The sequence below is a fragment of the Micromonospora sp. NPDC057141 genome, assembly GCF_042670805.1.
Taxonomy (GTDB): domain Bacteria; phylum Actinomycetota; class Actinomycetes; order Mycobacteriales; family Micromonosporaceae; genus Micromonospora.
The window spans coordinates 1-57,671 of record NZ_JBHUVA010000034.1 but is presented as its reverse complement, the minus strand read 5'-3'; the positions used below and the strand labels follow the sequence as shown (position 1 = coordinate 57,671).

Here is a 57,671-nt window from a genome sequence, read left to right as displayed (position 1 = left end):
CGGCGGTGGCCCAGGCCGGCGGTTCCGGCCAGTACCGCTGCCGGTCGAACACGTACGTGGGCAGGTCGACGCGCTGCGCGCCGGTGCCGGCGTACAGGGCGGGCCAGTCGGGGCTGACGCCGTGGGTGTGCAGGGCGGCGGCGGCCCGCAGCAGGGCGGCCGGCTCGGGGCGGTCCCGGCGCAGGGTCGGCGTGACCAGCGGGGCCCGCCCGCCGGCCGGGGCGCCCTCGGCGAGGACACCCTGGGTGAGGGCGGTGAGCACCCCGTCGGGGCCGATCTCGACGTACGCGGTGGTGCCCTGCTCGCGCAGGGCCGCGACGGCGTCGGCGAAGCGTACGGCGTCGCGGGCGTGCCGCGCCCAGTACCCCGGGTCGCCCAGCTCGTCCGCGCCGACGGGCGCGCCGGTGACCGTGGAGATCATCGGCACGGTCGGGGCCTGCCAGCGCAGCCGCCCGGCGACGGCGGCGAGGTCGTCGAGCACCGGGTCCATCAGCGGGCTGTGGAAGGCGTGGCTGACGGTGAGCCGCCGCACCCGTACGCCCCGGGCGGCCCACTCGGCGGCCAGTTCCTCGACGGCGTCGCCGGCCCCGGAGAGCACCACGGCGGCGGGGCCGTTGACGGCGGCGACGGAGACCCGGTCGGCGCGGTCGCCGAGGGCGGCGAGCACGTCGGCCTCGGACGCGGCGACGGCGAGCATCGCCCCGCCGTCGGGCAGGGCCTGCATCAGCCGGCCCCGGGCGACGACCAGCACGGCGGCGTCGGCCAGGGAGAGCACCCCGGCGGCGTGGGCGGCGGCGAACTCACCGATGGAGTGCCCGGCGACCGCGTCGGGCCGCACGCCCCACGCCTCCAGCAGCCGGAACAGCGCCACCTCGACGGCGAACAGCGCGGGCTGGGTGTACTCGGTGCGGTCGAGCAGCGCCGCGTCGGCGGTGCCGGGCTCGGCGAACAGCACCGGTCGCAGCGGCCCCGGCAGGTGCGGGTCGCAGGCGGCGCAGACCTCGTCGAGGGCGGCGGCGAAGGCGGGGAACGCCTCGGCCAGCTCGCGGCCCATCCCGGGCCGCTGCGCGCCCTGCCCGGAGAACAGGAACGCCACCTTCGGCCGGGGCGCGGCGGCCCCGGTGACCAGCAGCGGCGAGTCGTCGCCGGTGGCGAGGGCGCGCAGCCCGGTGCGCAGCGCGATCCGGTCGGCGGCGAGGACGACGGCCCGGTGGTCGAGGTCCGCCCGCGACACCACCGACGACCAGCCGACGTCGACCATCGGCGGGGCCTCCGGCCCGGTGAGCTGGTCGACCCACGGCCCGGCCTGGGCGGCGAGGGCCACCGGGGTACGCGCCGACAGCAGCACCGGCACCACCGGCAGCCGGCCCGGGTCGCCGGCCGGCGCGACGGGCGCGACCTCCTCGGGGGCCTGCTCCAGGATGGTGTGGGCGTTGGTGCCGCTGATGCCGAAGGAGGAGACGGCGGCCCGGCGCGGGTGGCCGGTGACCGGCCAGGGCCGGCCCTCGGTGAGCAACTCGACCGCGCCGACGCTCCAGTCGACTTGGTCGGTGGGCTCGTCGACGTGCAGGGTCGCCGGCAGGAAGCCGTAGCGCAGGGCGAGGACCATCTTGATGATGCCGGCGACCCCGGCGGCGGCCTGGGTGTGCCCGATGTTCGACTTGATCGAGCCCAGCCACAGCGGCTGGTCGGCGGGCCGCTGGCTGCCGTACGTGGCGAGCAGCGCCTGCGCCTCGATCGGGTCGCCCAGCTTCGTGCCGGTGCCGTGCGCCTCGACGGCGTCCACGTCGGCGGCGGTGAGCCCGGCGTTGGCCAGGGCCTGCCGGATCACCCGCTGCTGCGACGGCCCGTTCGGGGCGGTCAGCCCGTTGGACGCGCCGTCCTGGTTGACGGCGCTGCCCCGGATCACCGCGAGCACGGGGTGGCCGTGGCGGCGGGCGTCGCTGAGCCGCTCGACCAGCAGCACGCCGAGCCCCTCGCCCCAGCCGGTGCCGTCGGCGGCGGATGCGAACGCCTTGATCCGGCTGTCCGGGGCCAGCCCCCGCTGCCGGCTGAAGCCGACGAACACGCCGGGGGTGGACATGACGGTGACGCCGCCGACGAGGGCCATGGAGCACTCCGCCTGGCGCAGCGCCTGGCAGGCCCAGTGCAGGGCGACCAACGACGAGGAGCAGGCCGTGTCGACCGACACGGCGGGCCCCTCCAGCCCGAGGGTGTACGACACCCGGCCGGAGAGCACGCTGCCGGCGTTGCCGGTCATCAGGTGCCCCTCGGCGCCCTCGGCGCTGAACATCAGGTTGCGGTAGTCCTGGTAGTTGGTGCCGACGAAGACGCCGGCGGGGGTACCCCGCAGGGCCTGCGGGTCGATGCCGGCCCGCTCGATCGCCTCCCAGGACGCCTCCAGCAGCAGCCGCTGCTGCGGGTCCATGGCGAGGGCCTCGCGGGGGCTGATGCCGAAGAACCCGGGGTCGAAGTCGGCGACGCCGGTGACGAAGCCGCCCTCCCGGGCGTAGCTGGTGCCCTCGTTCTCCGGGTCGGAGTCGAACAGCCGGTCGAGGTCCCAGCCCCGGTCGGTGGGGAACTCGCCGATCGCGTCGCCGCCGGCGGCGAGGAGCTGCCACAGCTGCTCCGGGTTGTCCGCGCCGCCGGGCAGGCGGCAGCTCATCGCGACGATCGCGATGGGCTCGTCGTCCACGGGCGCGGCGGCCGGCGCGGGGGTCGCCGGGTCGGGGGCGGCCCCGGTGAGCAGCTCCGCCAGGTGCGCGGCGAGCACCGTCGGGTTCGGGTAGTCGAAGGCGAGCGTGGCGGGCAGCCGCAGGTCGGTGGCGGTGGCCAGGAAGTTGCGCATGTCCACGGCGGTCAGCGAGTCCAGCCCGAGGTCCCGGAACGGGCGGGTGGCCGGCACGTCGTCTGCGGAGCCGTAGCCCAGCGCGGTCGCCGCGCACTGGCGGACCAGCTCCAGCAGCGCCTCGGCGCGGTCGGCCCGGGACAGCCCGGCGAGCCGGCGGACGAGCGCACCCGACGGCGCGTCCGCCTCCTCCTCGCCGTCCGGCGCGGCGGCCGGCCGGGCCGCCTCGATCACCTCGGGCAGGTCCCCGATCAGCGGGCTGGGCCGGACCAGGGTAAACGCGGGGGCGAACCGGGCCCAGTCGATGTCGGCGATCAGCGTCGTCGTCTCGCCCCGGCGCAGCGCGCGGGCGAGGGCCTCCACGGCCAGGTCGGGGTCCATGCCGACCATGCCACCCCGGCGCAGCCGCTGCTGGGCGCGCTCGTTGTCGGCGGGCAGGCCGGCCCCGCTCCACGCGCCCCACGCCACCGACAGGGCGGGCCGGCCCTGTGCGCGACGCCGCTCGGCGAGGGCGTCGAGGTAGGCGTTCGCCGCACCGTACGCGCCCTGGCCGGCGTTGCCGGTGGTGCCGGCGACGGACGAGAACAGCACGAACGCGTCGAGGTCGAGGGCGCGGGTCAGCTCGTCGAGGTGGTCGGCGGCGACGCACTTGGGCGCGGCGACGGTGTGCAGGCGCAGCGGGGTGGCCGTGTCGACGATGCCGTCGTCGAGGACGGCGGCGGTGTGCAGCACGGCGGTCAGCGGGGCGTCGTGCGGGGCGGCGGCGAGCAGGGTGGCAAGCTGGGCGCGGTCGGTGACGTCGCAGGCGGCGACGGTGACCCGTACGCCGAGGTCGGTCAGCTCGGCCTCCAGCTCGGCCGCGCCCGGGGCGTCGGGGCCGCGCCGGCTGGCCAGCAGCAGGTGCGCGGCACCACGGCGGGCGGCCCAGCGGGCGAGGTGCCCGCCGAGCCCGCCGGTGCCGCCGGTGATCAGCACGGTGCCGCGCATCCGCCAGGTCGCGTCGGGGTCGTCGGGGGTGGTCGGCTCGGGCTCGGGGATCCGGGTGAGCCGGCGGGCGTAGACCCCGGTGTCACGGACGGCGAGCTGGTCCTCGCCACCGGTGTCGCCGAGGGCCGCGCAGAGCAGGGCACCGGCGTGCGCGTCGAGGGTGTCCGGCAGGTCGACCAGGCCGCCCCAGCGGCCGGGGTGTTCCAGGGCGACGGCGCGGCCGAGGCCCCAGACGGCGGCGGCCGTGGGGTTCGGCGGCTGGTCGTCGATGCCGACGGCGACGGCCCCCCGGGTCGCGCACCACAGCCGGGCCTCGACGCCGAGCGACCCCAGCGCCTGCACGAGCAGGACCGTCCCGGTGCCGCCGAGCGAGGTGGCCGGGTGGTCGGGGTGCGCCCGCTCGTCCAGGCCGAGCAGGGAGAGCACGGCCGCCGGCCCGTCCGCCGGGAGCGCGGCGCGCAGCCCGTCGGCGAGGGTCGCGGCGTCGCCGGTGGCGTCCACCTCGACGGGTACGACGTCCGCGCCGAAGTTGCCGAGCGCGCCGAGCACCCCGGCGACCAGTGGATCGTCGGCCGTGCCGGCGGGCAGCGGGACCAGCCAGGTCCCGGCGAGCCAGGTCAACGGCAGGTCGGGCAGGGCGGGCCAGGTGATCCGGTACCGCCACCGGTCGATGTCGGGCGCGTCGTCGCCCTGGGTGAGGAACAGCGGCGGGGCGGGCCAGTACCGGTGGTGGTCGAACGCGTAGGTGGGCAGGTCGACGGTCGCCGTCGCGGCGAGGACCTTCGTCAGGTCGACGGGCAGGCCGATGGCGTGGGCGGTGGCGAGGTTGGTCAGCAGCCGCGTCGGGTCGTCGTCACCCCGCCGCAGGCTGCCCAGGGTATGGCCGGTGACCCCGGCGTCGTCGAGGATCGCCGTCACCGGCATGGTGAGCACCGGATGCGGGCTGATCTCCACGAACGTCGTGTGCCCGGCTGCCACCGCGACCCGGACCGCCGCGTCGAACTGGACGGTCTGCCGCAGGTTGTCATACCAGTAGTCGGCCGTCATCGACGCCGGGTCGACCCAGTCACCCGTCAGCGTCGACACGAGGCGGGTGTGGCCGGGCTGCGGAGTCACGTCGGCCAGATCGGCACGCAACTGTTCGGCGACCTCCTGCACCGACGGGGAGTGCGACGCGTAGTCCACCGGGATCAACCGCGCCCGGATCCCGTCGGCCTGGCAGGCGTCCACAAGGTCGGCGACGGGCTGCGGCGGCCCGGAGACGACCACGATGCCGGGACCGTTCACGGCCGCCACGCCAACACCCGGGAACGCGGCAAGTCGTTCAGTGACCGCGTCGGCGGACAGGTCCAGCAACGCCATGGTGCCGGTCCCCCGCAGCACCGCCAGAGCCTGCGACCGCAACGCCACCGTCTTCGCCGCGTCGTCCAGGGACAGGATCCCCGCCACACACGCCGCACCGATCTCACCCTGCGAGTGACCCACCACCGCCTGCGGGAACACGCCCACGTGCTCCCACACCGCGGCCAGAGCGATACCCACAGCCCACAGCACCGGCTGCACCACCTCCACCCGCTCCAGCCACGACTCGTCATCCTCCGTCAACACGGAGACGAGATCCACGTCCAGATACGGGGCCAGGGCCCGCTGGCACTCCGCCAGACGCGTGTCGAACACGGGCGTGCGACCCACCAGACCGGCCGCCATCCCCGCCGACTGCGCGCCCTGACCCGGAAACACGAACACCGGACCCGTGCCCGGGGACGCGGCCACAGCGGACACCACGTTGCCCGCCGGCAGGCCATTCGCGAGGGCGTCCAGGCCCGACAGCAGTTCCTCGACGCTCGACCCGACGACCGACGACCGCTGGTCGAAGGTGGACCGGGTCGTCGCCAGGGACCAGCCCACGGCGGCGGCGTCCTGCCCGCCCCGCTCCCGCAGGTACGCGGCCAGCCGGGCGGCCTGGCCGGCGAGCGCGGCCCGCGACCGCGCCGACACCGGCCACACCGCCACGTCAGCGGCGACCAGGCCCGGCGAGCGGGCCCCCGCCGGGGCGTCGGCGGGTTCCTCCGGCTGTTCGAGGATGATGTGGGCGTTGGTGCCGGAAATGCCGAACGACGACACCGCCGAGCGCCGCGTCCGACCCGTCTCTGGCCATGGCGTGGCCTCGGTGGCCAGCTCCACCGCACCGGCCGACCAGTCGATGTGCGGCGACGGGGCGTCCACGTGCAGCGTCGCCGGGACGACGCCGTGCCGCATGGCGAGGACCATCTTGATGATCCCGGCCACACCGGCCGCCGCCTGGGCGTGACCGATGTTGGACTTCACCGAGCCCAGCAGCAGCGGCGCGGCACCGCCCCGGTCCTGCCCGTAGGTGGCGAGCAGCGCCTGCGCCTCGATCGGGTCACCCAGGGTCGTGCCGGTGCCGTGCGCCTCCACCACGTCCACGTCCGCCGTGGACAGGCGGGCCGAGGCGAGGGCCTGGCTGATCACCCGCTGCTGCGCCGGCCCGTTCGGGGCGGTGAGCCCGTTGGACGCGCCGTCCTGGTTGACGGCGGAGCCGCGTACGACGGCGAGGACCTGGTGGCCGTGGCGCCGCGCGTCCGACAGCCGCTCGACCAGCAGCCAGCCGACGCCCTCGGAGAAGCCGGCGCCGTCGGCGGCGGCGGCGAACGACTTGCACCGCCCGTCGGGGGCGAGGGCGCGTTGCCGGCTGGACCCGATGTAGAGGCCGGGGGTGGCCATCACGGTGACGCCGCCGGCCAGCGCGAGGTCGCACTCCCCCGCCCGCAGCGCCTGCACCGCGAGGTGCAGCGCGACCAGCGACGACGAGCAGGCCGTGTCGATGGAGACGGCCGGCCCCTCCAGGCCGAGGGTGTACGACACCCGGCCGGACGCGACGGCCGCCGCGCCGCCGGTCATCGAGTGGCCCTCGTCGCCGTCGGGCGACATCATCAGCAGGGTCCCGTAGTCCTGCCCATTGGTGCCGACGAAGACGCCGGTGCGGCTGCCGCGCAGCGAGGCGGGGTCGATGCCGGCGGCCTCGACGGCCTCCCAGGACGTCTCCAGCAGCAGCCGCTGCTGCGGGTCCATGGTCAGCGCCTCGCGGGGCGAGATGCCGAAGAAGGCGGAGTCGAAGTCGCCGGCCCCGTCGACGAACCCGCCCTCGCGGGCGTACGAGGTGCCCGGGTGGTCGGGGTCGGGGTGGTAGAGCCGTTCGACGTCCCAGCCCCGGTCGGCGGGGAACGGCGCGACAGCGTCCCGGCCGGCCCGCAGCAGCTCCCACAGCTCGTCGGGGTTGCGTACCCCGCCGGGCAGGCGGCAGCTCATCGCCACGATCGCGACCGGCTCCAGCTCCTGGGACTGCGCCTCAGTGAGCCGGCGGCGGGTGTCGTGGAGATCAGCCATGACCCGCTTGAGGTAGTCGCGGAGCTTGTCTTCATTGGCCATCGGGGTGCCGCTTCCTCGCAAGGGACGGGGGTGAGCCGGGGCGGGTCAGGAGATGCCGAGGTCCTTGTCCACCATCGCGAACAGTTCGTCGTCGGTGGCGTCGTCGAGGTGCCGGCCGATGTCGGCGCCGCCGGTGGCCTGGCCGAGGCGGGAGAGCATCGCCTGGAGGCGGACGGTGGCCCGCACCCGGGCCGCCTCGTCGCGCGCCACCACGTCGAGGCTGTCGGCGATCCGGTCGAGGTCGTCGAGGAGTACCGTCGGGGTGACCACGTCGTCGTGGGCGACCTCGGCGAAGAGGTACTCCGCCAGCGTCGTCGGGGTCGGGTAGTCGAAGACCAGCGTGACGGGCAGGGCGACGCCGGTGGCTGAGCCGAGCCGGTTGCGCAGCTCGACGGCGGTGACGGAGTCGAAGCCCAGCTCGCGGAACGCCCGGTGCTCGTCGACCGACTCGGCCGACGGGTAGTTGAGCACGGCGGCGACCTGACCGCGCACGAGGCCGAGCAGCACGGCGAGCCGGTCGGCGGCGGGCAGCCCGGCGAGCCGCTCCTGGAGCGAGTCGGGGCCGTCGCCGGTCTCCACCGTGGCGATCCGCTCGGTCGCCTGGAGCCGCCGCACGTCCGGCAGGTCGCTGATCAGCGGCCCGGGCCGGGTGGCGGTGAAGGCGACGGAGAACCGCTCCCAGGCGATGTCGGCGATGGTGAGGAACGCCTCGCCGTGGTCGACGGCCTGGTGCAGGGCGGCGATGGCCGCGTCGGGGGCCATCTCGGGTACGCCGTGGCGGTGCAGCAGCTCGCCGAGCGGCCCGTCAGCCATGCCGCCGCCGGCCCAGGCGCCCCAGGCGATGGAGGTGGCGGGCAGGCCGAGGCCGCGCCGATGCTGGGCGAGGGCGTCGAGGAACGCGTTGCTGGGCGCGTAGTTGCCGACGCCGGAGCTGGCGACGCTGCCGGCGAAGGAGGAGAACATGACGAACGCGGACAGGTCCAGGTCGAGGGTCAGCTCGTGCAGGTGGTACGCGACGTCGACCTTGGCCTGGAGCACCCGCTCGATCTGGTCCAGCCGGATGTCGTTGATCATGGCGTCGTCGAGGACGGCGGAGGCGTGCACGACCGTGGTGAGGGGCTGTTCGGCGGGGATCGCCTCGATCAGCGCGGCCAGGGCGTCGCGGTCGGCGGCGTCGCACTCGACGACGCTGGCCTGCGCGCCCAGCGCGGTGAGGTCGTCGACGAGCTGCTGCGCGCCGGGCGCGGCCATGCCCCGCCGGCTGGCGACGACGATGTTCTGCACGCCGCTGCGGGCCAGCCAGCGGGCGGCGTGCCCGCCGAGCGCGCCGGTGCCGCCGGTGACGAGCGCCGTCCCGTAGGGCTCCCACTTGTTGGCGGGCTGGCTGTCGCCCAGCGGCACCCGGGTGAGCCGGCGGGCGAGGAGACCGCCGGGGCGTACCGCGATCTGGTCCTCGTCGCCGGCGGCGGTGAGCGCCGCGACCAGCAGGCCGGCGCAGCGCTCGTCGACGGCCTCGGGCAGGTCGACGAGGCCGCCCCAGCGCTGCGGGTGTTCCAGGGCGGCGACCCGGCCGAAGCCCCAGACGAGGGCCTGGGTCGGGGAGCGCAGCAGGTCGGCGCGGCCGACGGAGGCGGCGCCGGAGGTGACGGCCCACATGGGGGCGCGCAGGCCGACGTCGCCGAGCGCCTGGAACAGCGCGACGGTGGCGGCGAAGCCGCCGGGCACGGACGGGTGCAGCGGGTGGACCAGTTCGTCGAAGGCGAGCAGCGACACCACGCCGGTCACCTCGGCGGGCTCGTCGGTGCCGCCGCCGGCGGCGACCAGGGCCTCGCGCAGCAGCTTGCCGAGCAGGTCGCGGTCGGCGTCGGTGGTGGAGACGGGCACGGCGACGACGGTCGCGCCGGCCGCCGTGATCGCCTCGACGCAGGCGTCCTGCCAGGGCTCGACGATGTCGCCGGTGGGCAGGACCACGACCCAGGTGCCGGTCATGCCCCGGCTGGCGATGCCGGTCAGCGGCTTCCAGGTGTCCTGGTAGCGCCAGCTGTCGATGTCGGACTGCCGGCGGCGCTTGCGCCGCCACGAGGTGAGCAGCGGCAGGGCGGGGCCCAGCGCGTCGAGGGCCTCGTAGGCGGGGGTGTCGTCGGTGGCGACGGCCTCGGCGAGCGCGGTGAGGTCGCCGCGTTCCACGGCGGCCCAGAAGCCGGCGTCGTCGGGGTCGGCCGCGCCCTGGAGCAGCGCCTCCAGGTCGACGCCGCCGCTGCCGTCGAGCCAGAAGCGCTGGTGGTCGAACGCGTACGTGGGCAGCGGCACGGTGCCGGTCTCGGCGAGCACTCGCGTCAGGTCGACGGGCAGGCCGATCGCGTGCGCGCTGGCCAGATTCGTCAGCAGCCGCGTCGGGTCGTCGTCACCCCGCCGCAAGCTACCCAGGATGTGCCCGGTGACGCCCTCGTCGTCGAGAATCGCCGTCACCGGCATCGTCAACACCGGATGCGGGCTGACCTCCACGAACGTCGTGTGGCCGGCCGCCACGGCGACGCGGATCGCCGCGTCGAACTGGACGGTCTGCCGCAGGTTGTCGTACCAGTAGTCGGCGGTCATCGACGCCGGGTCGACCCAGTCGCCGGTCAGCGTCGAGACGAGGCGGGTGTGGCCGGGCTGCGGGGCGACGTCGGCCAGGTCGGCGCGCAGCCGCTCGGCGACGTCTTGCACCGACGGCGAGTGCGACGCGTAGTCCACCGGGATCAACCGCGCCCGCACCCCGTCGGCCTGGCAGGCGTCGACCAGGTCGGCGACGGGCTGCGGCGGCCCGGACACGACCACGGTGCCGGGACCGTTGACGGCTGCCACGCCGACGCCCGGGAAGCCGGACAGGCGGGCGGTCACCGCGTCGGCGGACAGGTCGACCGACGCCATGGTGCCGGTGCCCCGCAGCACGGCGAGGGCCCGCGAGCGCAGGGCGACGGTCTTCGCCGCGTCGGCCAGCGACAGAATTCCCGCCACACACGCCGCACCGATCTCACCCTGCGAATGACCCACCACCGCGTCCGGGACGACGCCGGCCGCGCGCCAGACGGCGGCGAGGGCGACACCGACGGCCCACAGCACCGGCTGCACCACCTCCACCCGGTCCAGCCACGACTCGTCATCCCCGGTAAGCACGGAGACCAGGCCCACGTCCAGGTGGGGGGCGAGGGCCCCCTGACACTCGGCCAGCTTCCCGTCGAACACCGGCGTACGGCCGACCAGACCAGCCGCCATCCCCGCCGACTGCGCACCCTGACCGGGGAAGACGAAGACGGGTCCGGCGCCGGAGCCGGTGACCGTGCCGGTGACCAGGTTGCCGGCTGGCTGGCCGGCGGCGAGGGCGTCGAGCCCGGCCAGCAGTTCCCCGGCGTCCGCGCCGACCACGGCGGCGCGGTGGTCGAACGTCGACCGGGTGGTGGCCAGGGACCAGCCGACCGCCGCCGGGGCGAGGTCGCCGTGTTCCCGCACGTGGGCGGCGAGCCGGGCGGCCTGGCCGGCGAGGGCGGCCCTCGACCGGGCGGACACGGGCCACACCGTCACGTCCGAGTCGACGAGGACGGGCGCGACGGCGGCGGCCTCCGCTTCCTGGTCCACGCCTTCGGCGGCGTCCGGGGCGGCGACCTGCGGCCGGTACTCCTCCAGGATCACGTGGGCGTTGGTGCCGCTGACACCGAACGAGGAGACGCCGCCGCGCCGGGGGCGGTCCAGCTCGGGCCACGGCCTGGCCTCGGTGAGCAGCGACACCGTCCCGGCGGACCAGTCGACGTGCTTCGACGGCTCGTCGACGTGCAGGGTCTCCGGCATGACGCCGTTGCGCAGCGCCATCACCATCTTGACCATGCCGGCGACGCCGGCGGCGCTCTGGGTGTGGCCGATGTTGGACTTCACCGAACCCAGCCAGAGCGGCCGGTCGGCGGGGCGGTCCTGCCCGTACGTGGCGATGAGCGCCTGCGCCTCGATGGGGTCGCCGAGAACGGTGCCGGTGCCGTGCGCCTCCACCACGTCGATGTCGGCGGGGCCGAGCCGGGCGTTGGCGAGGGCGGCCCGGATGACCCGCTGCTGGGAGGGCCCGTTGGGGGCGGTGAGGCCGTTGGACGCGCCGTCCTGGTTGAGGGCGCTGCCCCGGATCACGGCGAGGACGGGGTGGCCGTTGCGTTCGGCGTCGGCGAGCCGTTCGACGACGAGCACGCCGCCGCCCTCGCCCCAGCCGGTGCCGTCCGCGCCGGCCGCGAACGCCTTGCACCGGCCGTCGACGGACATGCCGCGCTGCCGGGAGAAGATGACGAAGACGCCGGGGGTGGCCATGACGGTGACGCCGCCGGCGATGGCGAGGTCGCACTCGCCGCGGCGCAGCGCGTTCACGGCCAGGTGCAGGGCGACCAGCGACGACGAGCAGGCGGTGTCGACGGTGACGGCGGGGCCGTTGAGGCCGAGGGTGAAGGAGATCCGGCCGGACGCGACGCTGGTGGTGTTGCCGGTGCCGAGGTACATGTCGACGCCCTCGGGGACGTTCGGCAGGCCCATGCCGTAGTTGGAGGTGCTCACGCCGACGAAGACACCGGTGGAGCTGCCGCGCAGCTCCACCGGGTCGATGCCGGCCCGCTCGACGGCCTCCCACGAGGTCTCCAGCAGCAGCCGCTGCTGCGGGTCCATCGCAAGGGCCTCGCGCGGCGAGATGCCGAACAGGGTCGGGTCGAACGCCCCGGCGTCGTCGAGGAACCCGCCGACGCGCGTGCAGCTCTTGCCCGGCTTGTTCGGGTCCGGGTCGTAGAGGGACTCCAGGTCCCAGCCCCGGTCTGCCGGGAACTCGGTGAGGGCGTCCCGGCCGTCGGCGACGACCTCCCACAGGTCCTCGGGTGACCGCACGCCGCCGGGGAACCGGCAGCTCATCGAGACGATGGCGAGGGGTTCGGTATCGCGGGCCTCGACGGTCTGGAGCTTGCGCTTCGTGTCGTGCAGGTCGGCGGTCACCCGCTTGAGGAAGTACCGCAGCTTGTCGTCGCTCATCGGGTCGCACCTGCCTCGATCCGGAAGTCGGTCATCTCAGGAGATTCCAAACTCTTTGCTGATGAAGTCGAAGATCTCGTCGTCACTGGCCGCGTCGAGATCGGGCCGGTCCTGCTCGGGGTCGGGACCGGCGGCGAGGTCGGACGCCTTGGCGAGCAGGTCCCGCACGCGGGCGGTGAACCGGTCCCGGGCCGCCGGGTCGAGCGGGATCGTGGTGAGCAGGCTCTCCACGGTGTCGATGCCGGAGAAGATGGGCTGGGTGGAGGGTGCCGCCTCGGCGGCGATGTCGCCGGCCAGCCGCTCGGCGAGCGCGGTCGGCGTCGGATAGTCGAAGACCAGCGTCGCCGGCAGCCGCAGCCCGGACAGGGCGTTGAGCCGGTTGCGCAGGTCGACGGCGGTGAGCGAGTCGAAACCCAGGTCGGTGAAGAGCCGGCCCGGGTCGATGGCGTCGCTACCGGCGTGGCCGAGGACGGCGGCGATGTTCGCCCGGACCACGTCGAGCACGACCTTGAGCCGTTCGGGGCCGGCCAGGCCGGCGAGCCGCTGGGTGAGCGGCACCCCGCCGGTGCGGGCGCCGGCGTCGACCGAGCGCCGCATCGGCGCCCGGACCAGGGCCCGCAGCAGCGGCGCGAGGGCGCCCGCCTCGGCTTGGGCGCGCAGCGCCGGCACGTCCAGTCGCATCGGTACGACCGCCGCCGCGTCGAGCCGCCACGCCGCGTCGAAGAGGTCCAGCGCCTGCCCGGTGGCCAGGCCCGCAGCGCCCTGCTCGGCGATGCGCCGCACGTCGGCGTCGCCGAGGTGGCCTGTCATGCCGCTGGCCTGCTCCCACAGGCCCCAGGCAAGGGAGATGCCGGGCAGCCCCCGGGCCCGCCGGTGCGCGGCGAGCGCGTCGAGGAACGCGTTGGCCGCCGCGTAGTTGGCCTGGCCGGCGCTGCCCAGCGTGGCCGCCGCCGAGGAGAACAGCACGAACGCGGCGAGGTCCGGGCCGGCGGTGAGCCGGTGCAGGTGCCACGCCGCGTCGATCTTCGGCACGGCCACCGCGTCGACGCGTTCCGGGGTCATCGACTCCAGCACCCCGTCGTCGAGGACACCGGCGGCATGCACGACGGCGGTGAGCGGGTGCGCGGCGGGCACCCCGGCCAGCAGCGCCGCGAGGGCGTCCGGGTCGGCGGCGTCGCAGGCGGCGACGGTCACCTCCGTACCGGCCTCGGCCAGCTCGGCGACGAGGTCGCCGATGCCGTCGGCCGCCGCGCCGCGCCGCCCGGCCAGCAGCAGGTGCCGCACGCCGTGGGTGGTGGCCAGGTGCCGGGCCAGGAGCCGGCCCAGCACGCCGGTGCCGCCGGTGATCAGCACGGTGCCGTCGGGGTCGACGCCGCCGGGCAGCGGCTCCACCCCGGCGGGGACCCGGCCGAGGCGTGGCGTGCGCACCTGACCGGCCCGCACCGCGAGCTGCGGCTCGCCGGAGCCCATCGCGGGGGCCAACGCGGCGGCGCTGGCCGGGTCGGCGTCGAGGTCGACCAGTTGCAGCCGGCCGGGGTGTTCGAGCTGGGCGGTGCGCAGCAGGCCCCACACCGGGGCCTGGCGCAGGTCGATCGACGGCTGCTCGCCCGCCGCGACCGCGTCGCGGGTGACCAGCACCAGCCGGGACCCGGCGAACCGGTCGTCGGCGAGCCAGGTCCGCACCGCCGCGAGGGTACGGTGCGTCGTGGCCCGCGCCTGCGCGGCGAGCGCCGGGTCCTCGTCGTCCCCGCCGCCGCCGACCGCGACGATCACCGCCTCGGGCGCGGGTTCGCCCCCGGCGAGCAGGTCGCCGAGCGAGTCCAGGTCGACGTCGCTGCGTACCCGCGCGCCCGCCGACTCGCAGGCGGCGCTGAGGGTCAGGTCGTCGCCGCCGAGCACCACCCAGCGGGTGGCCGCCGGCACGGGGCCGGTGGGCACGGGCAGCACCGGCCAGTCCACCTGGAACAGCGACTCGTGCCGGCCGGAGCGGGCCGCGCCGAGGGAGTCGCCGGAGACCCGGCGCATGATCAGCGATTCGGCGTGCAGCACCGGCGCGCCGGTGGCGTCGGCCACCTGGAAGGCGACGCCGACCTCGCCGGCCGCGCTGACCCGGACCCGCAGGGCGGTGGCCCCGGCGGCGAGCAGGGACACCCCGGTCCAGGCGAACGGCAGCCGGGGCACGGTCGCGTCGGCGCCGTCGCCCATCCGGCCGAGGAAGCCGCCGATCGACATGGCCTGCAACGCGCCGTCCAGCAGCGCCGGGTGCACCCCGAACCGGCCCGCCTCGGCGTGGTGGTCGGCGGGCAGTTCCACCTCGGCGAACACCTCGTCACCCCGGGTCCAGGCGGCACGCAGGCCGCGGAACGCCGGGCCGTAGCCGAAGACGGTCGCCTCGATGCCGGAGTAGAAGTCGTCGTTGTCGACGCGGGTCGCGCCGGGCGGCGGCCACACCCCGAGGTCGAAGGCGGGCGGGTCGGTCGGGGCCGGGGCGAGCAGGCCGGTGGCGTGGCAGGTCCAGGCCACGTCGGCGAGGATCTCGTCGGAGCCGTCCCGGTACGGGCGGGAGTGCAGCTGCACCGCGCGGCGGCCGTCGTCGTCGCGTTCACCCACGGTGAGCTGCACCTGGAGGGAGCCCAGCTCGGGCAGGACGAGCGGGGCGAGCAGGGTCAGCTCGTCCACCCTCGGGCAGCCGGCCTGCTCGCCGGCGTACGTCGCCAGCTCCACGAACGCGGTGCCGGGCAGCAGGATGTTGTCCATCACCCGGTGCTCGCCGAGCCACGGGTGGGTACGCACCGACAGCCGGCCGGTGAACACCATCCGCTCGCTGTCGGGGAAGGTGAGGGTGGCGCTGAGCAGCGGGTGCCCGGCGTCCTGGAGGCCTGCGGAGGCGACGTCCTGCGCCCGGTGCACGGGCGGCTCCACCCAGAACCGCTGGTGGTCGAACGCGTACGTGGGCAGCGGCACGGTGCCGGTCTCGGCGAGCACTCGCGTCAGGTCGACGGGCAGGCCGATCGCGTACGCGCTGGCCAGATTCGTCAGCAGCCGCGTCGGGTCGTCGTCACCCCGCCGCAGGCTACCCAGGATGTGCCCGGCGACGCCCGCGTCGTCGAGAATCGCCGACACCGGCATCGTCAACACCGGATGCGGACTGACCTCCACGAACGTCGTGTGGCCGGCCGCCACGGCGACGCGGATCGCCGCGTCGAACTGCACCGTCTGCCGCAGATTGTCGTACCAGTAGTCCGCAGTCATCGACGCCGGGTCGACCCAGCCACCCGTCAACGTCGACACCAGACGGGTATGGCCGGCCTGGGGCGCGACGTCGGCCAGATCGGCACGCAGCCGCTCCGCCACATCCTGCACCGACGGCGAATGCGACGCATAATCCACCGGAATCAACCGCGCCCGCACCCCGTCCGCCTGACACGCATCCACCAGATCCGCCACCGACTCCGGCGGACCCGACACCACCACCGTCAACGGACCATTCACCGCCGCCACACCCACACCCGGAAACCCGTGGAGCCGCTCCCTGACCACGTCGACCGACAGATCCACCGACGCCATCGCCCCACTACCCCGCAACACCGCCAACGCCCGCGACCGCAACGCCACCGTCCGCGCCGCATCCTCCAGCGACAGAATCCCCGCCACACACGCCGCACCGATCTCACCCTGCGAATGACCCACCACCGCGTCCGGGACGACGCCGGCCGCGCGCCAGACGGCGGCGAGGGCGACACCGACGGCCCACAGCACCGGCTGCACCACCTCCACCCGGTCCAGCCACGACTCGTCATCCCCGGTAAGCACGGAGACCAGGTCCACGTCCAGGTGGGGGGCGAGGGCCCCCTGACACTCGGCCAGCTTCCCGTCGAACACCGGCGTACGGCCGACCAGACCAGCCGCCATCCCCGCCGACTGCGCACCCTGACCCGGAAACACGAACACCGGACCGGACCCGTGCCCCGAAGCCACACCGCTGACCACGTTGCCCGCCGGAGAGCCGGACGCCAGAGCATCCAGACCGGCGAGCAGCTCGTCCACGCTCGACCCGACGACCGACGCCCGGTGGTCGAACGTGGTGCGGGTGGTGGCGAGGGACCAACCGACCGCCGCCGGGTCCACGTCCCCGTGCTCCCGCACGTACGCGGCCAACCGGGCGGCCTGCCCGGCGAGGGCGGCCCGCGACCGCGCCGACACCGGCCACACCGCCACGTCAGCGGCGACCAGGCCCGGCGAGCAGGCCCCGGCCGACGCGGCCGGCTCGTCGCCCTGTTCGAGGATGACGTGGGCGTTGGTGCCGGAAATGCCGAACGACGACACCGCCGCCCGACGCGGCCGGTCCACCACCGGCCACGGGGTCGCCTCCGTCACCAGCTCCACCGCACCCGCCGACCAGTCGATGTGCGGCGACGGCTCATCCACGTGCAGCGTCGCCGGCACCACCCCGTGCCGCATCGCCTGCACCACCTTGATCACCCCCGCCACACCCGCCGCCGCCTGCGCATGCCCGATGTTCGACTTGATCGACCCCAACAGCAGCGGCGTCTCCCGACCCTGCCCATACGTGGCCAGCAACGCCTGCGCCTCGATCGGATCACCGAGCGTCGTGCCCGTGCCGTGCGCCTCCACCACATCCACGTCCACAGTGGACAACTGTGCGGTGGCCAGGGCCTGCCGGATCACCCGCTGCTGCGACGGACCGTTCGGCGCCGTCAACCCGTTCGACGCGCCGTCGGAGTTGACGGCGGTGCCGCGTACCACGGCGAGCACGTGCCGGCCCTGCCGGCGGGCGGCGGAGAGCCGCTGCACGAGGAGCATCCCGACGCCCTCGGACCAGCCCGTCCCGTCCGCCGACGCGGCGAACGACTTGCACCGGCCGTCGGCGGCCAGCCCGCGCTGGCGGGAGAACTCGACGAACGCGGTCGGGGTGGCCATCACCATCACACCGCCGGCGAGGGCCATCTCGCACTCGCCGCGCCGCAGCGCCTGCCCGGCCCAGTGCAGGGCGACCAGCGACGACGAGCAGGCGGTGTCGAGGGAGACCGCCGGCCCCTCCAGGCCGAACGTGTACGCCACCCGACCGGAGATGACGCTGCTGGTCATCCCGGTCAACATGTAGCCCTCGGCGGCCTCCGGCGAGTATGCGAGCAGGGTGCCGTAGTCCTGGCCGCTGGTGCCGACGAACACGCCGGTGCTGCTGCCCCGCACCGTGGCCGGGTCGATGCCGGCGCTTTCAAAGGACTCCCAGGTGGTCTCCAGCAGCAGCCGCTGCTGCGGGTCCATGGCGAGGGCCTCGCGGGGGCTGATGCCGAAGAAGCCGGGGTCGAACCGGTCGACGCCACGCAGGAACCCGCCGCCCCGGGCGTAGAAGGTGCCGCTGGCGTCGGGGTCGGGGCTGTAGAGGGCGTCGAGGTCCCAGCCCCGGTCGGTGGGCAGGTCGGTGACCGCGTCGACGCCGTCGGCGACGAGCCGCCACAGGTCGTCGGGGGACCACACGCCGCCGGGGAGCCGGCACGCCATGCCGATGATGGCGAGGGGCTCGTCGTCGCCGACCGCCACGGCGGTGGTGGCGGGCCGCACGGGCACCGGCGTGCCGGCGATCTCCGTGCCGAGGTGGGCCGCGAGGTCGGCCGGGGTGGGGTAGTCGAAGACGAGGGTGGCGGGCAGCCGCATCCCGAACGCGTTGTTGAGGCGGTTGCGCATCTCGACGGCGGTGAGCGAGTCGAAGCCGAACTCGCTGAACGCCCGGCGGGGCTCGATCGCGGCCGGGTCGGGGTAGCCGAGCACGGCGGCGGCCTGGCCCCGGACGATCTCCACGAGGGCGGCGACCCGGTCGGCGTCGCCGAGCGCGGCGAGCTGCTGGACCAGGGACGCGCCGGTGGTCGCGGCGGCGGCGCGGGCGGGGGTGCGGATCAGGGCCCGGTACAGCGGCGGGATGCTGCCCCCGGCGAACTGCACCTTCATCGCGGCGAGGTCGAGGCGGGCGGGGACGAGGGCGGCGTCGGAGCGGCGGCAGGCGGCGTCGAAGAGGGCCAGCCCTTCCTCGGCCTCCATGGCGGCGACGCCGGAGCGGGAGATCCGGTTGAGGTGGACGTCGTCCAGCTCGGTGGTCATGCCGCTGCGGTCGGCCCACAGGCCCCAGGCGAGGGTGAGTGCGGCTAGGCCGCGCGCCTTGCGGTGCTGGGCGAGGCCGTCGAGGAACGCGTTGGCGGCGGCGTAGTTGCCCTGGCCGGGGCCGCCGGCGGTGGCGGCGAGCGACGAGTACGAGACGAACGCCTTCAGGTCGAGGCCGGCGGTCAGCTCGTGCAGGTGCCAGGCGGCGTCGACCTTGGGCCGCAGCACGCCGTCCATCCGCTCGGGGGTGAGCGAGGAGATGACGCCGTCGTCGCGTACCCCGGCGGCGTGGACGACGGCGGTGAGCGGGTGCGCGGCGGGGATGGCGGCGAGCAGGCCGGCGACGGCGTCCCGGTCGGCGACGTCGCAGGCGGCGGCGGTGACGGTCGCGCCGAGCCCGGCCAGTTCGGCGCAGAGCTCGGGGATTCCGGCGGCGGCCCGGCCGCGCCGACTGGTGAGGACGAGGTGCCGGACGCCGTGGACGGTGACGAGGTGCCGGGCCATGAGCTGCCCGAGGGTGCCGGTGGCACCGGTGACGAGCACGGTCCCGTCGCCGTCGAACGGGGCGGCGGGCGGCTCGGCGGGGGCCGGCACGCGGGTGAGCCGGGCCCCGGCGGCGACGCCGGAGCGGATCACGACCTGCGGCTCGTCGGTGCCGACGGCCGGGACCAGGGCGGCGGCACAGCCGGCCGGGTCGTCGACGTCGACCAGCTGGAGCCGGTCGGGGTTCTCCGACTGCGCGGAGCGGACCAGGCCGATGACGGCCGCGCCGGCCAGGTCGGTCAGGTCGGCGGCGGCGGTGGCGACGGCGCCCCGGGTGAGCACGACGAGCCGGGAGGTGGCGTACCGGTCGTCGGCGAGGAACCGCTGCAACACGTCGAGCGCCCGGTGGGTGACCTCGGCGACGGCCCGGGGCACGTCGTCGCTGGCCGGCGGGTCGAGGAACGGCACGACCAGCACGCCGGGCGCGTCCGTGCCGGCGTCCAGCGCGGCGGTCAGGCCCGCCAGGTCGGGGTACGCGGCGACGGCCGTCCCGGTGGCGGCGAGCGCGTCGGCGAGGCCGGGGGCGGCGCCGACGACCGCCCAGCCCGTGGCCGACGGGGCGGCGGCCAGGGCGAGCGGGGCCCACTCGATGCGGTACAGCGACTCGGTGCCGCCGGAGGCGACGCGGAGCTGGTCGGCGGAGACGGGCCGCAGCACGAGGGAGCCGACGGAGATGATCGGCGCGCCGTCGACGTCGGCGAGCAGCAGGGAGACGCTGTCGGTGCCGGTGTGCGAGACGCGGACCCGGGCTGCCGCCGCGCCGGCCGCGTGCAGGGCGACGTCGTTCCAGGAGAACGGCAGCCGACCGTAGCCGGGCGGCACGTCCGCGCCGGACGCCTCGCCGGTCGCGGTGGTGAGGCCGAGGGTGTGCAGGGCGGCGTCGAGCAGCGCCGGGTGCAGGCCGTACCCGCCGGCTTCGGCGGCCGGGGTCTCCGGCAGGGCCAGCTCGGCGAAGAGGTCGTCGCCGCGCCGCCAGGCGGAGCGCAGCGCGATGAAGGACGGGCCGTAGTCGTAGCCCTGGGCGGCGAGGTTGAGGTACAGGTCGTCGGTGGGGACCTCGACGGCGCCCGGGGGCGGCCAGGCGGTCAGGTCGGACCAGCCGGGCGGGCCGCTCGGGGTGGCCGGGCCGCCGGCGAGTACGCCGCTGGCGTTGCGGGTCCAGGCCCGCTCGCCGCCGTCCTCGGCCGGTTCGCCGTCGGCGGCGGAGTGCAGGGAGACGGACCGGCAGCCGGTGTCGTCGGCGGGGCCGATCCACAGTTGGATGTCGACGCCGCCGGTCTCCGGCAGGATCAGCGGCGACTCCAGGGTCAGCTCGCGGACGTGGTCCGCGCCGACGTGCGCGCCGGCCTGGAGGGCCAGCTCGACGAAGCCGGTGCCGGGCAGCAGCACGGTATCGAAGACGACGTGGTCACAGATCCACGGGTGGGTACGCCGGGCGAGCCGCCCGGTGAACAGGAAGCCCTCGGCGTGGGCGACGCCGACGGCCGCGCCGAGCAGGGGGTGCTGGGCGGGGCGCAGCCCGACGGCGGTGACGTCGCCGGTCCACCCGGCACCCGCCTCGGGCCAGTACCGCTGGTGCTGGAACGCGTACGTGGGCAGGTCGACCCGGGTGGCACCGGTGCCGGCGAACCACGGCCGCCAGTCCACTCCGACGCCGTGCACGTGCAGCTCGGCGAGGGCGGCGAGCAGGGCGTCCGCCTCCGGCCGGTCCCTGCGTCCGGCGGCGACGGCGAGCACGCCCTCGGCGTCGGGCAGGACGTCGGCGGTCAGCGCGGTGAGCACGCTGGACGGCCCGATCTCCAGGTACGTGTCCGCGCCGGCGGCGCGCAGGGCGGCGATCCCGTCGGCGTAGCGGACGGCCTCGCGGACGTGCCGCACCCAGTAGTCGGCGGTGCGCAGGTCGTCGCCGCCGGCGAGGGCCCCGGTCACGTTCGACACCACCGGCAACGCGGGCTCGGCGAAGGTGAGCGTCGCCAGCACCGCCCGGAACTCGGCGAGCATCGGCTCCATCAGGGGGCTGTGGAACGCGTGACTCACGGTGAGCCGGCGGGTGCGCACGCCGCGTTCACGCCACGCCCCATCGATCTCGTCGACGGCCTCGACGGCACCGGAGACGACGACGGAGGTGGGGCCGTTGACGGCGGCGATTCCGACGTCGGCGCGACCGTGCAGGGACTCGGCCACGTCGGCCTCGGCCGCGTTGACGGCGAGCATCCCGCCGCCGGCCGGCAGCGCCTGCATGAGCCGACCCCGGGCGGCCACGAGCTGACACGCGTCGGCGAGGGTCAGCACCCCGGCGACGTGCGCGGCGGTGATCTCCCCGACCGAGTGCCCGCCGACGAAGTCCGGGGTGACCCCGAACGACTCCACGAGACGGAACAACGCCACCTCGACCGCGAACAGGCCCGCCTGCGTGAACACCGTCTGGTCCAGCAGCTCGGCCTCGGCGGAGCCCTCCGCCGCGAACAGCACCGGCTTGAGTGGCTGCGGCAGCAGCGGATCCAGGTGACCGCACACCTCGTCCAGGGCGGTGGCGAAACCCGGGAACGTGCCGGACAACTGCCGGCCCATGCCGGTGCGCTGGGCGCCCTGACCGGAGAAGAGCACCGCGAGCGGACCCCGGTCGGCGGCCCGGCCCACCACCGCGCCCGAAGGGTCCCCGGCCGCGAGGGCCCGCAGGCCGGCGACGACGTCGGCGCGGCCGGTGGCGGCCACGACGGCCCGGTGGTCCAGGGTGGAGCGGCCGGTGACCGACGAGAAGGCGACGTCGAGGGGGCGCAGGTCGGCGTCGGCTCCCAGCCGGGCGGCCCAGCGGCCGGCCTGGGCGGCGAGCGCGGCGGCGTCGCGGGCCGACACCACCACCGGTACGACCGGCCGGTCCACCGGCGGCGCCGCGTCGGCCGGGGCGGGCTCGGTGGCCGGGGCCTGCTCGACGATGACGTGCGCGTTGGTGCCGGACACCCCGAACGACGACACCGCCGACCGGCGGGGCCGCGCGACGGCGGGCCACGGGGTGGCCTCGGTGACCAGCTCGACGGAGCCGGCGTCCCAGTCGACCTGGGGGGTGGGTGCGTCGACGTGCAGGGTGGGCGGTACGACGCCGTGCCGCATCGCCAGCACCATCTTGATCAGACCGGCGACGCCGGCGGCGGCCTGCGCGTGCCCGAGGTTGGACTTGATCGAGCCGAGCAGCAGTGGCGCGGCATCGCCCCGGTCCTGCCCGTACGTGGCCAGCAGCGCCTGCGCCTCGATCGGGTCGCCGAGGCGGGTGCCGGTGCCGTGCGCCTCCACCACGTCGACGCCGCCGGCGGCGAGGCCGGCGTTGGCGAGGGCCTGCTGGATCACCCGCTGCTGCGACGGCCCGTTGGGGGCGCTCAGCCCGTTGGACGCGCCGTCCTGGTTGACGGCGCTGCCCCGCACCACGGCGAGGATGGGGTGGCCGTTGCGCTGCGCGTCGGAGAGCCGCTCCAGCAGCAGCACGCCGACACCCTCGGACCAGCCGGTGCCGTCGGCGGCGGCGGCGAACGCCTTGCACCGGCCGTCGGCGGCCAGGCCGCGCTGCCGGGAGAACTCGACGAACGCGGCCGGGGTGCACATGGCGGTGACCCCGGCGACGACGGCGAGGGTGCACTCCCGCTGCCGCAGGGCCTGCCCGGCGAGGTGCAGGGCGACCAGGGAGGACGAGCAGGCGGTGTCGACGGTGACCGCCGGGCCCTCCAGGCCGAAGGTGTAGGAGATCCGGCCGGAGACGACGCTGCCGGCGTTGCCGGTCATCAGGTGCCCCTCCAGGCCCTGCGCGGCACCCATCAGCACGCCGCCGTAGTCCTGGCCGGTGGAGCCGGCGAAGACGCCGGTGCGGCTGCCGCGCAGCGAGTGCGGGTCGATGCCGGCCCGCTCGAAGACCTCCCACGAGGTCTCCAGCAGCCAGCGCTGCTGCGGGTCCATGGCCAGGGCCTCGCGGGGCGAGATCGCGAAGAAGCCCGGGTCGAAGTCCGCCAGGTCGTGGACGAAGCCGCCCTGCCGGGTGTACGAGGCGCCGGACCGCTCGCCGTCGGCGTCGTAGAGCGACCCCAGGTCCCAGCCCCGGTCGGCGGGGAAGTCGCCGACCACGTCCCGGCCGGACGCGACGACGTCCCACAGGTCCTCCGGCGACCGCACCCCGCCGGGGAAGCGGCAGCTCATGGAGACGATGGCGACCGGTTCCTGCTCGCCGGCCTCCACCTCGCGCAGGCGCTGCCGCACCTGGTGCAGGTCGGCGGTGACCCGCTTGAGGTAGTCGAGAAGCTTCGCCTCGTCAGCCATGGACCGCCCACTCCTTGTGTTGACCCGTCGACCCGTGTTGGCCCCTCGACCCGTGTTGGCCCCTCGACCCGGCAGCGTTCACGTCAGGACACCCCCAGCTCCCGGTCGATGAAGTCGAAGACCTCGTCGGGCGTGGCGTCCTGGAGCTTCTCGGCGACGGTTTCCCCGCCCCCGCCCGCCGGGGCTTCGTCGGCGTTGAGGGAGGCCAGCAGCGCCCGCAGCCGTTCGGTGATCCGGATCCGGGCGCTGCGGTCCGGCACCGAGCCGGTGAGCGCCGCCTCCAACCTGTCCAGCTCCCCGAAGACCGGGGCGACGCCGACCACCCCGCCGTCGACGATCGCCGCCCGCACGTAATCGGCGAGGCCGGCGGCGGTCGGGTAGTCGAAGACGACCGTGGCGGGCAGCCGGACGCCGGTCGCCGCGGTGAGCCGGTTGCGCAGTTCCACGGCGGTCAGCGAGTCGAAGCCGAGTTCCCGGAACGCCCGGTCGGGTTCGACGGCGTCCATCGAGGCGTGCCCGAGCACGGCCGCGGCCTGGCCGCGTACCAGGTCGAGGAGGGTCTTGCGCCGCTCGGCCTCGGTCTGCCCGGCGAGCAGCGCGGCGAGGTTCTCGGCGTTCGTGCCGGCGTCGTCGGCCTGCGCGGCGGCGGCCTGCTGCGCTTCGGCGATGCCGGCGAGCAGCGGGCTACGCCGGACGGCGACGAAGCCGGGCACGTACCGGGCCCAGTCGATGCCGGCCACCAACGTCGCCGGCTCGCGCCGGGCCACGCAGTGGGCGAGCGCGGCGAGCGCGGGGCCGGTGTCGAGGCGGGCGACGCCGGTGCGGCGGCGGCGCTCCTCCACGGCCGGGTCGGCGGTGGCCATCCCGCCGGCCGCCCACGGTCCCCAGGCGACCGACGTGGCCGGCAGGCCCTGCCGGTGCCGCTGCTCGGCCAGCGCGTCGAGGTACGCGTTCGCGGCGGCGTAGCTGCCCTGCCCGGCGGCACCGAGCTGCCCGGCCATGGCGGAGAACAGCACGAATGCCCGCAGCTCCCGGCCGACGGTCAGCTCGTGCAGGTGCAGCGCGCCGAGCACCTTGGGCCGCAGGACGCCGGCGATCCGGTCGGCGGTGAGCCCGTCGAGGACCCCGTCGTCCAGGGCGCCGGCCGCGTGCACGACGGCGGTCAGTGGCGCGTCGGCGGGCACCTCGGCGAGCAGCTTCGCGAGGGCGGCCCGGTCGGCGACGTCGCAGGCGGCGACGGTGACCCGCGCGCCCGCCCCGGTCAGCTCCCGGGCCAGCTCGGCGGCGCCCGGGGCGTCCGCGCCCCGCCGGCTCACCAGCAGCAGGTGCTCGGCGCCCCGGGCGGCCAGCCAGCGGGCCACCTCCGCGCCGAGCGCCCCGGTGCCGCCCGTGACGAGGGTGGTGCCCCGGTGGTCGGGCTCGTCGGCGGCGGGGGCCCCGCCGGTGGCCCGGACCAACCGGCGGACGAGGATCGTGGCCCCGTCGACGGCGACCTGGTCCTCGCCGTCGAGGCCGGCGAGGGCGGCGCAGAGCAGGTCCCAGCCGTGGTCGTCGAGGGTTGCCGGCACGTCGACCAGGCCGCCCCACCGCTCGGGATGTTCCAGGGCGACGACCCGGCCGAGGCCCCACAGCAGCGACTGCTCCGGCCGGTCCACGGTCCCGCCCCGCGTGGTGCCGGCCGCGCCCCGGGTGACGCACCACAGCGGCGCGGCCATGTCGAGGTCACCGAGGGCCTGGATCAGGGCGAGGGACCGGACGAGGAACGGCGGCACCGGCTGGGTGTCGTCGACCGCGCCGTCGGCGAGGGCGAGCAGCGAGAGCACCCCGTCGGCGGGGGCCCGGCCGCCGTCGGCGGAGCGGGTCGCGGCGGTCAGGTGTGCGGCGACGGCGGCGCGGTCGGTCAGTTCCTCGGGCAGCAGCACCAGCCGGACGTCGGCGCCCCGGCGGGTCAGCTCGGCGACGGCCGCCTCACCCTCCCCCGCGTGGCGCTCGTCGGCGACGACCCACCAGGCGCCGGAGAGGAAGTTGACGGGCGTGCCGGTGTACGGCTGCCAGACGGCGCGGTAGCGCAGGTCGTCCAGGATGGTCCGTTCGCGCTGCTGCCGCCGCCAGGAGGCGAGCACCGGCAGGGCCGCGCCGAGCCGTTCGAGAGAGTCGGTGGCGTCCTGCGCGGTGAGTTCCGCGAGCGCCGCCAGGTCCTCCTGCTCGACGGCCGCCCAGAACGCGGAGTCGACGCCGCTCGGGGTCTCCTCCGCGCCGGCCAGCTCGGCCTTGGTGGGCCAGAACCGGCCCCGGTCGAACGCGTACGTGGGCAGGTCGACGGTGCCGGCCGCGGCGAGGACCCTCGTCAGGTCCACGGGCAGGCCGACCGCGTGCGCGGTCGCGAGGTTGGTCAGCAGCCGCGCCGGATCGTCGTCACCCCGCCGCAGGCTACCCAGCGTGTGCCCGGCCGTGCCCGCGTCGTCGAGGATCGCCGTCACCGGCATCGTCAACACCGGATGCGGTGACATCTCCACGAACGTGGTGTGCCCGGCGGCCACGGCGACGCGGACCGCCGCATCGAACTGCACCGTCCGCCGCAGATTGTCGTACCAGTAGTCGGCCGTCATCGACACCGGGTCGACCCAGTCACCCGTCAGCGTCGACACCAGCCGGACCCGGCCCGGCTGCGGGGCGACGTCGGCCAGGTCCGCCCGCAACCGCTCCGCGACGTCCTGCACGGACGGGGAATGCGACGCGTAGTCCACCGGAATCAGGCGCGCCCGCACCCCGTCGGCCTGACAGGCGTCCACCAGATCGGCGACCGGCTGCGGCGGCCCGGACACCACCACCGTCGACGGGCCGTTCACGGCGGCCACACCCACAGCCGGGAACCCGGACAGGCGCTCGGTCACCGCGCCGACTGACAGGTCCACCGACGCCATCGCACCGCTACCCCGCAGCACGGCCAGAGCCCGCGACCGCAGGGCGACCGTCTTCGCCGCGTCGTCGAGGGACAGGATCCCCGCCACACACGCCGCACCGATCTCACCCTGCGAGTGACCCACCACCGCCGCCGGCACCACACCCACGTGCTCCCACACCGCGGCCAGGGCGATGCCGACAGCCCACAGGACCGGCTGCACCACCTCCACCCGCGCCAACCACGACTCATCCCCACCCGTCAACACCGACACCAGATCCACGTCCAGGAACGGGGCCAGGGCACGCTGACACTCCCCCAGACGCGCGTCGAACACCGGCGCACGACCGACCAGACCAGCCGCCATCCCCACCGACTGCGCACCCTGACCCGGAAACACGAACACCGGACCGGAACCGTGACCCGAAGCGACGCCACCGACCACGTTGCCCGCCGGCACACCATTCGCCAGGGCATCCAGACCGGACAGCAGCTCCTCGACCCCCGAGCCGACGACCGACGCCCGCTGGTCGAACGTCGACCGCGTCGTCGCCAGGGACCAGCCGACCGCCGCCGGGTCCACGTCGCCGCGCTCGCGCAGGTGCCGGGCCAGCCGGGCGGCCTGACCGGCGACAGCGGCCTTCGACCGCGCCGACACCGGCCACACCGTCACGTCGGAGCCGACGAGGCCCTGGCCGCGCGCCGCGTCGCCTTCGGGGCCGGCGTCGGCGGAGGCAGGCAGATCGTCGGGCACTTCGAGGATGACGTGGGCATTGGTGCCGGAGATGCCGAACGACGACACGGCCGACCGCCGCGTGCGGCCGGTCTCGGGCCACGGGGTGGCCTCGGTGGCCAACTCCACCGCACCCGCCGACCAGTCGACGTGCGGCGACGGCGCGTCCACGTGCAGCGTCGCCGGGACGACACCCTCCTGCATGGCCAGGACCATCTTGATGATCCCGGCCACGCCAGCCGCCGCCTGGGTGTGGCCGATGTTGGACTTCACGGAGCCGAGCAGCAGCGGCGTCTCGCGGCCCTGGCCGTAGGTGGCCAGCAGCGCCTGCGCCTCGATCGGGTCACCCAGGGTCGTGCCCGTGCCGTGCGCCTCCACCACGTCCACCTCCATGGTGGACAGCCGGGCATTCGCCAGGGCCTGCCGGATCACCCGCTGCTGCGACGGACCATTCGGTGCCGTCAACCCGTTCGACGCACCGTCCTGGTTCACCGCGCTGCCCCGCACCACCGCCAGGACCCGGTGCCCGTTACGACGGGCGTCCGACAGCCGCTCCACCAGCAGCACCCCGACACCCTCACCCCACCCCGTGCCATCCGCGCCCTCCGCGAACGCCTTGCACCGGCCGTCGGCGGCCAGCCCGCGCTGCCGGGAGAACTCCACGAACAGCCCCGGCGTGGCCATCACGGTGACGCCGCCGGCCAGCGCGAGATCACACTCACCCCGCCGCAACGCCTGCACCGCCAGGTGCAGAGCGACGAGGGACGACGAACACGCCGTGTCCACCGACACCGCCGGCCCCTCCAACCCCAACGCGTACGCCACCCGACCCGACACCACACTCGCGGCATTCCCCGTGCCCGCGAACCCCTCCACGTCGTCCACGGCCACCATCAGCAGGGCCCCATAGTCCTGGCCATTCGTGCCCACGAACACCCCTGTTCGCGAACCCCGCAACCCCGCCGGATCAACCCCTGCCCGCTCCACCACCTCCCACGACGCCTCCAACAACAACCGCTGCTGCGGATCCATCGCCATCGCCTCACGGGGCGAAATGCCGAAGAAAGCCGCATCGAAGTCGGCCGCCTCATAGAGGAAGGCGCCGCTGCGGACGTAGGAGGTGCCGGCGGAATAGGGGTCGGGGTCGTACAGCCGGTCGACGTCCCAGCCGCGATCGCCGGGCAGGTCGGACACGGCGTCGCGGCCGGCGTGCAGCATCTGCCAGAACCGTTCGGGGTCGACGGCCCCGCCGGGGAACCGGCAGGACATGGCGACGATGGCGACGGGCTCGTCGTCGGTGAGCGGCACGGACGTGGTGTGCGTCGCCGCCTCGGCCGCGCCGCCGAGTTCCTCGTGCAGGTGCCGGGCGAGGACGGTGGGGGTGGGGTAGTCGAAGACGAGGGTCACCGGCAGGCGCAGCCCGGTGGCGGTGGCGAGCCGGTTGCGCAGCTCGACGGCGGTCACCGAGTCGAAGCCGAGGTCCCGGAACGCGTGGTGCGGGTCGACGGCGTCGCCGCCGGCGTACTTGAGGACGGTGGCCGCCTGGCCACGGACCAGGTCGAGCAGCGCGGCGCGGCGCTCGTCGGCGCTCATCCGGGTGAACGCGGCGGCGGGGCCGGTCTCGTCGGTCTCCTTCGCCTCGGCGAGGCCCTTGCCGGCGGCGAGCTGCTGCGCGTCGGGGATCTCGGCGATCAGCGGCCCGGGCCGGGTGGCGGTGAACGCGACGTAGAACCGGTCCCAGGCGATGTGGGAGATCGTCAGGTACGTCTCGTCGTGCTCGACGGCCTGGTGCAGCGCGGCGACGGCGAGCCGGGGGTGCATCTCGGGCGCGCCGTGGCGGTGCAGCATCCGGCCGAAGTCGCCCTCGGCCATGCCGCCGCCGCCCCACGCGCCCCAGCCGATGGAGGTGGCGGGCAGGCCGAGGCCACGCCGGTGCTCGGCGAGGGCGTTGAGGAACGCGTTGCCGGGCGCGTAGTTGCCGACGCCGGAGCTGCCGACGGTGCCGGCCATGGAGGAGAACAGGACGAACGCGTCGAGGTCGTGGTCGCGGGTCAGCTCGTGCAGGTTGAGCGCGGCGGTGACCTTGGCGCTGAGCGCGTGGTCGACCTGGTCGAGGGTGAGCGAGTCGATGACCGAGTCGTCGAGTACGGCGGCGGTGTGCACCACGGCGGTGAGCGGGTGTTCGGCCGGCAGGTCGGCGATGACGGCGGCGAGGGCGTCGCGGTCGCCGGCGTCGCAGGCGGCCACGGTGACCCGGGCGCCGAGCCCGGTCAGCTCGGCCTCCAGCTCGGCGATCCCCTCGGCCTGCCGGCCGCGCCGGCTGAGCAGCACCAGGTGGGACGCGCCGTTGGCGGCGAGCCAGCGGGCCATGTGCCCGCCGAGCGCGCCGGTGCCGCCGGTGACGAGGGCGGTGCCGGAGGGCCGCCACGTGCGGGTGGCGGGGGCGTCGCCGAGCGGGGCGCGCAGCAGCCGCCGGCCGAACGCGCCGGCCCGGCGCAGGGCCACCTGATCCTCCCCGTCCGAGCCGGCGAGGACGCGGGCGAGGCGGCGGCCGGTGGTGTCGTCCGGGTCGGCGGGCAGGTCGACGAGGCCACCCCAGCGGTCGGGGTGTTCGAGGGCGGCGACCCGGCCGAAGCCCCAGGCGAGCTGCTGCCCGGGGTGCGGCAGCGAGTCGGCGGGGTCGGTGGAGACCGCTCCGCAGGTCAGCGCCCACAGTGGGGCGCGGACGCCCGCGTCGCCGAGGGCCTGGGTGAGGGTGACGGTGGCGGCGAAGCCGACGGGCACGTGGGGGTGGGCGGGCGTGGGCGTCGCGTCGAGGGCGAGCAGGGAGACGATCCCGGCGGCCGGGTGGGCGGCGGCGAGGTCGCGCAGCCGGGCCGCGAGGGCGTCGCGGTCGGTCCGCTCGCCGGCCAGGGCCACGGGTACGACCGACGCGCCGCGCCGGGCGAGGGCGTCGCGGGCGAACGCGGCCAGGCCGGTGCCGGCCGAGCCGGAGGCGCTGCCGTCGGTGCCGGTGTCCGTGCCGGTGCCGTCGGGGCCGGTGTCGTCGGGGCCGGTGACCAGCCACCAGGTGCCGGTGAGGGCGGGCTCGACACCGCCGTCTCCGGCGACGGGAAGCCAGGCGTCGCGGTACCGCCACGAGTCGATGGTGGCCTGGTCGCGGTGCCGGCGTCGCCAGGCGCTCAGGGCGGGCAGCACGTCGGCGAACGCCGCCTCGGGCACGGTACCGCCGCCGGTCCCGTCGGCGGTGGCGGTGGCGTCGGCGAGCTCGGCGGTGAGCGCGGCCAGGTCGCCGGCCTCGACGGCGGCCCAGAACCGGGCGTCGGACTCGTCGGCGGCGGCGGGTCCGGCGGTCCCGGCTGTCGGGGCGGTGGTGGCGGCGGGTCGCGGCCAGTAGAGCTGCCGCTGGAACGGGTACGTGGGCAGGTCGCGGCGGCGCGCGGGCAGCCCGGCGTACGCGGGTCGCCAGTCGACGGGCGTACCCCCGGTGAAGACCTCGGCGGCGGCCCGGTGGAACCGGCCGAGGTCGCCCTCGTTGCGCCGCAGGGTGCCGGTGACGGTGACCGCGGCCGGGTCGGCGGCGGCCAGCTCGACGCTCTCCTGCACCGCCATGGTGAGCACCGGGTGGGCGCTGACCTCGACGAACGTCTGGTAGCCGGCGGCGACGAGGCTGCGCACCGCCTCGTCGAATCCGACGGTCTGGCGCAGGTTGCGGTACCAGTAGTCGGCGTCGAGACCGGCGGTGTCGAGCCAGTCGCCGATCACGGTGGACCGGAACCGGATCTCGCTGCTGCGGGGGGCCAGCCCGGCGAGCAGTTCGAGGAGCTGCTCGCGCAGCGGCTCGACGTGCGCGGAGTGGGAGGCGTAGTCGACGGGCACCCGCCGGACCCGGGTCTCACGGGCCTCGTAGTGGGCGACGAGTTCGTCGAGGGCGGCGGAGTCGCCGGAGACGACGACGGAGGTGGGGCCGTTGACGGCGGCGAGCGCGACGCGGCCGTCCCACCGGGCGATGGTGGCGGTGGCCTCGTCGGCGGTGGTGGCGACGGAGACCATGCCGCCGTCCCCGGCGATGCCGGCGATGATCCGGCTGCGCAGGGCGACCACGGCCGCCGCGTCGTCGAGGGTGAGGGCCCCGGCGACGTACGCGGCGGCGATCTCGCCCTGCGAGTGGCCGACGACGGCGGCGGGGCGGACCCCGTACGACTGCCAGAGGGCGGCGAGGGAGACGCCGACGGCGAACAGGGTGGGCTGGACGACGTCCACGCGCTCCAGGGACGGGGCGTCGGGTGCGCCGCGCACCACGTCGACGGGCGACCAGTCGACGTACGGGCGCAGGGCCTCGGCGCAGGCGGCGAACGCGTCGGCGAAGACGGGGGCGGTGTCGAGGAGTTCGGCGGCCATGCCGGCCCACTGGGAGCCCTGGCCGGGGAAGACGAAGGCCACCTCGCCGGGCGTACCGGTGCCGGTGACGGTGTCCGGGGCGGGCCGGCCGGCGGCGAGCGCGCCCAGCGCGGCGGTCAGGCCGGCGCGGTCGGCGGCGAAGACGACGGCCCGGTGGTCGTGGGCGGCGCGGGTGTCCACGAGGGACCAGCCGACATCGGCGAGCGCGACGTCGGCGACGGTGTCGAGGTGGGCGCCGAGGTCGCGGGCGCGGGCGGTGAGGGCGGCGGCGGTGCGCCCGGACAGCACCCAGGGCAGCTCCCGGGCCGGTCCCGCCTGCGCTCCCTCGGTGGCCTCGGGGGCCTCGGGGGCCTGTTCGAGGATGGTGTGCACGTTGGTGCCGCTGATGCCGAACGAGGAGACGCCGGCGCGGCGGACGCCGTCGGCGGGCTCCCACGGGCGGGCCTCGGTGAGCAGCGCGACGCTGCCGGCGGACCAGTCGACGTGCGGGGTGGGCGCGTCGACGTGCAGGGTGGGCGGCAGCACCCCGTGCCGCATCGCGAGGACCATCTTGATGATCCCGGCGACGCCGGCGGCGGCCTGGGTGTGGCCGACGTTCGACTTGATCGAGCCCAGCCACAGGGGACGGTCGGCGGGCCGGTCCTGCCCGTACGTCGCCAGCAGCGCCTGCGCCTCGATCGGGTCGCCGAGGGTGGTGCCGGTGCCGTGCGCCTCCACGGCGTCGACCTGGTCGGCGGTGAGCCCGGCGTTGGCCAGGGCCTGCCGGATGACCCGCTGCTGGGCGGGCCCGTTCGGGGCGGTCAGCCCGTTGGACGCGCCGTCCTGGTTGACGGCGCTGCCCCGCACGATCGCGAGGACGGGGTTGCCGTCGCGGCGGGCGTCGGAGAGCCGCTGGAGCACCAGCAGGCCGACGCCCTCGCCCCAGCCGGTGCCGTCGGCGGCCCCGGCGAACGGCTTGCACCGGCCGTCGGCGGCCAGCCCGCGCTGCCGGGAGAAGCCGACGAAGATGCCCGGGGTGGCCATCACGGTGGCGCCGCCGGCCAGCGCCAGGTCGCACTCCCCCGCCTGGAGCGCCTGCGCGGCGAGGTGCAGGGCGACCAGCGACGACGAGCACGCCGTGTCGACGGTGACGGCGGGGCCGTGCAACCCGAAGGTGTACGACAGCCGCCCGGAGATGACACTGGCGGAGGTGCCCGTGGCGAGGTAGTTCTCGTCGACGTCCCCGGCGGCCATCAGCAGCGAACCGTAGTCCTGGCCGTTGGTGCCGACGTACACCCCGGTGCGGCTGCCGCGCAGCGCGGTCGGGTCGAATCGGGCCCGCTCGAACGCCTCCCAGGTGGCCTCCAGCAGCAGCCGCTGCTGCGGGTCCATGGCGAGGGCCTCGCGGGGGGAGATGCCGAAGAACGCGGGGTCGAACTCGCCGGCCCCGGCGACGAAGCCGCCCTCCCGCACGTAGCTGGTGCCGAGGTGCTCGGGGTCGGGGTGGTACAGCTCGGCGACGTTCCAGCCGCGCTCGCCGGGCATCAGGGTCATCGCGTCGGTGCCGCCGGCGAGGAGGTCCCACAGCTGCTCGGGTGAGCTGACCCCGCCGGGGAACCGGCAGCTCATCGCGACGATGGCGACGGGCTCGCGGTGGGTGCCGGCACCGTCGGCGACGACCTCGCCGGGGGTGTGGCCGGCGGTCAGCCCGTGCAGCCGGTTGGTCAGCCCGTGCAGGTGGGTGGCCAGCTCGGCGACGGTGGGGTGGTCGAAGACGAGGGTGGCGGGCAGGGTCAGGCCCGTCTCGGCGGTGAGCCGGTTGCGCAGCTCGACGGCGGTGAGCGAGTCGAAGCCGAGGTCGCGGAAGGTCCGCTCGGGCAGCGGCCGGCCGGCCGGGTAGCCGAGCACCACGGCGGCCTGGGTGCGGACCAGCTCGGTGAGCTGCGGCAGGGACCGGCCGACGACCACGGCCCGGACGGGGCCGCTCGCCACGGCGGGCACCCCGGACAGGGCCGCGATCAGCGGGTTCGGCCGCCCCCAGGACGCGGCGAGGCGTCCCCAGTCGACGTCGGCGACGGTGACGGCCGGTCCGGCGGCGTTGACGACCCGGCCGAGGGCGGCGACGGCCTCGGCCGCGGGCAGCGGGTTGATGCCGCCGCGGGTGAGCCGGGCGGTGAGCGCGGCGGTGGCGGCGGCCATGCCGTCGGCGGCCCAGGCGCCCCAGGCGACGGCGGTGGCGGGCAGCCCCTGCGCGTGCCGCCACGCGGCGAACGCGTCGAGGTACGCGTTGGCCGCCGCGTAGTTGCCCTGCCCGGCGCTGCCGACGACCCCGGCGAGGGAGGAGAAGAGCACGAACGCGTCGAGGTCCCGGCCGGCGGTGGCGTCGTGCAGCACCCGGGCGGCGCTGACCTTGCCGGCGAGGACGGCCTGCATCCTGGCCGGGTCGAGGCCGTCGAGGACGCCGTCGTCGACGATCCCGGCGGTGTGCACGACGGCGGTGAGCGCGGGCAGACCGGCGACGAGGATGCCGACCGCCTCGCGGTCGGTGACGTCGCAGGCGACGACCCGGGCCGCCCCGGTCCCGTTCAGCTCGGTGAGCAGTTCGGCGACGCCAGGGGCGTCCGGGCCGCGCCGGGACGCGAGCACCACCTCGGCCGCGCCGTTGGCCAGCAGCCACCGGGCCGTGTGCCGACCCAGTGCCCCGGTGCCGCCGGTGACCAGCACCGTGCCCGAGGGACGCCACCCCGACCCCACGGGCGGGGCGGCGGGCACGAGTCGGCGGCCGAGGACGCCCTGCGGTCGGATCGCCACCTGGTCGTGTGCGGCGTCGGCGAGGACGGCGAGCAGCGCGTCCCCGCTCGCCCGGTCGAGCCGGCCGCCGTCGCTGCCGCCCCCACCGGCGGTGCTGTCCTCGCCGGTGCTGCTGTCCTCGCCGCCGTTGCTGTCCCCGGTGCTGGGCAGGTCGACGAGGCCACCCCAGCGGTCCGGCTGTTCGAGGGCGATCACCCGGCCGAGGCCCCAGGCCGCCGCCGCCGACGGGTCGGCGACGCGCTCGCCGCCGCCGACGGAGACCGCGCCCCGGGTGAGGCACCACAGCCGGCCGGGCAGTCCGGTGTCGGCGAGCGCCTGGGCGAGGGTCAGCAGCAGCGCGGTGCCGACGGGCACGGCAGGGGCGTCGGGCAGCGGCACGTCCCGCTCGGGCAGCAGGCAGACCACCCCGGCCCACCCAGGCTCCCCGCCCGCGCCCGACTCTCGGCCCGCGCCCGACTCCCCGCTGCTACCCAGCTCCCCACTCTGCTCCCCGAGCCGACGTAGCGCCTCCCCCAGCTCCGCCCGCCCGACCCCACCGCTCACGCCGAGCACCTCGACCCGCGCTCCACCCCGGCGCAGCACCTCCCCCACCCCGCGATCTTGCACTTCCGGCCCCGGCAAAAGCCGCGTTCCACCCGTTTCGGGGGCCCCAAGTGCAAGATCAGCGGGGAGGGTGGGGGTGACGATCAGCCAGCGGCCCGTCAGGAGCGGGGCGGCGGGGAGGCGGACGGGGTGCCAGGCGACGCGGTACGTCCAGGCGTCCAGCGCGGCGTCGCGCTGGCGGGCCCGCCGCCACGACGACAGCACCGGTACGGCGGGGGCGAGCGCCTCGATCGCGGCGGGATCGTCCTGCACGGCCAGGTGGGACGCCACCTCGGTCAGGTCGCCGCGCTCGACGGCGGCCCAGAAGTCGCCCTCGGTGCCGGCGGCGTGGACCGCCTGCGCGGCGGCCATCGTGCCGGCCTCGGGCCAGAACCGCTCCCGCTGGAACGCGTACGTCGGCAGGTCCACCCGGGACACTGCGGCATCAGCGAACCACGGCCGCCAACCCACCGGCACCCCGTTGACGTGCAGCTCCGCCAGGGCGGCCAGCAGAGCCGACACCTCCGGCCGCTCCCGGCGCTGGGCGGCCACGGCGAGCACGGAAAGCCCCGGCAGGGCGTCGGCCGTCAGCGCCGTCAGCACGCTCTGCGGGCCGATCTCCAGGAACGTGTCCACCCCGACCGCCCGCAACGCGGCCACCCCGTCGGCGAACCGGACCGCCTCCCGCACGTGCCGCACCCAGTAGTCGACCGTCCGGATCTCGTCGGGATCGGCCAGCGCACCGGGCACGTTCGACACGACGGGCAGCACGGGCGCGGAGAACGTCAACCTCGACAGGACCGCCCGGAACCTGTCCAACATCGGCTCCATCAACGGGCTGTGGAACGCGTGACTCACCACCAGCCGGCGCACCCGCACCCCCCGGTCCCGCCACGCCTGCTCCAGCGAGTCGAGGGCGTCCACGGCGCCGGACACGACGACGGAGGTCGGGCCGTTCACGGCGGCGATCCCCACCCGCTCGCCCGGCCCGTCGAGCGAGGCCAGCCCCTCCGGCGAAGCCAGCCCGTCCAGCGTCGCCAGCACCTCGGCCTCGGCCGCGTTGACCGCCAGCATCCCGCCGCCGGCCGGCAACGCCTGCATCAACCGGCCCCGCGCCGCGACGAGGGCACACGCGTGTTCCAGGGACAACACCCCCGCCACATGCGCGGCCACGATCTCCCCCACCGAATGCCCACCCACGAAGTCCGGCACCACACCGAACGACTCCAGCAGCCGGAACAACGCCACCTCGACCGCGAACAAGCCGGCCTGCGTGAACACCGTCGAATCCAGCAGCCCCGCCTCGGCAGAGCCCTCCTCCGCGAACAACACCGGCCGCAACGGCTGCGGCAGCGCACGGTCCAGCTGCCCACACACCTCGTCCAACACCGACGCGAACACCGGGAACGACGCATACAACTCCCGACCCATCCCCGCCCGCTGCGCACCCTGACCCGAGAACAGCACGGCGAGTTGGCCGCGCGACGTGCCCGTGCCGGCGGAGACGTTGCCGGCCGGGGTACCGGCGGCGAGGGCGCGCAGCCCGGCGAGGAGGTCGTCGCGGCTCGTGGCCGTGACCACGGCCCGGCTGTCCAGGGTGGCGCGGGACGCGACCGACGACCACGCCACGTCGAGGGGACGCAGGCCGGGGTCGGCGTCGAGCCAGGCCGCCCAGCGACCCGCCTGCGCGGCGAGGGCGGCGTCCGTCCGTGCGGAGAGCAGCACCGGTACGACCGGGAGCGCACGCACGGGAGGGGCGGGTTCGGCGGCGACCTCGGGATCCGGGGCCTGCTCGATGATGGTGTGCGCGTTGGTGCCGGAGACGCCGAACGACGACACGGCGGCCCGGCGCGGCCGGTTCACGGCCGGCCACGGCCGCGCCCCGGTGGCGAGTTCCACGGCACCGGCGGACCAGTCGATGTGCTGCGACGGCGCGTCGACGTGCAGGGTGGGCGGTACGACGCCGTGCCGGATCGCCTGCACCATCTTGATCACACCGGCGACGCCGGCGGCAGCCTGGGTGTGGCCGATGTTCGACTTGATCGACCCCAGCAACAGTGGCGTCTCCCGCCCCTGCCCGTACGTGGCGAGCAGCGCCTGCGCCTCGATCGGGTCGCCGAGCCGGGTGCCGGTGCCGTGCGCCTCCACGACGTCCACGTCCACCGTCGACAAACGCGCCGAGGCGAGGGCGTGGCGGATGACGCGTACCTGGGAGGGGCCGTGCGGGGCGGACAGGCCGTTGGACGCGCCGTCGGAGTTGACTGCGCTGCCCAGCACGACGGCGAGCACCGGGTACCCGTGGCGGTGGGCGTCGGAGAGCCGGGCGAGCAGCAGCATGCCGACGCCCTCGGACCAGGAGGTGCCGTCGGCGGCGGCGGCGAACGCCTTGCACCGGCCGTCGGCGGCCAGCCCGCGCTGCCGGCTGAAACCGACGAAGACCGCCGGGGTGGGCATGACGGTCACGCCGCCGGCCAGCGCCAGCTCGCAGTCGCCGTTGCGCAGCCCCTGCGCGGCGAGGTGGATCGCGACGAGCGACGACGAGCAGGCCGTGTCGACGGTGACGGCCGGCCCTTCGAGCCCGAGCGTGTACGCGACGCGGCCGGAGATGACGCTGGTGGCGTTGCCGGTGAGCAGGTGCCCCTCGCCGTTCTCGGCCTGCGCCATGATCCCGTCGTAGCCGTGCGAGGCCGCGCCGACGAACACGCCGGTGCGGCTGCCCCGCATCGTGGCCACCGGCAGGCCGGCCCGCTCGAACGCCTCCCAGGCGGTCTCCAGCAGCAGCCGCTGCTGCGGGTCCATGGCGAGGGCCTCGCGGGGGCTGATGCCGAACAGGTCGGCGTCGAAGTCGACGGCGTCGTAGACGAAGCCGCCCTCGGAGACGTAGCTGGTGCCGGGGTGGTCGGGGTCCGGGTGGAACAGCCGGTCGAGGTCCCAGCCCCGGTCGGCGGGGAACGGGCCGATGCCGTCCCCGCCGTCACGGACGAGGTCCCACAGCTGCTCCGGGGAGGAGATGCCGCCGGGGTAGCGGCAGCTCATGGCCACGATGGCGATGGGCTCACCGTCGCGGGCCTCCAGCTCCCGCAGCCGCCGCCGGGTGCGCCGCAGCTCCGAGGTCGTACGCTTCAGGTACTCGACGTACTTCTCGTCCTCGTTGCTCACCGTGGACCCACCTCACTCGGCATGCCGTGGTCGTTGCGGCTGGTCACGACGTCTCCAGCTCGCGGTCGATCAGGTCGAAGATGTTCTCGGCGGTGGCCGACTCCAGGTCGTCGTCGCCGCCCGCGTCGGACTGCCGCTCGGCCAGCCGGTCCAGCAGGCCGTGCAGCCGGTCGGTGATGCGACGGAACTCGTCGTCGGCCGGGTCGAGGCCGGCGAGGGCCGCCTCGATGCGGTCGAGGTCCCGGCCGGCCCCGGCCAGCGCGCCGGCCCCCGCCCCGGAACCGGATCCCGCCGGGCCACCCGCCGATCCGCCCCCCGAGCTGCCCGCCGGGGCGAGCTGCTCGGCGAGGTGCGCGGCGAGCGCGGCCGGCGTCGGATTGTCGAAGACGAGGGTGGCGGGCAGCCGCAGCCCGGTGGCCGCGCCGAGCCGGTTGCGCAGCTCCACTGCGGTCAGCGAGTCGAAGCCGAGTTCGCGGAAGGCGCGGGTCGGTTCGATGCCGGCCGGGTCGCCGTGTCCGAGGACGACGGCGACGTTCGACAGCACCAGGTCGCGCAGGGCGCGTACCCGCTTGTCGGCGGTGAGGCCGGCGAGCCGCGCGGCGTACGCCTGCCCGTCGGCGGCCTCGCCGACGGCGGCCCGGCGGCCGGCGGCGCGGACCAGCCCGGTCAGCAGTGGGTGGACGGGCGCACCCGGCGCGGCGACCCCGGTGCTGATCTTCGCGGGCATCAGCACGGCCCGCTCGGACCGCCAGGCGGCGTCGAACAGGGCCAGGGCCTCGTCGTTGGACAGGGCGGCCATGCCGCCCCGGTCGAGGCGGCGGATGTCGGCGGCGTCGAGGTGCCCGGTCATGCCGCTGGCCTGCGCCCACCGGCCCCAGGCAAGGGAGACCGCCGGCAGGCCGAGGGCCCGCCGGTGTTCGGCGAGGGCGTCGAGGAACGCGTTGCCGGCGGCGTAGTTGCCCTGCCCCGGGCCGCCGAAGACCCCGGCGGCGGCGGAGAACAGCACGAACGCGGTCAGCTCGTGGCCGGCCGTGGCATTGTGCAGGTTCCAGGCGGCGTCGACCTTCGGCCGCAGCACGGCGGCGAGCCGGTCGGGGGTGAGCGAGTCGACGGTGGCGTCGTCGAGCACGCCGGCCGCGTGCACGATGGCCCGCAGCGGATGCCGTCCGTCCACCAGGGACAGCACGCCGGCGACGGCGTCGGCGTCGGCCAGGTCGGCGGCGACGATCGACACGTCCGCGCCGAGCGCCTTGAGGTCGGCCAGCAGCGCGTCGGCGCCCTCGGTGTCGGGGCCGCGCCGGCTGACCAGGAGCAGCTGCCGGGCGTCGTGCGCGGTGACCAGGTGCCGGCAGAGCAGCGCGCCGAGGGTGCCGGTCGCGCCGGAGACGAGGACGGTGCCGTCGAGGCGGGGCGCCTGCGGGATGCTCAGGGCGAGCTTGCCGACGTGCCGGGCCTGGCTGAGGAAGCGGAACGCCTCCGGGGCCCGCCGCACGTCCCAGTCGCGGCGGGGCAGCGGGCGCAGCGCGCCGGTGGCGAACAGCGCCACCAGTTCGGCGAGCATCTCGCCGATCTTGTCCTGGCCGGCCTCGATGAGGTCGAACACCTGGTAGCTGACGCCGGGGTGGTCGGCGGCGACCCGCTGCGGGTCCCGCTTGTCGGTCTTGCCCATCTCGACGAACCGGCCGCCGGGGGCGAGCAGCCGCAGCGACGCGTCGACGAACTCGCCGCTGAGCGCGTTGAGCACCACGTCCACGCCGCGCCCGCCGGTGCGGTCGCGGAACGCGTCGACGAAGTCGAGGCTGCGGGAGGAGGCGACGTGCGCGTCGTCGAAGCCGGTGGCGCGCAACGCCGGCCACTTGCCGGGGCTGGCCGTGCCGTAGACCTTCGCGCCGAGGTGGCGGGCGATCTGCACGGCGGCCATGCCGACGCCGCCGGTCGCCGCGTGCACCAGCACGGACTCGCCGGCGTCGAGGCGGGCCAACTCGACCAGGCCGTACCAGGCGGTGAGGAAGACCACCGGCACGGCGGCGGCCTCCGCGTACGACCAGCCGTCGGGGATGCGGGTGACGAGGCGATGGTCGGTGACGGCGATGCTGGCGAACGAGCCGGAGAACAGGCCCATCACCCGGTCGCCGGGGGCCACGCCGGTGACACCGGGGCCGACGTCGAGCACCACGCCCGCGCCCTCGTTGCCCAACACCTCCTGGTCGGGGACCATGCCGAGGGTCAGCACCACGTCCCGGAAGTTGAGGCCGGAGGCGCGCATCGCGACGCGGACCTGCCCGGCCGGCAGCGCCTCGGTGACCTCGGGGCAGGGCAGCACGGCCAGGTTCTCCAGGGTGCCCTTCTCGGTGACGTCGAGCCGCCACGGCACGTCGTCGCCGGGCAGCGCCAGCGCGCCGGCGTCGCGGGCCCGCACCAGCCGGGGCACGAGCAGCGCGCCGTCGCGCACGGCGACCTGCGGCTCGCCGGAGGCGACGGCCGCCGGGACGGCCGCGAGGCAGCCGGCGTCGCCGTCGGCGTCCAGCAGCGTGAACCGGCCGGGGTGCTCGGCCTGCGCCGAGCGGACCAGCCCCCACAGGGCGGCGCGCGCCAGGTCGCGGGGGGCCTCGCCGGGGGCCGCCCCGACCGCACCGGCGGTGCGCAGCACCAGGCGGGACCGTTCCAGGCCAGGCTCGGCGAGCCAGCCCTGCACGAGCGCAAGGGCGTCCCGGGCCGCGTCGTGCGCGGCGTCGCCGACCCGCGCCGGGTCCGCGCCGACCCACTGCGCGACCACCACATCGGGTACGTCGCCGCAGCGCTCCACCTCGGCGGCGAGGGCGGCCAGGTCGGCGTGGGCGGTCACGGGGTGCCCGGCGGCGGCCAGCGCGGCGGCGAGGCCGGACGGGTCGTCGCCGAGCAGCGCCCAGCGGGTGCCGCCCGTGGCGTCGGCGCGGTCCGGCAGTGGTGCCGGGTCCAGCGGCGTCCCGTCCAGCGAGGTCCGGACCAGCGGCGTCCAGTTCAGGTGGAACAGGCAGTTGCGGCGCAGGGCGGCGGCCTCGTCGGCCCGGCCGGCGACGACCGGGCGGAACGTCAACGACTCGACGGTGGCGACGGGCTGCCCGGCGGTGTCGGCGAGCGTGACGGCGAGGGTGTCGGGGCCGAGAGGACGCAGCCGCACCCGCAGCCGGGTCGCCCCGTGGGCGTGCAGGCCGACGGAGCGGAACGCGAACGGCATCCAGCCGGCCCCGGCAGCACCCTCACCGTCGCCGTCGCCGAGCAGCCCGGTGAGGCCGCTGGCCTGGAGCGCCGCGTCGAACAGGGCGGGGTGCAGGCCGAACCGGGAGGCGTCGGCGGCCACCGCGTCGGGCAGGGCCACCTCGGCGTACGCCTCGTCGCCGCCGCGCCACACCCGGCGCAGGCCCCGGAAGGCCGGGCCGTAGCCGAGCCCACCGCCGGCCATGTCGGCGTACCAGGCGTCGAGGTCGGCGTCGACCTCGACGGCGTCGGCGGGCGGCCACTCCCCCGGCACGACCAGCGGGGCGGGGAGTTGGGGCAGCAGCAGGCCCTCGGCGTGCCGGGTCCACTCGCCGTCGCCGTCGCCCTCGGGGCGGGAGTGCACGGTGACGGTTCGCTCGCCGGTGTCGCTGGGCGCGCCGACGCGTACCTGCACCTGCACGGCACCGGTCGGCGGGACGACGAGCGGGCTGATCAGGGTGAGGTCGCCGACCTGGCCGGCTTCGACCTCGTCGCCGGCCCGGACGACCATGTCGACGATCCCGGTCCCGGGGACGATCACCGCCCCGCCGACGACGTGGTCGGCGAGCCACGGGTGGGTACGCACCGACAGCCGGCCGGTGAGCACGACCGTCTGGTCGTCGGCGACGGGGATCGCGGCGCTGAGCAGGGGGTGCCCGGCGTCCTGGAGGCCGGCGGAGCCGACGTCCCGGACCTGGTGCGCGGGCGGCTCCAGCCAGTACCGGCCCCGGTCGAACGCGTACGTGGGCAGCGGCACGACGTCGGTCTCCGCGAGGATTCGCGTCAGGTCGACGGGCAGGCCGATCGCGTGCGCGCTGGCCAGATTCGTCAGCAGCCGCGTCGGGTCGTCGTCACCCCGCCGCAAGCTACCCAGGATGTGCCCGGCGACGCCCGCGTCGTCGAGAATCGCCGACACCGGCATCGTCAACACCGGATGCGGACTGACCTCCACGAACGTCGTGTGGCCGGCCGCCACGGCGACGCGGATCGCCGCGTCGAACTGCACCGTCTGCCGCAGATTGTCGTACCAGTAGTCCGCAGTCATCGTGGCCGGGTCGACCCAGCCACCCGTCAACGTCGACACGAGCCGAACCCGACCGGCCTGCGGAGTCACATCGGCCAGATCCGCACGAAGTTGTTCCGCCACATCCTGCACCGACGGGGAATGCGACGCATAATCCACCGGAATCAACCGCGCCCGCACTCCGTCCGTCTGACACGCATCCACCAGATCCGCCACCGACTCCGGCGGACCCGACACCACCACCGTCGACGGGCCGTTGACGGCGGCCACACCCACACCCGGGAAGCCGGACAGGCGGGCGGTCACCGCGTCGGCGGACAGGTCCACCGACGCCATCGCCCCCGAGCCCCGCAGCACGGCCAAGGCCCGCGACCGCAACGCCACCGTCTTCGCCGCGTCGTCCAGGGACAGGATCCCCGCCACACACGCCGCACCGATCTCACCCTGCGAATGACCCACCACCGCCTGCGGGGACACCCCCACGTGCTCCCACACCGCCGCCAGGGCGATACCGACAGCCCACAGCACCGGCTGCACCACCTCCACCCGCTCCAACCACGACTCGTCCCCACCGGTCAACACCGACACCAGATCCACATCCAGGAACGGAGCCAAGGCACGCTGACACTCCGCCAACCGGACGTCGAACACCGGCGTGCAACCCACCAGACCAGCCGCCATCCCCGCCGACTGCGCACCCTGACCCGGGAACACGAACACCGGACCGGACCCATGCCCCGAAGCCACACCGCTGACCACGTTGCCCACCGGCACACCGGCAGCCAGGGCATCCAGCCCCGACAGCAGCTCCGCCACGCCCGACCCAACCACCGACGCCCGCTGGTCGAACGCCGACCGCGTCGTCGCCAGGGACCAACCGACCGCCGCCAGATCCACGTCACCGCGCTCGCGCAGGTGCCGGGCCAGGCGGGCGGCCTGCCCGACCAGCGCGGCCCGCGACCGCGCCGACACCGGCCACACCGCCACGTCAGCGGCGACAAGCCCGGGCGCGGCCACGACAGCGGCCGGCGCGGCGGGCTCGTCGGCCTGCTCGACGATGACGTGCGCGTTCGTGCCGGACATGCCGAACGAGGAGACGGCCGCCCGCCGGGGCCGGCCCGTCTCGGGCCACGGGGTGGCTGCGGTGACCAGTTCCACGGCGCCGGCCGTCCAGTCGATGTGCCCGGACGGGGCGTCCACGTGCAGGGTGGCGGGCACGGTGCCGTGCCGTATGGCCTGGACCATCTTGATGATCCCGGCGACACCGGCGGCGGCCTGGGTGTGCCCGATGTTGGACTTGATCGAGCCCAGCAGCAGCGGCGCGGCATCGCCCCGGTCCTGCCCATACGTAGCCAACAGCGCCTGCGCCTCGATCGGATCACCCAACGTCGTGCCCGTACCGTGCGCCTCCACCACATCCACGTCAGATGTGGACAACCCCGCCGACACAAGCGCCTGCCGGATCACCCGCTGCTGCGACGGACCATTCGGCGCCGTCAACCCGTTCGACGCACCATCCTGATTCACCGCAGAACCACGCACCACCGCCAGGACCGGGTGACCGTTGCGGCGGGCATCCGACAGCCGTTCGACGAGGAGCACCCCGACGCCCTCGCCCCACCCCGTGCCGTCCGCCGCCTCGGCGAACGCCTTGCACCGGCCATCGGCGGCGAGGGCCCGTTGGCGGGAGAACTCGGCGAAGGTGGCGGGGGTGGTCATCACGGTGACGCCGCCGGCCAGCGCGAGATCACACTCACCCCGCCGCAACGCCTGCACCGCCAGGTGCAGAGCGACGAGGGACGACGAACACGCCGTGTCCACCGACACCGCCGGCCCCTCCAACCCCAACGCGTACGCCACCCGACCCGACACCACACTCGCGGCATTCCCCGTGCCCGCGAACCCCTCCGCCGCATCGGCGGACATCATCAGCAGGGCCCCATAGTCCTGGCCATTCGTGCCCACGAACACCCCTGTTCGCGAACCCCGCAACCCCGCCGGATCAACCCCTGCCCGCTCCACCACCTCCCACGACGCCTCCAGCAGCAACCGCTGCTGCGGATCCATGGCGAGGGCCTCCCGGGGGGAGATGCCGAAGAAGCCGGGGTCGAAGTCGGCGGCGTCGTGGAGGAAGCCGCCCTGGTCGGCGTGGCTGGTGCCGGGGGTGGCGGGGTCGGGGTCGAAGAGCCGGTCGAGGTCCCAGCCCCGGTTGGTGGGGAAGTCGCCGATGGCGTCGACGCCGTCGGCGACGAGCTGCCAGAGCTGGTCGGGATCGGCGATGCCGCCGGGGTAGCGGCAGGCCATGCCGACGATGGCGACGGAGTCGCCGCCGTCCACGGTGGGCGCGGCGGCGGCCGGGGCCGGTTCGGTGGCGTCGCCGAGGAGGCCGGCGAGCAGGAAGCGGGCCAGCACGATCGGGCTGGGGTGGTCGAAGACGAGGGTGGTGGGCAGGGCCTGCCCGGTGGCGGCGGCGAGCCGGTTGCGCAGCTCGACGGCGGTCAGCGAGTCGAAGCCGAGGTCCCGGAACGCGGTGGTGGCTCCGATGGCGACGGGTCCGCCGTCGTGGCCGAGCACGTCGGCGGCGTGGTCGCGGATCAGGTCGGCGACGGTCTCCTCGCGGCGGGCCGGGGTGAGCCCGGCGAGGCGGCGGCGCAGGGTCGCGGCGGGACCGTCGTCGCCGTCGTCGGTGGGCGCGCCGCCGTCGAGGGCTGCCTTCGCCTCGGGTACGCCCGCCAGCAGGGGCCGCCGCCGGGCGGAGGCGTACGCGGGGGCGAACCGGGCCCAGTGGACGTCGGCGACGGTGAGGGTGACGTCGTCGTGGTCGAGGGCCTGCGGCAGCGCGCCCATGGCGGTGGCGGGGTCCATGGCGGGTACGCCCCGGCGGCGCAACTGCTGGTCGGAGTCGGCCCCGTGCATGCCGCCGTCGGCCCAGGGGCCCCAGGCGATGGCGGTGCCGGCGCGCCCGTCGGCGCGGCGCTGCTGCACGAGCGCGTCGAGGTAGGCGTTGCCGGCGGCGTAGCCGGCCTGGCCGGCGCTGCCCCAGGTGGCGGCGATGGACGAGTAGACGACGAACGCGTCGAGGTCCCGGTCGGCGAGCAGGTCGTGCAGGTGGGTCGCGCCGGCGGTCTTGCCGCCGGTCACCTCGGCCAGTTCGGCGGCGGTGACCTGGGTGAGCGGGGTGGTCTGGGCGACGCCGGCGGTGTGCACGACGGTGCGCACGGGCGGGCCGTCGGCCTCGACGCGGTGCAGCAGGTCGGCGAGGGCGGCCCGGTCGGCGATGTCGCAGGCGGCGACGGTGACCCGGGTGCCGAGGGCGGTGAGTTCGGCTTCGAGGGCGGCGGCGCCGGGGGCGGCGGGGCCGCGCCGGCTGACGAGCACGACGTGTTCGGCTCCGGCGGCGGCGAGCCAGCGGGCGGCGCGCGCGCCGAGGCCGCCGGTGCCGCCGGTGATCAGGGCGGTGCCGGTGGGCGTGTAGCGGCGTGCCGGGGTGCGGTCGCCCAGTGGGGCGCGCACGAGACGGCGGGCGAAGACGCCGGGGCCGCGTACGGCGAGCTGGTCCTCGCCGGTCGATCCGGTGAGGATCGCGGCGAGCCGGCCGGCGGCGCGGGCGTCGGACCGGGTGGGCAGGTCGACGAGGCCGCCCCAGCGGTGCGGTGCCTCGACGCTGACGACCCGGCCGAGGCCCCAGGTCGCGGCCTGGGCGGGGTCGGCGAGCCGGTCGTACGCGGCGGCGGCGACGGCGCCCCGGGTGACCAGCCACAGCGGGGCGTCGTGGCCGGCGTCGCCGAGGGCCTGGGTGAGGGCGAGCGTGGCGGCGAGGCCGGGCAGGGCTGCGTCGGCGGCCGGGGGCGCCCAGGCGAGCAGGGAGACGACCCCGGCGAGCGGGGTGTCGGCGAGGGCGGCGGCGAGGGCGGCGCGGTCGGCGTCGGGGGCGACGGTCAGCGCCAGCGGGTCGGCACCGGCGTCGGTGAGCGCGGCGCGGACGGTTGCCACGGCCGGGTCGTCGGTGGGTTCGGTGGGGAGCGCGAGGAGCCAGGTGCCGGCGAGGCTGCCGGGGGCGGGTTCGGCGGTGACCTGCCATTCGGCCCGGTAGCGCCAGCCGTCGAGGACGGTGTGTTCCTGCCGCTGCCGCCGCCAGTCGGCGAGGGCGGGCAGCAGGGCGCGCAGGGAGTCGGCGGTGGCGTCGTCGACGTCGAGGGTGTCGCGCAGGGCGTCGAGGTCGGCGCGTTCGACGGCGTCCCAGAACCGGTGGTCGAGTCCGCCGGTGCCGGGGGCGGGGGCGGCGGTGGCCTCGGCGGGCACCCAGTAGTGCTGCCGTTCGAAGGGGTAGGTGGGCAGGTCCACGAGGCGGCCGGGCCGGTCGGCGAGGACGTCGGCCCAGCGGACACCGGTGCCGGCGACGTGCAGGTAGGCGAGCGCGGCGAGCAGGGCGCGGCGTTCGGGGCGGTCGCGGCGCAGCGCGGGCACGACTGCGGCGGGGGCGACGTCGGGGGCGGTGGCGACGGTGGCGAGGGTCTCCTCGGCGGTGGCGGTGAGGACGGCGTCGGGGCCGACCTCGACGAAGGTGCCGACGCCGTGGGCGCGCAGGGTGCGTACGCCGTCGGCGAAGCGGACGGCCTCGCGGACGTGCCGCACCCAGTAGTCGGTGCTGCGGATCGCCTCCGGGTCGGCGAGGTCGCCGGTCACGTTGGACACGACCGGCAGGCTGGGCGCGCGCAGGTCGAGGCCGGCGACGACGGCGGCGAACCCGGCGAGCATCGGCTCCATGAGCGGGCTGTGGAAGGCGTGGCTGACCCGCAGCCGCCGCGTCTTCACCCCCCGTGCGGCCCACAGGCCGGCCAGCCCGTCGACGGCGGCCTCGACGCCGGAGACGACGACCGCGGCGGGACCGTTGACGGCGGCGATCCCCACGGAACCGGTCAGCCCGTCCAGGGTGGCGGCGACATCAGCCTCGGGCGCGGCGACGGCGAGCATCGCACCGCCGGCCGGAAGCGCCTGCATCAGCCGACCCCGGGCGGCGACCAGCGCGCAGGCGTCGGCGAGGCTGAACACCCCGGCGACATGCGCGGCGGTGATCTCACCGATCGAGTGGCCGGCGACGAGATCGGGACCGATCCCGAAGGAGCCGAGGAGCCGGTGCAGGGCCACCTCCACGGCGAACAACCCGGCCTGGGTGAACACCGTCTGGTCCAGCAGCGCGGCCTCCGCCGTGCCGGCATCGGCGAACAGCACCTCCCGCAGCGGCCGGGGCAGGTGCCCGTCGAGCGCCCCGCACACCTCGTCGAGGGCGGCCGCGAACACCGGAAACGCCTCGGCCAACTCGCGGCCCATGCCGGCGCGCTGGGCACCCTGCCCGGAGAAGAGGAACGCGACGGCGCCCCGTTCGGCGGCGGCCCCGGTGACGAGGCCGGGGGCGGGCCGGTCGTCGGCGAGGGCGGTCAGGGCGGTGCGCAGCCCGTCGGTGTCGTCGGCGAGGACGACGGCCCGGTGTTCCAGAGGGCTGCGGGAGGTCACCGAGGACCAGGCGACGTCGGCGGGGCGGGGGGCGGCGTCGGAGACGTACCGGGACCACTGCGCGGCCTGGCGGCGCAGCGCGGCGCGGGTGCGGCCGGTGAGCAGCACGGGCGCGGGCGGTTCGGGTCGGTCGGCGGCGGTGCTGGCGGTCGCGGGGTCGGTCGCCTCGGGCTGTTCGAGGATGAGGTGGGCGTTGGTGCCGCTCATCCCGAACGAGGAGACGGCGGCCCGGCGGGGCCGGTCCACGGCCGGCCACGGGGTGGGTTCGGTGACGAGGGTGACCGCGCCGGCGGCCCAGTCGACGTGCGGGGTGGGCGCGTCGACGTGCAGGGTGGCGGGTACGGTGCCGTGCCGCATCGCCATGACCATCTTGATGATGCCGGCGATGCCGGCGGCGGCCTGGCTGTGGCCGAGGTTGGACTTGATCGAGCCGAGCAGCAGCGGCGCGGCGTCGCCCCGGTCCTGGCCGTAGGTGGCGAGCAGGGCCTGTGCCTCGATGGGGTCGCCGAGGGTGGTGCCGGTGCCGTGCGCCTCGACGACGTCGACCAGGTCGGGGGTGAGCTTCGCCCCGGCCAGGGCCTGCCGGATGACCCGCTGCTGGGCGGGGCCGTTGGGGGCGGTGAGGCCGTTGGACGCGCCGTCGGAGTTGACGGCGGAGCTGCGGATGATCCCGAGGACGGGGTGGCCGTTGCGGCGGGCGTCGCTGAGGCGTTCGAGCAGCAGCATGCCGACGCCCTCGGACCAGCCGGTGCCGTCGGCGGCGGCGGCGAACGACTTGCACCGCCCGTCGGCGGCCAGCCCGCGCTGGCGGGAGAACTCGACGAACGGGCCGGGGGTGGCCAGCACGGTCGCGCCGCCGGCGAGGGCGAGGCCGCACTCGCGCTGGCGCAGGGCCTGGCAGGCGAGGTGCACGGCGACCGACGACGACGAGCAGGCGGTGTCGACGGTGACCGCCGGCCCCTCCAGGCCGAAGGTGTAGGCGAGCCGGCCGGAGACGACGCTGGCGGCGGAGCCGGTGAGGACGTAGCCCTCGACGCCGGGGGCGCGGTGCAGCACAGCGGCGTAGTCCTGGCCGGAGGTGCCGACGAACGCGCCGGTGCGGCTGCCGCGCAGCGACAGCGGGGCGATGCCGGCGCGTTCGAACAGCTCCCAGGTGACCTCCAGCAGCAGCCGCTGCTGCGGGTCCATGGCGAGGGCCTCGCGCGGCGAGATGCCGAACAGGGCGGCGTCGAAGCGCCCGGCGTCGTAGAGGAACCCGCCGGCGGCGGTGTACGAGGTGCCGGGGTTGTCGGGGTCGGGGTGGTGCAGCCGGTCGAGGTCCCAACCCCGGTCGGTGGGGAACTCGCCGATGGCGTCGCCGCCGGTGGAGACGAACTCCCACAGCGCCTCGGGTGAGGTGATGCCGCCGGGGTAGCGGCAGCTCATCGCGACGATGGCGACCGGCTCGGACTCCTCGGCGGTGACCTCGCGCAGCCGCTGGCGGGTCTGGTGCAGCTCGGCGATGACCCGCGTGAGGTACTCGCGCAGCCTCTCTTCGTCCGCCATGGTTGATCTCGCTCCCTCGTGTTCCACCGGTACGTGTCGCGTGACTCAGGAAAGCCCGAGGTCCCGGTCGACAAGATCGAAAAGCTCCTGGTTGCTGGCGATCCGCAGCCGGTCGGCCACCTCGGCGGCCTCGTCGGGCCGCTCCCCCGCGCCCCGGTCGGCGGCTCCGAGGCGTTCCAGCAGCCGGTGCAGCCGCATGGTGACCCGGACCCGACCGAGGTCGTCGGTGTCGCGCCGGACGAGGGCGGCCTCCAGCTCGTCGAGTTCCTCGACGGTCGGCAGCGCCTGCACCGACGCCTCGCTGACCAGTTCGCCGCGCAGGTGCTCGGCGAGGGCCTGCGGAGTGGGGTAGTCGAACACCACCGAGCTGGCCGGGTTGAGGCCGGTCTCCCGCGCGAGCCGGCCGCGCAGCTCCACGGCGGTCAGCGAGTCGAAGCCGAGGTCCCGGAACGGCCGGTCGGCCTCCAGGGCGTACGGGCTGTCGTGGCCGATGACCTCGGCGGCGGCGGCGCGGATCAGGTCGACCAGGAGCCGGTTCTGCTCGGCGGCGGTGAGGTCGGCGAGCCGCTTGCGCAGCCCGGTGCGGACCTCGTCGCCGCCGTCGGCGGCCGGGTCGGTGCCGGCGCGCAGGGCCGCCACCTCGGGCAGGTCGCCGATCAGCGGCCGGGGCCGGGCGGAGGCGAAGACCGGGGCGAAGCGGGCCCAGTCGACGTCGGCGACGGTGAGCACGGTGCCGTCGCCGCAGATCGCGGCGCGCAGGGCGGCCATCGCGGGTTCCCGGTCGAGCAGGGACACGCCGCGCCGGCTCATCGCCACGGCGTGGTCGTCGCTGACCATGCCGCCGCCGGCCCACGGTCCCCAGTTGACGGAGACGACCCGGGCCCGGCCGGCGGGCCGGGACTGCGCCCACGCGTCGAGGAAGGCGTTGCCGGCGGCGTACGCGCCGTGGTCGCCGACGCCCCACGCGGCGGCGATGGACGAGAAGTAGACGACCAGTTCCAGGTCGTCGGGGTCGAGGAACTCGTCGAGGTGGCGGGCCCCGGCGGTCTTGCCGGCGACGACGTCGGCGAGTTCGTCGGTGCCGACGACGCTGACCGGGTTGAGCCGGCCGACGCCGGCGGCGTGCACGACGGCGCGTACGGTCTCGCCGTCGCGGCGCAGGCCGGCGACGAGGGCGGCGACGGCGTCGCGGTCGGCCAGGTCACAGGCGACGGCGCGGGCCTGCGCGCCGAGGTCGGCCAGTTCGGCGAGGGTGGCGGCGACGCCGGGGGCGTCGGGGCCGCGCCGGCTGACCAGGATGAGCCGGCGCGCGCCGTGCCGGGCCAGCCAGGCGGCGGCGTACGAGCCGATCGCGCCGGTGCCGCCGGTGACGAGCACGGTGTCCGGCGGCTGCCAGGCGGGTGCGTCGGGCCGGGCGGCGCGGGCGGCGCGGGCGAGCCGGCGCAGGTGGGTGCCGAGGGGACGCACGGCGAGCTGGTCCTCGGCGTCGGTGTTGGTCAGCGCCCGCAGCAGGTGTTCCCCGGCGGCCGGGTCCAGGTCGGCGGGCAGGTCGAGCAGGCCGCCCCAGTGCGCGGGGTGTTCCAGGGCGGCGACCAGGCCGAGTCCCCAGGTGGTGGCCTGGGCGGGGTGGGCGATGGGGTCGCCGGGGCCGGTGCTGACGGCCTGCCGGGTGAGCAGCCACAGCGGCCCGGCGGGGGCGGCGTCGGTGACGGCCTGGACGAGGGCGAGGTTGCCGGTGAGCCCGGCGGGCACGGCCGGGTGGTCGGGGTGGGGCCGCCCGTCGAGGGCGAGCAGCGACACGGTACGGGTGGCCCCGCCGGCCGCCGGGGCGAGCAGCGCGGCCAACTCGGCGCGGGTGACCGTGGCGGGGTCGACGGCGAGGGTACGGACGGTGCCGCCGTGCGCGCCGAGCAGCGCGGCGACCGTGTCGACGATCCGGTCCGGGGTGTCGCTGCTCCGGTCGGCGGTGTCGGCGGCCGGCGACGTGTCCGGGCTGCCGGCAGGGACGACCAGCAGCCACTCGCCCGTGGCGGGGCCGGCGGTGAGGCGGCGCTGCGGCCAGGTGATCCGGTAGCGCCAGCCGTCGACGAGCGCGTCGGTCTGCCGCTGCCGGTGCCAGTGGGCGAGGGTGGGCAGCTGGTCGCGCAGCGGCCGGTCCGGGTCGACGCCGAAGCGGGCGGCGAGGGAGTCGCCGTCGGCGTCGGTCACGGCCTGCCAGAACGCCTCGTCGGCGGTGCCGGCGACGGGGGCGGCCGGCTCGGCGTTGCGCAGCACGTCGCCGTCGCCGACGGGCCAGAACCGCTGGTGCCGGAAGGCGTACGTGGGCGGGGTGACCGGGTCGGCGGCGGGCAGCAGCGCCGCCCAGTCGACCCGTACGCCGTGGCAGTGCAGGCGGGCCAGCGCGCCGAGCAGCGCCTCGGCCTCGCCCCGGCCGGGGCGCTGGACGCCGGTGACGAGCGTGCGGCCGGCGTCGGGCAGCGCCTCGGCGGCCAGGGCGGTGAGCACCGTGTCGGGGCCGACCTCCAGCAGCGCGGAGACGCCGAGGGAGTGCAGGTGTGCGACGGTGTCGGCGAACCGGACGGCCTCGCGTACGTGCCGGACCCAGTAGTCGGGGGTGCAGATCAGGTCGGGGTCGGCGACCCGGCCGGTCAGGTTCGACACGAGCGGGACGGTCGGCGGGGCGTAGTCGAGGCCGGCGGCGACGGCGGCGAACTCGGCGAGCATCGGCTCCATCAGCGGGCTGTGGAACGCGTGGCTGACGGTGAGCCGCTTGGTGCGTACGCCGAGGGCGGTGAAGTGGTCGGCCAGCTCGGCGAGCGCGTCGCCGTCGCCGGAGACGACCACGGCGGCCGGGCCGTTGACGGCGGCGACGGCGACCCGGCCGGTCAGCCCGCCCAGGGTGGCGGCGACGTCGGCCTCGGGCGCGGCGACGGCGAGCATCCCGCCACCCGCCGGGAGGGCCTGCATGAGCCGGCCCCGGTGGCCGACGAGCGCGCAGGCGTCGGGGAGGCTGAGCACGCCGGCGACGTGGGCGGCGGCGATCTCGCCGACGGAGTGCCCGGCGACGAGGTCGGGCACGATGCCCCAGCCGGCGAGGAGCCGGTGCAGGGCCACCTCGACGGCGAACAGGCCGGCCTGGGTGAAGACGGTCTGGTGGATCAGCTCGGCCTCGGCGCTGCCCTCGGGGGCGAACAGCACCGCCTTGAGCGGCCGGGGCAGGTGCGCGTCGAGGTGCTGGCAGACCTCGTCGAGGGCCTCGGCGAAGGCGGGGATCGCCCGGTACAGCTCCCGGCCCATGCCGGCGTGCTGGGCGCCCTGGCCGGAGAAGAGGACGGCGAGGGTGCCGCCGGGCTCGGCGACGTCCCGGGTGAGGGTCGGGTGGTGCTGCCCGGCGGCGAGGGCCCGCAGCCCCGCCACGTACGCGTCGCGGTCGGCGGCGAGCAGCACGGCCCGGTGCCGCAGGTGGGACCGGCCGGTGGCGAGCGCCCGGGCCACGGCGGCGTCGCTGGCGGGGTCGGTGGCAGCGGCGATGGCGGCGGGGTCCGTGGCAGCGGCGATGGCGGCGGGGTCGGTGGCAGCGGCCCAGTCGGCGAGGCGGGCGGCCTGGGCGCGCAGCCCGTCGGCGTCGTCGCCGGAGACCGCCCAGGGCAGCAGCGGCGGCGCGGGCGGCTGCTCGACGCCCGCCTCCGGCTTCGGCCGGGCGTCGGCGGGCGGGGCCTGTTCGAGGATGACGTGGGCGTTGGTGCCGCTGACCCCGAACGCCGACACGGCCGCCCGGCGGGGCCGGCCCACGGCGGGCCACGGGGTGGGCTCGGCGAGCAGCGCGACCGCGCCGGACGCCCAGTCGACGTGCGGGGTGGGCTCGTCGACGTGCAGGGTGGGCGGCAGCAGGTCGTGCTGGAGGGCCAGCACCATCTTGATGACGCCGGACACGCCGGCGGCGGCCTGGGTGTGGCCGATGTTGGACTTGACCGACCCGAGCAGCAGGGGCCGGTCGGCGGGCCGGTCCTGCCCGTACGTGGCGAGCAGCGCCTGCGCCTCGATCGGGTCGCCGAGGCGGGTGCCGGTGCCGTGGCCGTCGACGGCGTCCACGTCGGCGCCGGTGAGCCGCGCGTTGGCGAGGGCCTGCTGGATGACCCGCTGCTGGGCGGGGCCGTTGGGGGCGGTGAGCCCGTTGGACGCGCCGTCGGAGTTGACGGCGGAGCCGCGTACCACGGCGAGGACCCGGCGGCCGTCGCGGCGGGCGTCGGAGAGCCGCTGGAGCAGCAGCAGGCCGGCGCCCTCGCCCCAGCCGGTGCCGTCGGCGGCCCCGGCGAACGACTTGCACCGGCCGTCGACGGCGAGGCCGCGCTGCCGGGCGAACTCCAGGAACGGGCCGGGGGTGGCCATCACGGTGACGCCACCGGCGACGGCCGTGTCGCACTCGCCGGAGCGCAGCGACTGCACGGCCAGGTGCAGCGCCACCAGCGACGACGAGCAGGCGGTGTCGACGGAGACGGACGGGCCCTGGAGTCCGAAGGTGTAGGAGAGCCGCCCGGAGACGACGGCCGCCGCGTTGCCGGTGGCCTGGTAGCCCTCGGTCTCGGCGCGGGCCGCCATCAGCAGCGTGGCGTAGTCCTGGCCGTTGGTGCCGACGAAGACGCCGGTGTTGCTCTCCCGCAGGTCGGCGGGGGCGATGCCGGCGCGCTCGAACAGCTCCCACCCGGTTTCCAGCAGCAGCCGCTGCTGCGGGTCCATCACCAGCGCCTCGCGCGGCGAGATGCCGAACAGCGCGGCGTCGAACCCGGAGACGTCGGCGACGAAGCCGCCCTCGCGCACGTACGAGGTGCCGGGGGTGTCGGGGTCGGGGTCGTAGATGGCGTCGAGGTCCCAGCCCCGGTCGGCGGGGAACCCGGCGATGGCGTCGCGGCCGTCGGCGACGAGCCGCCACAGGTCCTCGGGGCTGGCGACGCCGCCGGGGTAGCGGCAGCTCATCGCGACGATGGCGATGGGCTCGTCGAGGGCGGCGACGGCCCGGGTGGGCGCGGCGGCCTGCTCGGTGAGGCCGAGGATGCGGTCGGCCAGCCAGCCGGCGAGCAGCGTCGGGGTGGGCCGGTCGAAGACGAGGGTGGCGGGCAGCCGCAGGCCGACGGCCTCGCCGAGCCGGTTGCGCATCTCCACGGCGCTGAGCGAGTCGAAGCCGATCTCCCGGAACGGCCGGTCCGCGCCGATCGCCTCGGCGGAGGCGTGCCCGAGCACGGCGGCGGCGTGCACCCGGACCAGCTCCAGCAGGGTGCGGCGGCGTTCCGGCTCGGCGAGGCCGGCGAGCCGGCCGCGCAGCGGGGACGCCTCGGCCGGCTCGTCGTCGTCGTCGCGGCTGCGGGCGGCGAGGATCCGGGCCACCTCGGGGATGTCCTCGATCAGCGGCCGGGGGCGGGTCATCGCGAAGGTCTGGTGGAACCGGTCCCAGGCGATGTCGGCGACGGTGAGGGTGGTCTCGTCGTGGGCGAGGGCCCGGGCGAGCACGGCCACGGCCAGGTCGGGGCGCATCGGCCGAACCCCGGAGCGGAACATCTGGTCGGCGGCCCCGTCGGTTTCCAGCATGCCGCCGCCGTCCCACGCGCCCCAGGCGACGGCGGTGGCGGCGAGGCCCCGGCGGCGGCGGTCCTCGGCGAGGGCGTCGAGGAACGCGTTGCCGGCGGCGTAGCCGCCCTGGAGGCCGCCGCCCCACACGCCCGCGCCGGAGGAGAAGAGCACGAACGCGGACACGTCGCCGCCGAAGACCTCGTCGAGGTTGACCGCGCCGGCGACCTTGGCGTGCAGTCCATCGGCCAGTTCGGCGACGTCGGTGTCGGCGAGCGGGCCGGCGTGGGCGACCCCGGCGGCGTGGAACACGGCGGCGACGGTGACGCCGTCGGTGGCGAGCCGGTCGACGAGGGCGCGCAGCGCGTCGGCGTCGGCGACGTCGCAGGCGGCCATGGTGACGGTCGCGCCGAGGCCGGTCAGCTCGGCCTCCAGCTCGGCCGCGCCGGCCGTCGCCGGGCCCTGCCGGCTGGTCAGCACCACGTGCGCCGCGCCCTCGCGGGCCAGCCAGCGGGCCACGTGCGCGCCGAGCGAGCCGAGGCCGCCGGTGACCAGGGCGGTGCCGGCGGGCCGCCAGCCGGGGCGCTGCGGGGCGGACGATTCCACCGGCGGTCCGCTCCGACCGCCGCGATGCTCCGAGGCGGGTTCGGCGGCGGCGCGGACGAGCCGGCGGGCGAACAGGCCGGAGGTGCGTACGGCGACCTGGTCCTCGTGGCCGACGCCGGCGAGGACGGCGGCGAGCCGGCCGCGCGCGCGCCGGTCCAGCCTCGCGGGCAGGTCGACGAGGCCGCCCCACCGGTCGGCGTGTTCCAGGGCGACGACCCGGCCGAGGCCCCAGACGAGGGCCTGCCGGGGGTGGTCGAGGGGGTCGGCGCGGCCGGTGGAGACCGCGCCGCCGGTGGCGCACCACAGCGGGGCGGTGATCCCGGCGTCGCCGAGGGCCTGCACGAGGGCAAGGGTGCCGGCGAGGCCGGCGGGGACGACGGGCCGCTGCGGGTGGGGGGCCTCGTCGAGGGCGAGCAAGGACAGCACGCCGGTGACGGCGGTGGCGTCGACGTCGGCGAGCCGCGCGGCCAGCGCCGCCCGGTCGGCGTCGGCGACGGTCACCGGGGTCACGTCCGCACCGGCCTCGCCGAGGGTTTGCACGACCTGCCCGACGATCGGCTGGCCGGCGTGTTCGGCGGGGGCGACGAGCAGCCAGGTCCCGCCGAGGGTGGTGCTGGCGGCGGCGGTGAGCGGCGTCCACTGCACCCGGTAGCGCCAGGCGTCCACCGTGGACTCGTCGCGGCGTCGCTGCCGCCACGAGGACAGCAGCGGCAGGGCCTCGCCGAGGGTACGGGCGTCAGCGGTGTCGATGCGCATGGCGGCGGCGAGGGCGTCGGCGTCGGCGCGTTCGACGGCGTCCCAGAACTGCCGGTCGGCGGGGTCCTCGGCGGCGGCGGCCGGGCCGGTGCGCACCGGGGCCTCCGGCCAGTAGCGCTGCCGGTGGAAGGCGTACGTGGGCAGCGGCACGGCCGGGCCGGTGCGGACGCCGCAGACGGCGTTCCAGTCGGCCTCGACGCCGCGTACGTGCAGCTCGGCCAGGGCGGTGAGGATCCGCGCCCAGCCGCCGGCACCCCGGCGCAGGGTGTTGACCACGGCCGCCTCGTGCTCGACGGCGTCGATGGTCTCCTGCATGCCGAAGCTGAGCACCGGGTGCGGGCCGACCTCCAGGAAGACCTGGTGGCCGTCGGCGAGCAGGTTACGCACGGCCTGCTCGAAGTTCACGGTCTCGCGCAGGTTGCGGTACCAGTAGCCGGCGTCGAGGGTGGTGGTGTCGGTCCGCTCGCCGGTGAGCGCGGAATAGAACGGCAGCTCGGCGGGGCGGGCGACGATCCCGTCGAGGCTGGCCAGGAGCCGACCGGCGACCGCCTCGACCTGCGGGGAGTGGGAGGCGTACTCGACGTCGATGGGGCGGGTGCGCACGCCGTCGGCGGCGCAGGCGGCGACGAGGTCGGCGAGGTCGTCGACGTCGCCGGCCACCACCACCGACCCGGGGCCGTTGACGACGGCGACGGAGAGCCGGCCGGCCCACCGCTTGAGCAGGTCGCGGGCCCGGTCGGCCGGCAGGGCCACGGAGACCATGCCGCCGCGGCCGGCGATGTCGACGAGCACCTGGCTGCGCAGGGCGACGATCTTGGCGGCGTCCTCCAGGGAGAGGGCTCCGGCGACACAGGCCGCGGCGATCTCGCCCTGGGAGTGCCCGACGACCCCGCCGGGGCGTACGCCGAGCGAGCGCCACAGCCGGGCCAGGGAGACCATCACGGCCCACAGGGCGGGCTGCACCACGTCGGAGGAGACCAGCGGCGGGGCGCCCTCGGCGCCGCGCAGCACGCCGGTGAGGGACCAGTCCACCCAGGGGGCGAGGACGGTCTCGCACTCGGCGATGGACGCGGCGAACACCGGGGAGCTGTCGAGCAGGTCGACGGCCATCCCGGGCCACTGGGAGCCGTGGCCGGAGAAGACGAAGACGGGGGCGGTGTTGCGCAGCGCCGTGCCGGTGACGACGCCCGCGCCGGTCTCGCCGTCGACCAGGGCGGTGAGGCCCTGGGCCAGCTCGGCCTGGTCCTGGCCGAGCACGACGGCCCGGTGGCCGAACGCCGCCCGGGTGGTGGCGAGGGCGTAGCCGACCTCGGCGGGTTCGACCTCGGGGTGGGCGGCGAGGTGCGCGCGCAGCCGGACGGCCTGTTCCCGCAGCGCGGCCCGGTCGGTCGCGGAGAGCACCAACGGCACGAGGCCCGCGTCGGCGGCGGCGCCGGGCCGGGACTCGGCGGCCACGGCCGGCTCGGGGGCCTGTTCGAGGACGACGTGGGCGTTGGTGCCGCTGATGCCGAAGGAGGAGACGGCGGCGCGGCGGGGCCGGTCGACGGCCGGCCAGGGTGCGGAGTCGGTGGTGAGGGCG

Annotated in this window: 6 protein-coding genes (1 of these 6 running past the window's edge); all 6 read right to left on the bottom strand. The window is 76.1% G+C overall.

Translation table 11 applies throughout. The annotated features are described in order from the left end of the window. Window positions 1-7,285, bottom strand: partial view of a type I polyketide synthase gene (locus ACFT41_RS18405; RefSeq protein ID WP_377613927.1) — the 5' portion only. The gene continues 2,198 nt to the left of window position 1, outside the view; 7,285 of the gene's 9,483 nt are visible here — the first part of the coding sequence; the start codon lies at window positions 7,283-7,285; its stop codon lies off the left edge, out of view. Between the two features lie 45 nt (window positions 7,286-7,330). Further along, the gene (locus tag ACFT41_RS18400) at window positions 7,331-12,316 is read right to left on the bottom strand and encodes a type I polyketide synthase (RefSeq protein WP_377613926.1); all 4,986 of its coding nucleotides are present in this window, start codon (window positions 12,314-12,316) and stop codon (window positions 7,331-7,333) included. Between the two features lie 36 nt (window positions 12,317-12,352). Next, complete coding sequence (locus tag ACFT41_RS18395; protein ID WP_377588630.1) at window positions 12,353-23,281, bottom strand: type I polyketide synthase; 10,929 nt, start codon at window positions 23,279-23,281, stop codon at window positions 12,353-12,355. 83 nt (window positions 23,282-23,364) lie between these two features. Then, window positions 23,365-37,848 carry a type I polyketide synthase gene (locus tag ACFT41_RS18390; RefSeq protein WP_377613925.1) on the bottom strand — a complete coding sequence of 4,828 codons (14,484 nt, stop codon included), beginning with the start codon at window positions 37,846-37,848 and terminating at the stop codon, window positions 23,365-23,367. A 43-nt stretch (window positions 37,849-37,891) separates the two neighbouring features. Then, window positions 37,892-49,168, bottom strand: coding sequence for a type I polyketide synthase (locus ACFT41_RS18385; RefSeq protein ID WP_377613924.1), 11,277 nt, complete (start codon window positions 49,166-49,168; stop codon window positions 37,892-37,894). 45 nt (window positions 49,169-49,213) lie between these two features. Next, window positions 49,214-57,671 (bottom strand): type I polyketide synthase (locus ACFT41_RS18380; protein ID WP_377613923.1); only part of this gene is annotated, 8,458 nt, incomplete at its 5' end.

Excerpts from the sequence above, each read along its gene's own strand:
- ACFT41_RS18385 (WP_377613924.1), bottom strand. The coding sequence starts at position 49,168 with ATGGCGGACGAAGAGAGGCTGCGCGAGTACCTCACGCGGGTCATCGCC.
- ACFT41_RS18395 (WP_377588630.1), bottom strand. The coding sequence starts at position 23,281 with ATGGCTGACGAGGCGAAGCTTCTCGACTACCTCAAGCGGGTCACCGCC.
- ACFT41_RS18400 (WP_377613926.1), bottom strand. The coding sequence starts at position 12,316 with ATGAGCGACGACAAGCTGCGGTACTTCCTCAAGCGGGTGACCGCCGAC.